Source organism: Kitasatospora sp. NPDC006697 (assembly GCF_042869935.1).
Classification (GTDB): Bacteria; Actinomycetota; Actinomycetes; order Streptomycetales; family Streptomycetaceae; genus Kitasatospora.
Genome location: NZ_JBIAGU010000027.1, coordinates 57,672 through 114,738, shown reverse-complemented (window position 1 = coordinate 114,738; position 57,067 = coordinate 57,672). Strand labels below are relative to the sequence as shown.

The window sequence follows — 57,067 nt, the reverse complement described above, 5'->3', positions numbered from 1 at the left end:
CGATCCGCTCGCGCTGGGGCTGGGGCTGGAACTGGGGCTCGTGCTGGGGGTCGGAGTCGAGCTGGGGCCGCCGCTCGGCGGACTGGACGGCCCGGCGGAGGCTGAGCCGGCCGGCGGGGCCGGGCGCTCGGCCGGAGCCGGTCCGCGCTGCGGGGTGGTCGCGCCGGAGCCGCCGGTGGTGAGGCCGGGCAGGATCGAGGTGCCGCCGCCGTCCTGTCCGCTGGTGATCGCGTGCATGTTCTGTCCGGTGGCCAACTCGACGACCACGATCGGCGCCATCGCCAATACGAACACCAGTGCTGATATCGCGGCATAGCCCTTCCAGGTCCACCGCCGCCGGGCCCGCCGCACCGGCGATTCGTTCCACGAATTGCCGGGTTCCGGTTCGTGGTCGTTCCGCCAGGCGGCGGGCGGCGCGCCGTCGACGACCGGAACCTGGCGCAGTCCGTTCGCCGTGCGATTCGGTGACCGGTCCGTCACTTCACGCAGTTGTTCGCCGGTGCGCCGGAACAGGTGCTGGAAGACCGCACCGCCGCAGGTCGCGCCGATGCTGACCACCGCGGCACCGGCGATCGTTCCGTACACGCCCAGCCCCGAGGCCAGCACCGCGCCGGCCACCGTCGCCAGCGCACTGGCCGCGACCTGGGCCATGCTCAGGTCGATCCGCCGGCCGCCGCCGGACCGCTCGCGCTGCTCGGACATCAGTTCTTCGCCACATCCTCGATATCTCGTCAGATCCGCCCCCCGGCCGCCCCCTCGGGCCATCGCTCCATCGGATAGGAACGGCCATTGTGCACAAAGAAGGACACAAGGGTCGAAAATCCGGTTCTTTCCAGTCGATATATGTGAAGATGATCACCGTCAGCTGATCGGCGGTCCGCCAATGGAGTCCCCCCTCTTGAGATTCCCGTGAATCGCGGGAGACTTGAGCGGCGAGCCGCCCCTGTGGATGCCACGAATGGAGTACTGTTCGTGGAGCCTGAGCCTTCGGTCACCCTCTCGACTGCCTTTTCCACCGGCAGTCCGGAAGACGCCCGGGGACTCGGGCGACGCACGGCGGCGCTCGACCCGAACCGTCGCTCCACATCCACGTGCGGGGACCGGCCGGGAGGCTGACGCGGCGTCATCACGGCGGCACGTCAAATAGGCCACCGTGCCACAGCGGTGTGTCCGGACCCAAGTCCGACACGCCGGAGAACTCTGCAAGGTTGTGGCAAGTCGACAGCGGGCAGGCCACACTCAGTACGGGAGCAGCGACGCAGGTGACGTCGGCAGGCACCACCCGGGAGGTAACCGTGCCCGAACTGCGGGTTGTGGCCGTCAGCAACGACGGCACACGGCTGGTGCTCAAGGCTGCCGACAGCACGGAGTACACCCTCCCGATCGACGAGCGCCTGCGCGCCGCCATCCGTGGCGACCGGCCCCGCCTCGGCCAGATCGAGATCGAGGTCGAGAGCCACCTCCGCCCCCGTGACATCCAGGCGCGGATACGAGCCGGCGCCTCCGCCGAGGAGGTCGCCCAGGCCGCCGGGATCTCGGTGGACCGGGTGCGGCGCTTCGAGGGTCCGGTGCTGGCCGAGCGCGCCTTCATGGCCGAGCGGGCCCGCAAGACCCCGATCCGCCGCCCGGGCGAGTCCACCGGCCCCCAGCTGGGCGAGGCCGTGGCCGAGCGGCTGGTGCTGCGCGCCGCCGAGAAGGACACCGAGCGCTGGGACTCCTGGCGGCGGGACGACGGCACCTGGGAGGTGGTCCTCTCCTACCGTTCCGACGGCGAGGGCCGCACCGCGAGCTGGACCTACGACCCGCCGCGGCGCCTGGTGCAGCCGAACGACGACGAGGCCCGCGCGCTGATCGGCGAGAACGTCGAGCGCGAGGAGGAGTCGGTCTTCCCCTTCATCCCGCGGATCGCCCGGCTCCCCCAGGACCGCCCGCACCGCCCGATGATCGAGCGGCCCTCGGCCGACCGGATCATGTCGCCGCCCGACCGCCTGCCCGCCCGCGAGGCGCGGGAGGCCAGGGAGGCGCGTGAGGCCACCGCGGCCGACTCGCTGACCAGCCTGCTGGACGTGGTCCCCGCCTACCGGGGCGATCTGACGGTGGGTCCGTCGGCGATCGAGGCCCAGCCGGTCGAGGAGGCCCAGGAGGTCGAGGAGCCCGCCGCGGCCGCGGCAGCCGCTCCCGCCGTCGGCGCGGGCTCGGCCTACGCGGACATCCTGATGCCCCGGGCGGTCGCCCCGCACCGGGAGCGGCTGGTCGGCACCACCGACCGGCAGGCCGAGGCGGACGGCGTCCGGCCCGGCCGCCGGGCCACCGTGCCGAGCTGGGACGAGATCGTCTTCGGCAGCCGGCGCAAGAAGACCGACTGACCGTCAGGGGCTGCCGTCCGGCAGCCCCTGACGTCTGCTCAGCCCCGCTCCGGGCCGGTCGCCACCGGCCGCTCCGGGTCGCTGGACCACTCGCTCCAGGAGCCCGGGTAGAGCGCCACCGGGTAGCCGGCCAGCGCCAGCGCGTTGTGCGCCGCCGTCACCCCCGAGCCGCAGTAGACGCCGACCACAGGCACCCCGTCCGCGCCAAGGGCCCGGAACCGCTCGGCCAGCTCGGCCACCGGGCGGAACCGGCCGTCGGGTGCGTTGTTCTCGAAGGTCGGCGCGCTGACCGCGCCGGGGATGTGCCCGGCCCGCGGGTCCAGCGGCTCCACCTCGCCGCGGTAGCGCTCGCCGGCCCGGGAGTCCAGCAGCAGGCCGGTGCGGGCCAGTTCGGCCGCCGCCGCCTTGTCCAGGGTGGGCAGCTGCCCGGGCACCGGCTTGAAGTCGCCCTCCTCGGCGGCCGGCGGCTCGGCGGTCACCGACTGCCCGGCCGCCCGCCAGGCCGCCAGCCCGCCGTCCAGCACCCGCACCTGCCGGTGCCCGGCCCAGCGCAGCAGCCACCAGGCACGCGCGGCCGAGGTGGCCGGCCCGCCGTCGTAGACCACCACCGGGCGGTCGGCCGAGACGCCGGCTCGGCGCAGCGCCGCGCCGAGCAGCTCCGGGTCGGGCAGCGGATGCCGCCCGCCGTCCCCGGGGGCCCCGGGCGGGGCGGCAAGGTCGCGGTCCAGGTCGACGAAGTGGGCGCCGGGCAGATGGCCGGCCGCGTACTGGTCGGCGCCGGTCTCGGTGCTCGGGCCGGCCGCGGGCAGCACGTAGCGGATGTCCAGCAGCACCGGCGCCGGGTCGCCGGCCAGCGCCTCGACCAGCTCGGCGACCCCGATCAGGGGCGAAGTGTTCTCCATGTCGGCCATTCTGCTGCCCGATCCGGTCACCCGGTCGCCCCCGGCGATGCTTTGTGCGCTCTTTGCCATGATTTCCGCGCGCTCGCCCCGCCTGCCGCCGCTGCGGGTGGGAGCATCTGCGCTGGGACCCGTGCCGCCGGGCCGGGTACCCCCGCGAGGAGGTCGGCGATGACGGCGGTTCAGGTCCGGGTTGCGCACGGCACACCCTGCTGGGTGAGCCTGATGACGCACGATGTCGAACGCGCCAAGGCGTTCTACGGACCCTTGCTGGACTGGAGTTTCACCCCCGGCCCGACCGAGCTGGGCGCCTACGTCCGGGCCAGCCTGCACGGCGCCCGGGTGGCCGGGATCGGCCTCGCGCCGGAACGGCCCGACCTGCCCGCCGAGTGGACCACCTACTTCGCGGTGGACAGCGCGGACAGCGCCTCGGCCCGGGTCCGGGACTGCGGCGGCACGGTGGCGGTCGGTCCGCTGGAGAACGGCCGGGCCGGGCGGCTGGCCATCGCGGCCGACCTGTCCGGCGCCTTCTTCGGTCTCTGGGAGGGCCGCGACCACCTCGGCTGGGAGGTGGTCGGCGAGCCGGGCGCACCGGTCTGGAGCGAACTGGTCACCAATGACGAGCCGCTGGCCGCCGCCTTCTACGGCTCGGTCTTCCAGCGCCAGGTGGTGCACGCCGACCCCTCGGCGGTGGCCCGCGGCGAGGAGGACGCCACCCTGCGGGTGGAGGGCCACCGGGTGGCCGGCCTGCGGCAGACCACCGACCTGCGCGACGGCCCGCCCCGCTGGCGGATCTACTTCGCCGTCGGCGACGCCGAGCTGACGGTCCGCCAGTGCGCGGCGCTGGGCGGCTCGGTGCTGGTCGGGCCGGCCGACACGCCGTACGGGCGGGTGGCCCGGCTGGCCGATCCGGAGGGCGGCCGCTTCTCGGTGGTGGAGCTTCCGGTGTTGGGGCTGTCCCCTGCCTGACGGCGGCTCAGACCTGCTCGAACGGCAGCACGTCCGGCGAGAGCGCGGCGGCCCGGGCGGTCGCGGCGGTCAGCCGGCGCCGGTGGTGGCGGCGGCAGAGCACCTCGTAGCCGACCTCGTCCTGGTTGACCGCGACGTCGCCGACCACCACCTGCGGACCCTCCACCACCATCACCCCGCCGACCGTGCGGGCGTTGTGGGTGGCCCGGGCGCCGCACCAGCAGAGCGCCTGCACCTGCAGCACCTCGACCCGGTCGGCCAGCTCCAGCAGCCGCTGCGAACCGGGGAAGAGCCGGGTGCGGAAGTCGGTGGTGATGCCGAAGGTGAAGACGTCGATGCCCAGCTCGTCCACCACCCGGGCGAGCTGGTCGACCTGCTCGGCGGTGTAGAAGTTGGCCTCGTCGCAGATCAGGTAGTCCACCTTGCCGCCGGCCGAGAGCAGCTGCACCACGTAGTGCTGGAACTCGAACCCCTCGGTCACCTCCACCGCCTCGGCGCGCAGGCCGAGCCGGCTGGAGATGGTGGAGGCGCCGGCCCGGTCGTGCCGGGCGAAGATGATGCCCTGCCGGCCGCGGGCGGAGTGGTTGTGGTTCATCTGCAGCGCCAGGGTGGACTTGCCGCAGTCCATCGTCCCCGAGAAGAAGACCAGGTCAGCCATGGTGGGGTGGGGGTGCCTCTCTCAAGGGGTACGGATCTCGAGCAGCGGTACCAGCTGCTCCACCGGGGTCATCGAGCCGTGCAGCCCGGTCATCGCGGACTCCCCCGGCTCGCTGCGGGAGGCGATCACCGCGATGTCGTCCCGGGCGGCCGCGACCACGTCGCCGATCCGGTGGTAGACCCGGTCGTCCACGGCCGGGCCGAACCAGCCCGCCTCGATCGCCTGGTCCCGGGTGGCCACCCACATCCGGTCGCCCAGCACCTCGCGCCAGACCGCGTACACGTCGCCGGCGGCGCCGGGCACCGCGTAGACGTGCCGGGCCCGGGCCTCGCCGCCGAGCAGGGCCACGCCGGCGCCGAGCTCCCAGTCCTCGTCGAAGTCGATCCGGTCCTCGGGCGCGATGTCGATCATGCCGTGGTCGGCAGTGACGTAGAGCACCGAGCGCGGCGGCAGCTGCTTGGCCAGCCGCTGGACCAGCCGGTCCACGGTGTGCAGCATCAGCCGCCACTCGTCCGAGTCCACCCCGAACCGGTGGCCGGTCGCGTCCAGCTCGCTGACGTAGGTGTACACCAGCGCACGGTCGGCGGCGGCGAGCTGACGGGCCGCCAGGTCCATCCGCTCCTCACCCGTGGTGCGGCCCAGGAACTCGCCGCCGGAGAGCGCCACCCGGGTCAGCGGGGTCTGCGCGAACAGCGGGGAGGAGACCTGGCTGGCCGAGACCCCGGCCTCGTGCACCCGCTGGAAGACCGTCGGGTAGGGCTGCCAGGCGTGCGGGTCCACCGGCGGCTGCCAGCGGAGCTGGTTCATCAGCCGCTGCTCCCCGGGTATCGCCACCGAGTAGCCGGCCAGGCCGTGCAGGCCCGGCGGCAGGCCGGTGCCCACCGAGGCCAGCGAAGTGGCGGTGGTGGACGGGAAGCCGGCGGTCAGCGGGCGGCCGGTGCCGCCCATCGAGCTGTCCAGCAGGCTGGTCAGGAACGGAGCCCAGTCCGGGTGCCGGCGGATCAGCTCCCAGCCGAGCCCGTCCACCAGGAAGACGCAGACCCGGTCGGCCGGGGCGATCGGCAGCGTGCTGGTGAAGCCGGGCACGCCGAGGCCCGCCGCCACCGAGGGCAGCAGGTCGCTGAGCGACCCGCCGCCGTAGCCGGGCGCGGGCGCGCCGGCCGGGTCGAGCGGGTCGAAGTCGAAGGAGCCGGGGCCGAAGGGCTGGTGGTGCGCCACGCCTCAGGCCCTGCTGATGGTGGCCTCGGACAGCGCCCGGGCGAAGAGCAGCGCCTGGGCCACCGTCTCGGGACCGTCGCCGGCCTCACTGACCCGCAGCGACAGGTCGTCGGCGGTCGCCGAACCGGTGTAGCCGTGGTCGGCCTCGCAGTTCGGGTCGGAGCAGCCGGCCGGCTCCAGGTCGATCCGCTGCACCGCACCCCAGCCGATGGTCAGCACCACCTCGCGGGGCAGCCGGCCCGGCGTGTAGGTCTCCGGGTTGGCGACCATCCGGCTCAGCACCACCGAGCCGATCCGGTCCAGCCGCACGCTCTCCGTCGAGGTGGTCGCGTACGGCACCGGGCTGGTGGCGTCGGCGGCCTGCTCGTCGGTGTGGCTGACCACGAACCGGGTCGGGGTCAGCACCAGCACGGTGACGTGCCGGCGGACCTCGTTGGCGTCGAAGGTGGTCTCCTGGTGCACCAGGTAGGAGGTGATCTGCTCGGGGCCCACCGCGGACTCCACGGCCTCGGAGACCAGCGCCGGGTAGTAGCCGCTGCGCTCGATCGCGGAGCGCAGGTCCTGCGTGGTGGTGGTACCGGTCTTCGCCATAACTCCATCCTGGCATGCCCCGCCTGCGCGGCGGGCTGGACTGCGCCGACCGCCGGGTGCCGAAAGGCGCAACCCAGGAAGGTTACAGCGTGCTCATGCTGCGCGGGCCCAGATCGCTGCGCAGCGGCAGCGGGGCCACCCGGACCGCCGCGCCGAGCACGGTGAGGCCCTTCGGGGCCACCACCACCGGCTCCAGCTCGACCGAGGCCACCTCCGGCAGGTCGTCCACCAGCTGGGAGACCCGCAGCAGCACCTCCTCCAGCGCACCGGTGTCCACCGGGGCCGCGCCGCGCCAGCCGAACAGCAGCGGGGCGGCCCGCACCTCGCGGACCTGGGCGGCCACCTCCTGGTCGGTGGCCGGGATCAGCCGGTGGGCCAGGTCGCCCAGCAGCTCGGCCGGGGCGCCGGCCAGGCCGAAGGAGAGGATCGCGCCGACCGCCGGGTCGACGGTCGCGCCGACCACCGTGTCCACTCCGCGCGGGGCCATCCGCTGCACCACCAGGCCCGCGCCCTCGGCGCCGCCGAGCAGCGCGGACAGCTCGCGGTGGGCCCGGCGCAGCCCGTCCTCGTCGGTCAGGTCCAGCCGCACCCCGCCGAGGTCGGGGCGGTGCCGCAGGTGCGCGGCGGTGGCCTTGAGGGCGACCGGGTAGCCGAGCGCGGCGGCCGCCCGGACCGCCTGCGCCTCCGCGACCGCCGGCAGCGCGCGCTGCACCTCGATGCCGTAGTGGCCGAGCAGCTCGGCGGCCTGCTCGGCGGGCAGGGTGAACCGGGCCCCGCCGGGCTGGGTGCGGGCGGCCGCGGCGGTGGGGCCGGTCAGCGCCCGCTCGACCAGGTCGCGGGCGGCGAGCTGGTCGATCCGGTCCAGCTCCGGTACCCGGGCGGTCTGCTCGGCGCTCTCCGCCGTCCGGCGCCACGCGCCGTAGCGCACGGCGTGCGCCAGGGCGCGCACGGCGCGCTCGGGGGCGGGGTAGGCGGGCACCGGATGGTCGGCGGCGCGCAGCACACCGGACAGCTCGCCGAGCGCCAGGTGGGTCAGCAGCAGCGGCTTGCCGAGCCGGCGGGCGGTCTCACCGGCGACCAGCAGGCCCTCGCCGAGCGCCGGGTCGTCGGCCGCCAGCAGCCGCTCCCCGGCCGACAGCAGGCCGGGGCCGGCCAGCGGCGGGATGGCCACCGCGATCACCGCGTCCACCGTGCTGTCGGCGAGCGCGGTCTCCAGCGCCACCCGGAAGTGCTCGCCGGTCGCGGCGGTGGTCAGGTCCACCGGCGGGCGCGGGCGCAGCCCGGCGCTCAGGCAGGCGTCGTGGGTGAGCAGGCCCAGCGAGTCGGAGTTGCCGACCACGGCCACCCGGTCGCCGGCCGGCAGCGGCTGGCCGGCCAGCAGTTCGCCGGTGTCCAGCAGGTCGGTGATGGTCTCCACCCGGACCACCCCGGCCTGCTGGAAGAGCGCGTCCACGGTGGCGTCGTTCAGCCCGCTGGCGGTCGGCGGCACGGCGTGGCCGGGCGGCAGCGAGCCGGTGTGCCGGGCCCCCTTGACCACCACGATCGGCTTGGCGGCGGCCAGCCGGCGGGCGATCCGGGTGAACTTGCGCGGGTTGCCGAAGGACTCCAGGTAGAGCAGCAGCACCTCGGTGGCCGGGTCCTCCTCCCAGTACTGCAGCAGGTCGTTGCCGGAGACGTCGGCCCGGTTGCCGACCGAGGCGAAGGAGGAGACGCCGAGCCCGCGCCGGTGCACCGCCTCCAGCAGCGCCACCCCGATCGCGCCGGACTGGCAGAACACCCCGAACGGGCCGGGGGCCGGCAGCAGCGGGGCCAGCGAGGCGTTCAGCGGGTGCTCGGGGGCGGTGGAGAGCAGGCCGAAGGCGTTCGGGCCGATCACCCGCATGCCCGCCGCCCGGGCCTGCCGGACCAGCGCCCGCTGGCGGTCCCGGCCGGCCGGGCCGGTCTCCGCGTAGCCCGCGGTCACCACCACCAGGCCGCGCACCCCGTGCGCCCCGCAGTCGGCGACCACCGCGGGCACCGACTCGGCCGGCACCGCCACCACGGCCAGGTCCACCGGTCCCGGGACCTCCAGCACCGAGCGGTGCAGCGGCACCCCGTCCACCGAGGCGCCCTGCGGCGCCCGGCTGTTCACGGCGTGCACCGGCCCGGTGAAGCCGCTGGCCAGCGCCGCGCGCAGCAGCGCCCGGCCGGCCGAGGCCTCGTTGCGGGAGACCCCGATCACCGCGAGCGAACGGGGCGTCAGCAGCCTTTGCACCGACCGGGCTTCGGCCCGGTGCTCGCGGCCGCGCATCACCGCGAGCGAGGCGGCGGTGGGTTCCAGGTCGAACTCCAGGTGCACCACGCCGTCGGCGAAGCTGCGCTTCTGCACGTAGCCGGCGTCGGTGAAGACCTTGGTCATCTTGCGGTTCTCGGGCAGCACTTCGGCGACGAACCGGCGGATGCCGCGCTCCTGCGCGACGGCCGCGATGTGCTCCAGCAGCGCGGAGGCCACGCCGCGGCCCTGGTGGGCGTCCTGCACCAGGAAGGCGACCTCGGCGTCGGTGCCGTCGGGCGAGGGGCGGCCGTCCCGGTCGATCCGGTCGTACCGCACGGTGGCGATGAAGCGGTCGCGGACCACCACGGCGAGCGCCACCCGGTCCACGAAGTCGTGGTGGGTGAACCGCCGCACGTCCTTGTCGGAGAGCCGCGGGTAGGGGGCGAAGAAGCGGAAGTACTTCGACTGGTCGGAGACCAGGGCGTAGAACTCCACCAGGCGCTCCGCGTCGGCCGGGACGATCGGCCGGATCCGGGCGGTGCCGCCGTCCCGCAGCAGGATGTCGGCCTCCCAGTGCTGGGGATAGCCGAGGGGTTCGTCGTCCGCGGGGTGCTCCACACCCGCCAGGCTATCCGGCGGCGAGCCGCTTGGCGCCCGACCGGCGGCCAGGGCAGGGTGGAACCGGTTCTGTGCGGTCGTGCCAGAATGGTCTAGACAACATGTCGACTCCCTGCACCACCTGAAAGGCACGTCATCATGGCTGAGCGCCGCGTCACCATCGGTTGGCCCGAGGGCCTGCACGCCCGTCCCGCCTCCGTCTTCGTCCGGGCGGCCGCCGCCGTCGGCGTGCCCGTCACCATCGCCAAGGCCGGCGGCAACCCGGTGAACGCCGCCTCCATGCTCGGCCTGCTGGCGCTCGGTGCCGAGGGCGGCGAGGAGGTCGTGCTGGCCTCCGACGCCGAGGGCGCCGACGCCGCGCTGGACCGCCTGGCCGCGATGGTCGCGCAGGGCCTGGACGAGCTGCCCGAGGCCTGAGCAGCGCCCCGCACCGGACGGCGGCGGCCCGCGTACAGCGGGCCGCCGCCGTCTTGCCACCATGGGCACATGCCCGACGCACTCGAACTGACCGCCGCCGACTTCCCGGCCCAGGCCGACATACTCGCCGACTGGGCCACCCAGGGCTTCGCCCCCGGAGTGCGCGCCTGGTCGCTGGACGGCGCCCTCGCCGTCGCCTCCCCCGCGCTCTCCGGCCGCGACCGGCTCGCCGTCACCGGACCGGTCGAGCCGCTGACCGCGCTGGTGCGCCACGCCCTGGCCGAAGTCGGCCCCGCCTACCGGCCGTTCGGCGACCGCGCGGTGATCGAGAAGCTCTCCGGCACGGTGCCCGGGCTGCAGTTCATCGCCGCCTTCCACTGGATGACGATCACCGGCGACGCACTGCCCACCACCCCCGGGGCGCACTGGCTCGGCCCCGCCGACCTCGCCGAGGCCGCCGCCCTGCTCGACCTAGCCCACCCCACCTCGTACGCCCACCCCACCCGCCCCGGCGCCACCCGCTGGGCCGGCGTGCGCGACGAGGCCGGCCGGCTCACCGCCGTCGCCTGCGAGGCCTGGAGCGCCCCCGGCGCCGGCTTCATCGCCGGCGTGGCCGCCCACCCCGAACACGGCCGCGGCCGCGGCCACGCCGAATCCGCCTGCCGGCTGGTCATCGACGCCCTGCTGCGCCGCAGCGGCCGGGCCGGCCTGATGGTCGAGTCGAAGAACACCGCCGCGATCCGGCTCTACACCCGGCTCGGCATGGCACCGCGCGAAGTGGCCGCGGCCGCCCAGCCGGAGAATTAGGTTCTCCGAATCGCCATCAGCTGACAATCTGGGGCGATGGACTCCACGACTCGCACCCGGCTCTCCCGGATCGCCCACGGCCACCACCCGATCGCCGCCCCGCTCAGCGACGAGTCGGTGACCGCCCTGCTCGGGCAGGCGATCCGGACCGGGCACGAGCGCCTGCTCGACCTCGGCTGCGGCGAAGCCCCCTGGCTGCTGCGCGCACTCGCCGCGCACCCGGAGCTCACCGCCGACGGCGTGGACATCGACGCCGCCTCGCTCGACCTGGCCCGCCACTGCGCCGAGCAGCTCGGCGTGGCCCGCCGGCTCGGCCTGCACCACCGCCCCGCCGCCGAGTACACCAGCCCGCACCGGTACGACGTGGTCCTCTGCGTCGGCGCCACCCACGCCTTCGACGGCCTGCTCGTCGCCCTCGACACCGCCCGCGGCCACCTCGCCCCCGGCGGCCGCGTCCTGCTCGGCGACGGCTACTGGCAGCAGGACCCCGACCAGGCCACCCTCGACGGCCTCGGCGGCGCCACCCCCGACGAGCTCGACGACCTCCCCACCCTGGTCGACAAGATCCTCACCGCCGGCTGGGTCCCGGTCGCCGGCCACCAGAGCTCCCAGTCCGAACTCGACGACTACGAGTGGTCCTGGACCGGCTCCCTCGCCGAATGGGCCCTCGACCACCCCACCGACCCCGACGCCCCCGCCGCCAAGCAGCTCGCCGACACCCACCGCACCGGCTGGCTCCGCGGCTACCGGGGGACCTTCGGCTTCGTGACGATGGTGCTGCGGGACCAGAACGGGTGAGCGATGTGACAGCGGTTCACCGGACGAAATATCGATCGTATTCGCACAACTGACTGATCATCAGTTCAATGGATCAGCCCGGCAGGCCGCTCGGACACTGCCCGCCGGAAGAGGCGGCAACGCACCTGAACCGCTCACTGAGCAGCTGCAAGACCCGCCACTGGCGACTGCTAGGTCCGGCCCGCCCCAGGGCCCGCAAGCCGCGGGCCCCGGAGCCGAGCTGATCAACCCTTCACGCACACCACCTGCTTGAGCTGCGCGACCACCTCGACCAGGTCGCGCTGCTGCTCCATCACCTTCTCGATGTTCTTGTACGCACCCGGGATCTCGTCCACCACGCCCGCGTCCTTGCGGCACTCGACGCCCCGGGTCTGCTCCTCCAGGTCCCGGACCGAGAACCGCCGCTTCGCCGCCGTCCGGCTCATCTTCCGGCCGGCACCGTGCGAGGCGGAGTTGAACGAGACCGGGTTGCCCAGGCCGCGGACGATGTACGAACTCGTGCCCATGGAGCCCGGGATGATCCCCAGGTCACCCGCACCGGCCCGGATCGCGCCCTTGCGGGTGACCAGCAGGTCGACGCCGTCGTAACGCTCCTCGGCGACGTAGTTGTGGTGGCAGCTGATCACCTGGTCGAAGCCGACCTCGATCCGCGGGAACTCGTCCCGCAGCGCCTGCTGGAAGAGCGCCATCATGACCGCGCGGTTCCGCTTCGCATAGTCCTGCGCCCAGTAGAGGTCGCTGCGGTAGGCGTCCATCTCCCGGGTGCCGGACATGAAGACCGCAAGGTCACGGTCGACGACGCCCTGGTTGTGCGACAGGTTGCGGGCGACGGTCATGTGGTGCTCCGCCAGTTCCTTGCCGATGTTGCGCGAACCGGAGTGCAGCGTCAGCCAAACCGATCCCGATGTATCGAGCAACAGTTCGACATAGTGGTTGCCCCCGCCCAGCGTCCCCATCTGCTGCAGCGCCCGCTCGCGCCGCGCCATGACCTCCGGCGCGACCCCGTCGAACCCCTGCCAGAACCGGTCCCACCCGCCGATCGTCAGATCCCGCAGCGTCCCCGGGTCCACCGGCTCCTCGTGCAGGCCCCGGCCGACCGGGATCAGCCGCTCGATCCGGGAGCGCAGCCGGCTCAGGTCGTCCGGCAGGTCGCGGGCGGTGAGCGAGGTCTTCACCGCGCTCATGCCGCAGCCGATGTCGACGCCGACCGCGGCCGGGCAGACCGCGTCCTTCATGGCGATGACGGAGCCCACGGTGGCGCCCTTGCCCAGGTGGACGTCCGGCATCACGGCGAGGCCGTGCAGCCAGGGCAGGGTGGAGATGTTGCGCAGCTGCTGCAGCGCCTCGCTCTCGACGGTGGCCGGGTCGGCCCACATCCGGATCGGAACGCGGTCGCCGGGTACCTCGGTGTACGTCATGGTGGAACCGACCCCCAAAGGTCTCTGTGTTCAAGCGTAGGACTGCCGCGCGAAGCATCCGGCGCGGCTCGGGAAAGGCGGTGGAACGCGGTGCGACTCAGGCAGTGGCCGGAGAGCAGGGGCGCAGCGGTCGCGAGGAGCGCTTTCGAGCTGGCTCGACCCGCATGGTGACCGCCTCCTTTCCCCTGATGCGGCGGTGCGCCGTGCACCGCGTCGGTGAACATCAACCCACGGGGCTGCCGGTGCGGGCAACCGAATATGCGCGAAGGCCCGGCGGACCTTGTCCGCCGGGCCTTCTGACGTGCCGTCAGGCGGTCAGCCGGTGACCACCACGACCTCGCCGATGCCGAGCTTGCGCACGTCGTCGGCGATCGCGGAGGCGTCGCCGACCAACACGGTGACCAGTTGCTCGGGCGGGAAGGCGGCGACCACGGCGGCGGTGGCCGTGGCGGTGTCCAGCTCGGCGAGCTTGCGGTAGACCTCGGCCTGGAAGTCGTCCGGCAGGTCCTGCTCGACCTGGTCGGCCAGGGTGGCGGCGACCGAGCCGGCCGTCTCGTACTTCAGCGGGGCGACGCCGACCAGGAACTGGACGGCCTCCTCGCGCTCGCCGTCGGTCAGGCCTTCGGCGGCCAGGGTGCGCAGGATCTCCCAGGTGTCCTTGAGCGCCGGGGCGGTGGACTGGGTGTCCACCGAGCCGCTGATCGCCAGCAGGGCCCGGCCGGTGCCGGCCGCGTTGGAGCGCAGCGGCTGGGCGAAGGCCCGCACGCCGTAGGTGTAGCCCTTCTCCTCGCGCAGCACCCGGTCGAGCCGGGAGGTGAGGGTGCCGCCGAGGCAGTAGGTGCCGAGGATCTGGGCGGCCCAGCTGGGGTCGTGGCGGTCGGGGCCGACCCGGCCGATCAGCAGCTGGGTCTGCACCGAGCCGGGGCGGTCGACGATGACGACCCGGCCGCGGTCGTCGGCGGTGACCGGGCCGGCGGTGCTGGGCTCGGCCTGGTCGCCGGTCCAGCGGCCGACGGTGGACTCGAGCAGCGCGGGCAGGTCGATGCCGGTGAGGTCGCCGACGATCACCATGGTGGCGGTGGCGGGGCGGACGTGGGCGTCGTAGAAGGCCTTGACGGCCGCCCGGTCGATGCCCTGAACGGTCTCGGTGCTGCCGGAGCGGGGCCGGGAGAGCCGGTCCTCGGCGGCGAACAGCTCGGCGTAGAGCGCCTTGGCGGCGCGCCGGGCCGGGTTGGCCTGCTCGTGGGTGATCTCGTCGAGCCGGTTGGCGACCAGCCGCTCGATCTCGTCGGCGGGCAGGGCGGGGGCGCGCAGCGCGTCGGCGAGCAGGGTGAGGCCGCGCTCCAGGCGGGAGGCGGGCACCTCCAGCACGGCGCGGATGCACGGGTGGTCGGCGTGCGCCTCCATGCTGGCGCCGGCCCGCTCGAGCTCGCCGGCGAACTGCTCGGCGGTGAGGGTGTCGGTGCCCTCGTTGAGCGCCCGGGCGAGGATGGTGGCCACGCCGTCCAGGCCGGCCGGCTCGGCGGCCAGCGGCGCGTCGACCAGCACCTCGACGGCGACCAGCTGCTGGCCGGGGCGGTCGCAGTGCAGCACGGTGAGGCCGTTGGCCAGGGTGAGCCGCTGCGGCGCCGGGAAGGCCCACGGGGTGGGGGTGCCCGGGGTGGGCTGCGGGTGGAAGGTCATCGTGGTGGGGACGGCGGAGCTCATGCGGCCTCCTCCTCATCGTCGGTCGAGGCGGCGGTCGGCTCGTAGACCAGCACCGCGCGGTTGTCGGGACGCAGGCGGGCCGCGGCGACGGCGCGGACCTCCTCGGCGGTGACCTCGAGCACCCGGGCCAGCGCGCCGTTCACCAGCTTGGGGTCGCCGAAGAGCACGGCGTAGCGGCAGAGTTCGTCGGCCCGGCCGGCCACCGTGGTGAGCCGGTCCAGCCACTCGCGCTCGATCTGCGCCTGGGCGCGCTCCAGTTCCTCGGTGGTGGGGCCGTCGGCGGCGAACCGGGCCAGCTCCTCGTCGATGGCGCGCTCGATGTCGGCGATGGCGGCGTCGCCGGCGGCCTTGACGTCGAGCCAGCCGAGCGAGGGCGCGCCGGAGAGCCGGAGCAGGCCGAAGCCGGCCGAGATGGCGCTGCGGTCGCGGCGGACCAGGCGGTTGTAGAGCCGGCTGGACTCGCCGGAGCCGAGCACGGTGAGCGCCAGGTCGGCGGCGTCGGCCTCGCGGGTGCCGTCGTGCGGCAGCCGGTAGGCGCTCATCAGGGCGCGGGAGGGGACGTCCTCCTCGATCTGCTCGCGGACCTCGGCGCCGATCACCTCGGGCAGGGTGCCGTCGCGCGGCGGCTGCTTGCCGTCGTGGCCGGGGATGCTGCCGAAGTACTTCTCCACCCAGGCGATGGTCTGCTCGGGGTCGATGTCGCCGACCACCGAGAGCACCGCGTTGTTGGGGGCGTAGTAGGTGCGGAAGAAGGCGCGGGCGTCTTCCAGGGTGGCCGCGTCCAGGTCGGCCATGGAGCCGATCGGGGTGTGGTGGTACGGGTGGCCGTCGGGGTACGAGAGCGCGGTGAGCTTCTCGAAGGCGGTGCCGTAGGGCACGTTGTCGTAGCGCTGGCGGCGCTCGTTCTTGACCACGTCGCGCTGGTTCTCCATCGACGCGTCGTCGAGGGCGGTGAGCAGCGAGCCCATCCGGTCGGCCTCCAGCCAGAGCGCGAGCTCCAGTTGGTGGGTCGGCATGGTCTCGAAGTAGTTGGTCCGCTCGAAGCTGGTGGTGCCGTTGAGCGACCCGCCGGCGCCCTGGACCAGTTCGAAGTGGCCGTTGCCGGAGACGTTGGCGGAGCCCTGGAACATCAGGTGTTCGAAGAGGTGCGCCAGACCGGTGCGGCCCGCCACCTCGTGACGGGAGCCCACGTCGTACCAGAGGCAGACCGCGGCGACCGGGGTGAGGTGGTCCTCGGAGAGCACCACCCGCAGGCCGTTGGCCAGGCGGTGTTCCGTGATGGCGATGCCTCCGGAGGAGGCGGGGGCCGGGTTGGCCATGCGCTCGGGTCCTTCCCATCGGTTGGAGGGCGGGGGTCTGGCGCCCCCCATTGTGGTCCAACGCGTACCGTGCCGGGTTGTGCCCGCGCAGGTCGCCCGTTCGCCAGGGGCGCAACTGCCTGGCGGGGAGTGTCCGCCCGAGGGTCCACAATGGGGGGCGCTGCACCCCCGGTGACGAGATGTGAAGCAGAAGAAAAGCTGACAGACGCAAGGGAGCCCCGCCGCGATGGCCCGCCGCAGTTCGCCGACCCCGCCCCCCGAGGACTTCGAGGAACGAATCCTCGACGTCGACGTCGTGGACGAGATGAAGGGTTCCTACCTCGAGTACGCCTACTCGGTGATCTACTCGCGGGCCCTGCCGGACGCTCGGGACGGGCTCAAGCCGGTGCACCGGCGGATCCTGTACCAGGCCAACGAGATGGGGCTGCGCCCGGAGCGGGCGCACGTGAAGTGCGCCCGCGTGGTCGGCGAGGTGATGGGTCGGCTGCACCCGCACGGGGACGCCTCGATCTACGACTCGATCGTCCGGATGGCGCAGCCGTTCTCCATGCGGGTGCCGCTGATCGACGGACACGGCAACTTCGGTTCGCTGGGCAATGACGACCCGCCGGCCGCGATGCGCTACACCGAGTCCCGGCTGACCTCGGCCTCGATGGCGCTGGTGGAGTCGATCCACGAGGAGACGGTCGACTTCGAGCCGAACTACGACGGTTCGGAGCAGGAGCCGTCGGTGCTGCCGGCGGCGTTCCCGAACCTGCTGGTGAACGGCACCACGGGCATCGCGGTCGGGATGGCGACCAACATGCCGCCGCACAACCTGGCCGAGGTGGTGGCCGCGGCCCGGCACCTGATCAAGCATCCGAACGCCGACCTGGACACCCTGATGCGGTTCGTGCCCGGTCCGGACCTGCCGACCGGCGGGCGGATCGTGGGCCTGTCGGGCATCCGGGACGCCTACGAGTCGGGCCGCGGCACCTTCCGGATCCGGGCGACCACCTCGATCGAGAACGTGACCGCGCGGCGCAAGGGCATCGTGGTCACCGAGCTGCCGTTCGCGGTGGGTCCGGAGAAGGTGATCGGCAAGATCAAGGACCTGGTCAACGCGAAGAAGCTGCAGGGCATCGCGGACGTCAAGGATCTGACGGACCGTGAGCACGGCCTGCGCCTGGTGATCGAGGTCAAGAACGGCTTCGTGCCGGAGGCCCTGCTCGAGCAGCTGTACAAGCTGACCCCGCTGGAGGAGACCTTCGGCATCAACAACGTGGCGCTGGTGGACGGCCAGCCGCTGACGATGGGTCTGAAGGAGCTGCTGGAGGTCTACGTCGACCACCGCTTCGAGGTGGTGCGGCGGCGCAGCGACTTCCGCAAGCGCAAGCGCGAGGAGCGGCTGCACCTGGTCGAGGGCCTGCTGGTGGCGCTGCTCGACATCGACGAGGTGATCGCGCTCATCCGCAGCAGCGACAACGCGGCGCAGGCGAAGGAGCGCCTGATGGAGCGCTTCTCGCTGTCGGAGGTGCAGACGGCCTACATCCTGGACACCCCGCTGCGCCGGCTGACCCGGTTCGACCGGGTGGAGCTGGAGGCGGAGAAGGCCAAGCTGACCTCGGAGATCGCCGAGCTGGCCGAGATCCTGGAGTCGGACACCAAGCTGCGCAGCGTGGTCTCGACCGAGCTGGGCGCGGTGGCGAAGCAGTTCGGCACCGAGCGGCGCACGGTGCTGCTGGAGGCGGGCGCACTGCCTTCGGCCTCGCTGGCGGTGCCGCTGGAGGTGGCGGACGACCCGTGCCGGGTGCTGCTCTCCTCGACCGGGCTGCTGGCCCGGTCGGCGGACGGCGAGCCGGTCACCCCGGGCGACAGCCGGGCCAAGCACGATGTGATCGTCTCCTCGGTGGCGGCGACCGCCCGGGCGGACGTGGGGGCGGTGACCTCGGCCGGGCGGGTGCTGCGGCTGCCGGTGATCGACCTGCCCGCGCTGCCGCCGCAGGCCTCGCTGTCGCTGGCGGGCGGGGCGCAGGTGAGCGAGTTCCTGAAGCTGGCGGCGGGCGAGCGGCTGATCGCGCTGACCACGCTGGACGAGTCCTCGCCGGGGCTGGCGCTGGGCACGGTGCAGGGCGTGGTGAAGCGGGTGGTGCCGGAGTGGCCGGCCAACAAGGACGAGTTCGAGGTGATCGCGCTCAAGGACGGCGACGAGGTGGTCGGGGCGGTGGAGCTGCGCACCGGCGAGGAGGACCTGGTCTTCATCACCAGTGACGCGCAGCTGCTGCGGTACCCGGCTTCGCAGGTGCGTCCGCAGGGGCGGCCGGCCGGCGGCATGGCCGGGATCAAGCTGACGGACGGGGCGCGGGTGCTCTCGTTCACGGCGGTGGATCCGGCGGCGGACGCGGTGGTGGTCTCGGTGGCCGGTGCCTCGGGCACGCTGACCGGGGAGGCGCAGAGCAGCTGGAAGGTGACGCCGTTCGACCTCTACCCGCGCAAGGGCCGGGCCACCGGCGGGGTGCGCTGCCAGCGCTTCCTGCGCGGTGAGGACGTGCTGGCCTTCGCCTGGGCAGGTGCGGCGCCGGCCCGGGCGGCGGCGGCGAACGGCGCGGCGGTGGCGCTGCCGGAGCGCGATCCGCGCCGGGACGGCTCGGGCACGCCGGTGACCACGGCGATCGCGGCGGTGGCCGGGCCGTCCTGAGCCCGGCCCGTCCCCTGGGCCGTCCGGGGCCGGTCCGGGCTGAGCCGGAGCGGCCCGAGGACGGCTGGTTGACGCCTGGGGCGCCCTGCCGCGCGACGGTAGGGTGACCCGGTGATCACCTGTACGAGCCTGTCGAACGAGCTGTCCGAGCCGCTGTCCGCCACCGCGGCCACCGCGCCGACCTGGCTGCTGGTCGAGCAGTCGGGCCCGTGGGGTGCCAAGGCGCTGACCGAGAGCCACCTGGACAGTGAGCTGGGGCGGGCGCTGGACCGGGCCGCCGCGGGGACGGGGGTGCGGATCGCGCTGATCCGCCGTCCGGGCCGGCACGCCGACGACCGGCCGGACGGCCGGCACCAGGTGCTGGTGGGGCACACCGTGCCCGGCCGGGGCTGGGTGCGGCGGGCCGAGCTGGACTCGCCGGCCGAGCTGCTGGGGCTGGACTTCGCGGCGCTGGGCGCCGGGGAGCACGGCGGCTTCGGCGAGGAGCACCAGGGCGGGCCGCTGGCGCTGGTGTGCACCAACGGGCGGCGGGACCGCTGCTGCGCGCTGCTGGGGCGGCCGCTGGCGGCCGAGCTGGCGGCGGCCGGGCACAGCGAGGTGTGGGAGGTGACCCACCTGGGCGGCCACCGGTTCTCGCCCACCATGCTGGTGCTGCCCTACGGCTACGCCTACGGGCGGCTGACCGGGACCTCGGCGAAGGCGGTGCTGGCGGCCACGGCGGCCGGGCTGACCGAGCCGGCCCACTCGCGCGGGCGGTCCTGCTGGGACCGGCCGGCCCAGGCCGCCGAGCAGGCGGTCCGGGAGCTGACCGGGGACCAGCGGGCGGAGTCGCTGACGGTCGATCAGGAGGAGCTGCCGGAGGGCGGTTGGGGCTGCGTGGTGCGGCACACCGACGGCCGGGCCTGGCGGGTGGAGGTGGTCTCGGCGCCGTCCGAGCCGGCCCGTCCGGAGAGCTGCGGCAAGACCCCGGGGAACCCGCTGCGGATGGACGTCCGCTCGGTGGCGGCGCTCTGAGCCACCGCCGGCCCGCACGGAGCGTCACCGCTCCAACGGCGCATTCCAGCGGAGCGCGGTGGCCCGACGGTGCCTAGCGTGGCCGCGGTGGGACCACCCCACCGTGCGGCTTCCGCATTCGAACCGGAAGCCGCGGTGCTGTGCGGCGCCGGCCCCCGTCATGGGGACGGCCCCGCCGTCCCGGCCGCCCGGCCGGGCGCACGGAAGGATGCGACCGGACATGAACCCGGACCTGACCTCCACCGCTTTCCCGCTCACCCCGCCGGTCTCCCGCGCCACTCGGCTGCGCCACCGGGTCGGCCTGGCCGCCGCGCTGGTGGCCGGGGCCGGCTCGATCGCGCTCGGCTCCGGCCTGGCGCTGGCGATCCCCGCCGCCGCGGCGCCGGCCGTCCAGCCGGGCCTGGCGCCCGCCGACGACCCCGACCAGGACGCCGGCTACGCCCCCGGGGCCACGGACGGCACGGATGACACCGCGGGCACCGACGAGACGGCCGCCGCTGACGACTCGTCCGGCTACACCGCCGCCGAGGACACCGCTGAGAACACCGCCGTGGACGACGGCGCCAGCGACAGCGGCGCCACCGACGACAGCGCCACGGCCGAGGACTCCACCGGCACCGACGCCTCCACCGCCGCGCCGGAGCGCCAGGGCTGGGACGGCTCGGTCTACTGGTTCCGCAACGGGGCCGGCGAGTGGCGCTACACCAGCCACCGCGACATCTACCTGCAGCGGACCGGCGCCGCCGCCCCGGACGCGTCCACGGCGGCCGCCCCGAGCGCGCCGGACACCCCGAGCACCCCGGCCCGCCCGGCCGCGCGCGGCTCGGTGGAGACGGCCGTGGAGTTCGCCCTGGCCCAGCTCGGCAAGCCGTTCGTGATGGGCGGCAACGGGCCGGACGGCTACGACTGCTCCGGCCTGATCCAGCAGTCCTTCCGGCGGGCCGGGATCTCGCTGCCCCGGGTGGCCAACGACCAGTACGAGGCCACCACCCCGGTCGACTCCAGCCGGCTGCGCCGCGGCGACCTGCTCTTCTGGTCCTCCGACGGCACCGCCCGCGGCATCCACCACGGGGCGATCTACCTGGGCGACAACCGGTTCGTGGAGGCCGCCAAGCCGGGCACCACGGTGCGCATCTCGCACCTGAACCGCGGCTACTGGCCGAGCTTCACCGGCCGCCCCTGAGCCGGGCGGCCGAGACGGCGGTGGGCCCCGGGCGCGTGACGCGCCGGGGCCCACCGCCGTTCGCCCTGCCGGTCAGACCGCGCCGGCTCCGGTGAGCGAGCGGACCTCCAGCTCGGCGAACTTGTCCGGGTCCGCCTTCTCCTCACCGCTGACCGTGCCGACCCAGCCGAGCAGGAAGCCCAGCGGGATCGAGATCAGCCCGGGGTTCTCCAGCGGGAACCAGTGGAAGTCCACGCCGGGGAACATGGCGGTCCTGGCGCCGGAGACGACCGGCGAGAAGAGCACCAGGACCAGAGCGGGCACCAGGCCGCCGTAGGTCGCCCAGCAGGCGCCGCGGGTGGTGAAGCGGCGCCAGAACAGGTTGTAGATCAGCGTGGGCAGGTTGGCCGAGGCGGCCACCGCGAAGGCAAGCGAGACCAGGAAGGCCACGTTGAGCCGCTGGGCGAACAGGCTGAGCACGATCGCCAGGCCGCCGATCACCACGGCCGCGGTGCGGGCCATCACCACCTCCTGGCGCTCCGTCACCGGCGGGAGGTGCGGACGGCGGAACGCCTGGGCGTAGAGGTCGTGGGCGAAGGAGACCGAGGAGGCCAGGGTCAGGCCGGCCACCACCGCGAGGATGGTGGCGAAGGCGATCGCCGAGGTGATGGCGAAGAACAGGGTGCCGCCGGTACTGCCCTCGCCGCCGCCCAGGTTGAGCGCCAGCAGCGGAACGGCGGTGTTCCCGGCCGGGTTGGCGGCCTTGACCGCCTTGGATCCGACCAGCGCGGTGGCCCCCAGGCCCAGCACGATGGTCATCAGGTAGAAGCAGCCGACCATGCCGATCGCCCACATCACCGACTTCCGCGCCGCTCTTGCGGTGGGCACGGTGTAGAAGCGGGAGAGGATGTGCGGCAGGCCGGCGGTGCCCAGCACCAGGGCGATGCCGAGGCTGACGAAGTCGAGCCGGCTGGTGGTGGACTCCCCGTACTTGAGCCCGGGCTCCAGGTAGCTGTTGCCGGCCCCGCTGCCGTGCGCGGCGGCCCGCATCAGGTCGGCCAGGTCGAAGTGGAAGCGGACCAGCACCAAGACGGTGAGCAGCACCGCCCCGGCCATCAGCATCCCGGCCTTGACGATCTGGATCCAGGTGGTGGCCCGCATGCCGCCGACCGTGACGTAGATGATCATCAGGGCGCCGACCGCGACGATGGTCCAGGTCTTGGCGGCCGGGCCGGTGGTGCCGAGCAGCAGGGCCACCAGGCTGCCGGCGCCGACCATCTGGGCGATCAGGTAGAGCAGGGTGACCACCACGCTGGCGGTGCCGGCGGCGGCCCGCACCGGGCGCTGGCGCATCCGGGTGGCCAGCACGTCGGCCAGGGTGTACCGGCCGGTGTTGCGGACCAGTTCGGCCACCCACATCAGCACCACCAGCCAGGCGACCAGGAAGCCGATGCTGTACAGCATGCCGTCGTAGCCGTAGAGCGCGATCAGACCGGTGACGCCGAGGAAGGAGGCCGCGGAGAGGTAGTCGCCGGAGAGCGCGATGCCGTTCTGCAGCGGGCCGAAGTCCCGTCCGCCGGCGTAGAAGTCCTCCGCGGCCTGGCCGCGCCGGCCCACCCAGAGGGTGATCGCCAGGGTCACCACGACCACCAGCGCGAAGAGCACGACGGCCAGGTTGTGGTGCTCACCGCCGGCCGGGGTGGTGGTGTGCGGGAAGGGCGGCAGCACCGTGGCGAGCGGGGTGCCGGGCACGCTGAGCTGAGTCTGGTTCATCGAAGCTGGTCCTGAGTGTCCCAGCGCAGGCCGAGGGCGGCTCGGTCACGCTTGGTGCGGGCGTTGCGGGAGTAGAGCCAGGTGAGCACGAAGGTGGAGACGAACTGCAGCAGGCCGAGCAGCCAGGCCACGCTGAACGGGCCGGCCAGCTCGGTGCGCATCAGGTCGGGGGCGGCCGCCTGGGCGGTGACGTAGAGCAGGTACCAGCCGAGGAAGACGGCCGTCGCCGGGAAGACGAAGCGGCGGTAGGCGCCGCGGATCTCCTGGAAGGCCTGGCTCCGCTGGACCTCGCGGTAGACCTCGGCGGCGGCCGGGTCGTGGTCCGGTTCCACCAGGGTGCCGGGCCTCGCCGCCGGGACGGCCGGGCGCTGCACCGGCAGGGCGGCGGAGGCGGTCGAGCCGGCCAGCACCGAGCGGGCGGAGCGGGCGGCCTCGGCCAGCGCTCCGGAGCGCGCCCCGCTGCCGGAACGGCCGGCGGCCAGGAACTCCGGCTCGGCGTCCAGTGCCGGTTCCGGGAGGACCGGCTGCGCGGGGCGGGCTGCGGCGGCCGCTCCGGGGAGTCCGTGGGCGGCGGGTTGGCCGGGCGTGGCGGACCGCTGGACGGAGGCTTGGGGATCGGCCCCGCCGGGGGCCGGCCACCAGTCGTAGCGCTGCCCCTGTCGGGGCGTCCGACCGGCTGATCCGGTGACTTCGTGCTGTGCCAATGCTGCTCCTGGCCCGGGGACGCACCACCGAGCGAAGCGGTGGGCGTCGGTATCGGCACCGGGCACTCCGGACGACCCGCCCCGAAGATCCATTCGGCGTACCGACGGCGCCCTGACGGTTCCATGATGGCGCGTCAGAAACCGAAATGCGGCATTCAGAACGATATTTCACCCGATACGGTGAGGCTAGTCCGCCTGCGAACTGCGAGAAAGTCCGTGCCGGAACGCATAGCTGACCGCCTGTGCCCGGTCCCGCACCGCAGTCTTCGCAAAAAGATTGTTGATATGCGTTTTCACGGTCGCCGGACTGACGAAAAGCGCGGCGGCGATTTCCGTGTTGGAGAGTCCGTCGGCGATCAGGGCCAGCACCTCCGCCTCACGGACCGTCAGCCCGTCGGGCAGGCCGGCGGGGTGCGGCGGCAGGACCGGGCGGCGGCCCGCGGCGGGCTCAGACCGGACGGGCTCCCCGCCGGCCTGGGCGGTACCGCTGCCAGGGGCGGCCAGCCGCTCCAGCAGGCGCAGTTGGATCTCGGGCGAGAGGCCGGCCGCGCCGGACCGCACGTCGTTGATCGCCCGGGCGATCTGCTCGCCGCCGGCGTCCTTGGTCAGGTAGCCGCGGGCGCCGGCCTGCAGCGCGGGGAAGAGCGAGTCGTCGTCGGCGTAGGTGGTCAGCACCACCACCTCGGTGCCCGGGTGCTCGGCGCGGACCCGGCGGGTCGCCTCCACCCCGTCGCAGCGCGGCATCCGCAGGTCCATCAGGACCACGTCCGGGGCGAGCTCGGCGACCAGCCGGACCGCCTCCTCGCCGTCCGCCGCGGCGCCCACCACCTCGATCCCGGGCAGCAGCCCGAGCAGCATCACGATGCCCTCGCGCACCACGGTCTGGTCGTCGGCCACCAGCACCCGGACCGGCGCTCCCCCGCCGTGCTCGCTCATCGCCGCATTCCCGCTCCCTCTCGACCGATCACGCGGGCAGCCGCAGCAGCACCTGCCAGCCGCCGCCCTCCGGGCCGGCCCGCAGGGTGCCGCCGAGCAGTTCGGCCCGCTCCCGCATCCCCAGCAGACCGTACCCGCTCCCGCTGTCGGCCAGCTCCGGCGACACCTCGGCGGCCGGGCTCCCGGTGTCGGCGACCTCCAGCTCCACCGCCTCGGGCAGGTAGCTCAGCCGCACGGAGCGCCGGGCCGCGGGCGCGTGCTTGCGGATGTTGGTCAGCGCCTCCTGGGCGGTGCGGCGGACCGCCAGGCCGGTCTCGGCGGCGAGCGGGCGCGGCGTGCCCGTCACCGTCAGCTCGGCCTGCTCCGACGCGGCCAGCTCGACCAGGTACTCCCCGACCGCGGTGAACTCGCCGCGCAGTGCGGAGAGCGCCTGCTTGGTCTCCTTCAGCCCCTCCTGCGCCATCCGGCGCGCGGCCACCACGCGCTCCCTGATCTGCTCCCGGTCCGCGCCGCCGTCCAGCATCAGCCGGGCCGCCTCCAGGTGGACCAGCTGGGCGGAGAGGCTGTGGGCGAGCACGTCGTGGATCTCCCGGGCGATCCTGGCCCGCTCGTCCAGCGCGGCGCTCTCCGCCTCGGCGGCCCGGGCGGCGTGCTCCTGCTGTCGCAGCCGCTTGGTGGTCGCCCTGGCCTCGGAGTCCAGCCGGATCAGCCAGCCGAGGAAGAGCAGGCCGACCACGGTGGCCACCAGCGCCAGGTAGCCGTCACCGCTGCTGACCGAGTAGGAGATCAGCGAACCCGCGCAGACCGGCACGGCCGCGGCCAGCGGCAACCGGGTCAGGCCGACCACCGCGAGACCGAACCAGATCACGTCGGAGACCGTGTCGTTGGCGCCGGCCCGGTGCAGGACCGCGCCGAGGACCAGCAGTTGCGAAGCGACCGCGAGCGCCGGGCCGAGCCGGCGCCGCCGGGTGAGCAGGAAGAAGTACCGGAAGAGCAGGACGGTCGCGGCCAGCCCCAGGACCGAGGCCAGCGCGCGCCAGCCGGTGAAGTGCTCGCTGGTCACGGTCCCGACCGTGACGCTCAGCAGGATGGCCAGCCGGCCGGCGAAGGAGAGCACCAGCCCGGGCCGGGACCGGTCCTCCCGCTCCAGGGCCTCCCGCGACGGCCAGCGCGTCCAGCTCTCCACCTGCACCTGCGGTCCTCCCACGACGGCGATGGCGCTCTCCCGAGCCATCGGCTCAGGCCACCGGCCGCAGCGGCTGCGGGCCCTCGAGCAGCCGGGCCCTCCAGTTCACCACGAGACTGCGGGTGAGCAGCAGCACCCCGAGGGTCAGCAGCAGCGCGCTGGAGCTCTGGTGCACGTGCAGCACGGCGCCGGTGGCGTAGAGGCCGACCCGGACGGCTATCAGGCCGGACCAGGCGGCGATGGTCGCCGCGGTGCCCTTGGCCCAGACGCTGCCGTCGGCCGCCCGCCAGATCCGCACCGTCCAGCCCCAGACCACGCCCATCACCAGCACCAGCACCACCGAGCCGGCCAGCAGGGCGATCGCCGTGCCCTCGTGCGCGTGGTCGATGACCTTGGGGTCACGGAGCGCGATCACGGCCAGGACCACCGGCAGCACCCAGAACCGCCGGCCCAGGTCGACCTTGCGCGCCTGGAGCTGGCGGCCCGCGACCAGGACCAGCACCGCGACGATGATGATGACGTTCACCAGGGCGGCCATCGGACTGCTCCCATCTCTCTTCGAGGGGGTTTCACTGACAGTCACGACGCTACGGACCGCGGGCCCGGGTGTGATCGGAGCCAGGGTTGATCCAATGCGCGAGGGGCTCTCCACCCGTGGGTGGAGAGCCCCTCGTCGCGGGTGGAGGAGCCGCCCGGCGGGCCGGCGGCCGGCCCCGGTGGAGGAACGGTCAGGCGTCGATCCGTGACCGGTCCAGGGTCGCCGCGGAGTCCACGATGAACTCCTTGCGGGGCGCCACCTCGTTGCCCATCAGCAGGTCGAAGACCTGCTCCGCGGCCTCCAGATCGCCCAGGTTGATCCGGCGCAGGATCCGGTACCGCGGGTCCATGGTGGTCTCGGCCAGTTGGTCGGCGTCCATCTCGCCCAGGCCCTTGTAGCGCTGCACCGGCTCCTTCCAGCGCAGCCCCTTGGCCTGGAACTCCAGCAGGGTCCGCCGCAGCTCGCCGTCGGAGTAGGTGTAGTGGTACTTCTCCTGGCCGCGCTTGGGGTTGGTCAGTTCGATCCGGTGCAGCGGCGGCACCGCGGCGAACACCCGGCCCTGCTCCACCATCGGGCGCATGTACCGCTGGAACAGGGTGAGCAGCAGGCAGCGGATGTGCGAGCCGTCGACGTCGGCGTCCGCCATGAAGATCACCCGGCCGTAGCGGGCCTGGTCGATGTCGAAGGTGCGCCCCGAGCCCGCTCCTATCACCTGGATGATCGCGGCGCACTCGGCGTTCTTCAGCATGTCCGAGACCGAGGCCTTCTGGACGTTGAGGATCTTGCCGCGGATCGGCAGCAGCGCCTGGAACTCGGAGTTGCGGGCCAGCTTGGCGGTGCCCAGGGCGGAGTCGCCCTCGACGATGAAGAGCTCGCTGCGCTCCACGTCGTCGCTGCGGCAGTCGGCCAGCTTGGCGGGCAGCGAGGAGGTCTCCAGCGCGGTCTTGCGGCGCTGCGCCTCCTTGTGCTGGCGGGCCGCGACCCTGGTTCTGGCGGCCGCCACGACCTTCTCCAGCACCGAGCGGGCCTGGGCCTTCTCGTCCTTCTTGGTGGAGGCGAGGAAGGCCTTGAGCTCCTTGGCGACCACCGCGGCGACGATCCGGTTGGCGGCCGAGGTGCCCAGCACCTCCTTGGTCTGCCCCTCGAACTGCGGCTCGGCCAGCCGGACCGTGACCACCGCGGTCAGGCCTTCGGTGGCGTCGTCCTTGGTGATGTCGTCCTCGGCGACCCGGAGCAGCTTGGCGGCACGCAGCGCCTCGTTGATCGTCTTGGCCAGTGAGCGCTCGAAGCCGGTGACGTGGGTGCCGCCCTTGGGGGTGGCGATGATGTTGACGAAGGAGCGCAGCGTGGTGTCGTAGCCGGTGCCCCAGCGCAGCGCGATGTCCACGCCGAGCTCCCGGGTCACCTCGGTGGGCGTCATGTGGCCCAGCTCGTCCAGGACCGGCACGGTCTCCTTGAAGGTGCCGTCGCCGCGCAGCCGCAGCACGTCGCAGACCGGCTTGTCGGGCGCCAGGAAGTCGCAGAACTCACCGATCCCGCCGTCGAACCGGAAGACCGACTCCTCGACCTTGTCGCTCTCGGTCAGCCGCTCGTCACGGACCACGATGGTCAGGCCGGGCACCAGGAAGGCGGTCTGCCGGGCCCGGTTGTGCAGGTTCTCCAGGGAGAGCTTGGCCTCCTTGAGGAAGATCTGCCGGTCGGCCCAGTAGCGGATCCGGGTGCCGGTGCGGGTCTTGGGCACCTTGCGGGTCCGGGTCAGGCCGCTGGCCGGGTCGAACGGGGCATCCGGGCTCAGCTCGGTGAAGTGGCCGGGGGTGCCGCGGCGGAAGCTGATCGCGTGGGTGTGGCCGTTGCGGTCCACCTCGACGTCCAGCCGGGCGCTGAGCGCGTTCACCACCGAGGCGCCGACGCCGTGCAGGCCGCCGGAGGCCGCGTAGGAGCCGCCTCCGAACTTGCCGCCGGCATGCAGCTTGGTCATCACGACCTCGACCCCGGACAGGCCGGTCTTCGGCTCGACGTCCACCGGGATGCCGCGGCCGTTGTCCCGGACCTCGACCGAGCCGTCCTCGTGCAGCAGGACCTCGATCCGGTCGCCGAAGCCGCCCAGGGCCTCGTCCACCGCGTTGTCGATGATCTCCCAGAGGCAGTGCATCAGGCCCCGGCTGTCGGTCGAGCCGATGTACATGCCGGGTCGCTTGCGGACCGCCTCCAGCCCCTCCAGGACGAGCAGGTGCCGAGCGGTGTAGTTGGATCCGTCCTCCGCGGCCCGCAGGGCGGACGACACGGTCGTTTCGGCACTCACGGCGGTGCACTCCTCCAAAGAGACTCTGACTCGATCCGGCCGACTTCTGCTGCGGCAGGCTCCGGCCCCGTCGCCCGGCCGAGCCGTGGTACGACCCGGACCGGGCTCCGCGGCTTGTACGCGCTGCGCGAACACGACCGACGTCCGGTGTGCCGCGGGAGGACGCCACTTCGCCCGCGCCCGACGGATCCTGGCGGACCGTCGGACCGTCCGCGAGCGCCGGAGCTGCCAGGATGCAGGCTACCGGGTGCGCGGAACGGGGCTTATGCTCCAACCCAGTAGGGGATTATGCTACGCCCACCTTCGGACAACAGTTCGAAGAGGCGTTCGAGTGATAGACAGGTCGCGGAATCCGGCACGCATGAACCACCGGCGCCCGGGGCACGTCCTCATCAACACAGCAGGAATCCTCAAAGAAGAAAAGCCACGAGCGGGAACGTTTTCGGCCTGGTTGGATGTTGACCCTGGTACGACAGCTCGTCGAGCTAGAGAAGAGGCGACGTGACTACTGTTCTGACACCTGCGAGCCCGCTCACCGCGGCTGACCGCTGCGACCGATGCGGCGCCCAGGCCTACCTGCGCGTCGTACTGGCCAGCGGCGGAGAGCTGCTCTTCTGCGCCCACCACGGGCGGAAGTTCGAGCCGGAGCTCAAGAAGATCGCCGTGGAAATACAGGACGAGAGCGGTCGTCTCGCCACCACGACGGCCTCGGCCGTCAACGACGAGCGCTGAGCGTTCGCCGCTCCCTTGACGCGCTGAGGTCGGCCCTTGCGGGCCGGCCACCGGGCGGCAGGCTGCAAAGCCTGCCGCCCGGCGTCGTATCCGGACCGGCGCGGAGCGCTCAGAGCTGGCCATCGACCGCGTCCGCGACGGCTGCCAGCCGGGTGTAGACGCCCGGGTGGCCGGCCTCCGCGCAACCGGTGCCCCAGGAGACCAGGCCGACCAGCCGACCGTCCACCACCAGCGGACCGCCGCTGTCGCCCTGGCAGGCGTCCCGGCCGCCGTGCGCCTCGCCCGCGCAGACCATGCCGCGGGCGTCGAAGGCGCCGTCCGGGCCGCCCGGGTAGTCGCGCGCGCACTCCTCGTCGGCCACCATCGGGACGTCCACCGCGCGCAGTGTCCGGGAGTAGTCGGCCCGCGCCGTGGTGTCGCCCCAGCCGTAGACCTGGGCCATCGTCCCCGGCGCGTACGGGCCGCTCTCCCCCTGGCCGACCAGCGGGAGCACCGCCCGGCCCTGCTGCGGGGTGGCGAGCGTGAGCACCGCGACGTCCTGCATGTTCTGCTCGAACGAGTAGTCCGGGTGGATCCAGACGTGGCTCACGGGCACCTCCGCGCCGGCCTGGCCGGTCAGGTCGGTGCGGCCGACCACCACGGTCAGGCCAGGGCGGTCGGTGGGCCGGCCCTGCTCGTCGTAGAAGCAGTGCGCGGCCGTGACCACCTTGGTCGGCGACACCAGCGTGCCGCCGCAGAACTGGCCGGAGCGCGCGCCGCCGTACTGGCTGCGGCTGGCGACCGCCACCACCCAGGGGTGCTGCTCGGTGCTGTCCGCGTACCCGCCGACGATCCGCCGGTCGGCATGGGCCGGCGACGCGCCCAGCGAGACCAGCGCGGCCGACACGACCGCCAGCAGCGCCAGCGCGGCGGACCGCCGGCGGCCGGCCGACGGCCTGGCGGAGCGGCGGGGACCGGCACCGGACGGGACGGGCGAGACGGACATCACAGGGCACTCCGAGCGCTCGACAGCGGGCAACCGCCATAGCGTAGTCAGAATCTCACCCTGTGTGCCCGAATGGCGACCGCCAAGCACCCAGACGGGCGAACCCCCGCACCCAACGTCGAACACCAGGACGTCCGGGGCCGCTCCGGAACGCCCGAGGGCCCGGGACGGCGAACCGTCCCGGGCCCTCGGGGTTGCGAACTGCGGCCGGCCGAAACCGGTCAGTCCAGGTAGTCGCGCAGCACCTGGGAGCGCGACGGGTGGCGCAGCTTGGACATGGTCTTGGACTCGATCTGGCGGATGCGCTCACGGGTCACCCCGTAGACCTTGCCGATCTCGTCCAGCGTCTTCGGCTGGCCGTCGGTCAGGCCGAAGCGCATCGAGACCACGCCGGCCTCGCGCTCGCTCAGGGTGTCGAGCACCGAGTGCAGCTGCTCCTGGAGCAGGGTGAAGGAGACCGCGTCGGCCGGCACGACCGCCTCGGAGTCCTCGATCAGGTCACCGAACTCGCTGTCGCCGTCCTCGCCCAGCGGGGTGTGCAGGGAGATCGGCTCGCGGCCGTACTTCTGGACCTCGATGACCTTCTCCGGGGTCATGTCGAGCTCCTTGGCCAGCTCCTCCGGGGTGGGCTCGCGGCCCAGGTCCTGGAGCATCTGGCGCTGCACGCGGGCGAGCTTGTTGATGACCTCGACCATGTGCACCGGGATACGGATGGTGCGGGCCTGGTCGGCCATCGCGCGGGTGATCGCCTGCCGGATCCACCAGGTCGCGTAGGTGGAGAACTTGTAGCCCTTGGTGTAGTCGAACTTCTCGACCGCACGGATCAGACCGAGGTTGCCCTCCTGGATCAGGTCCAGGAAGAGCATGCCGCGACCGGTGTAACGCTTCGCCAGCGAGACCACCAGGCGGAGGTTGGCCTCCAGCAGGTGGTTCTTCGCCCGGCGGCCGTCCTCGGCGATGATCTCCAGCTCGCGCTTGAGCTTGGGGGCGAGCTTGTCGGCCTGGCTCAGCTTGTCCTCGGCGAACAGGCCGGCCTCGATCCGCTTGGCGAGCTCGACCTCCTGCTCGGCGTTGAGCAGCGGGACCTTGCCGATCTGCTTGAGGTAGTCCTTGACCGGGTCTGCGGTGGCACCGGCGACGGCGACCTGCTGGGCCGGGGCGTCGTCCTCGTCGTCGTCGGAGAGGACGAAGCCCTCCGACTCCTCCTCCGGCTCGGCGCCGGCCTCGGCCTCGGGCTTGGCGCCGGGCAGGGCGACGTCCTCGAGCAGCTCGTCGTCGGTGAGCAGCTCCTCCTCGCCCTCGGCCTTCTCGCCCTTGGCCGCGGTCTTCTTGGCCACGGCCTTCTTCGCGGGGGCGGCGGCCTTCTTCGCCACGGCCTTCTTGGCCGGGGCGGGCGCGGCCGCCTTCTTCACCGGGGCGGGTGCCGCGGGGGCGGCGACCGACTCGGCGCCCGCCGGGTCGTCCAGCGACGCGATGACCGTGACCGTGGTCACCGGGGTGACCGCGGCGGGCGCGACGGTGGCGGCGGGCGCGATGCGCACCGGGGGCTTGGTCGGGGCGGCCGGCGTGCGCGTGGTGACCGCCTTGGTGGCGGTGGCGCGCTTGGCGGTGCTCTTGGCCGCGACGCTCTTGCGCTTGGCGGCGGACGGTTCGGCCGCGCTGACCATCAGGTCCACCCCTTCCTCAATCAACACCTGGTTGAGGCTGCGCATGACGTTCTTCCACTTGGTGACCGGGATCTGGTCCGCCTCGAATGCCTGACGCACGTCGTCACCGGCGATCTGCCCCTGGGCCTTGCCCCGCTCGATGAGCGCCAGCAGGGCCGCGGACTCTGCGATCTCGGGGGGGAGCGAACGGGATGTGCTGGCCGACACGAACAACCTCTCGGACGAAGAGTGAACTCGGACCCGTACCGGACCGCCCGAGAGGACGTGGAAGCACCTGTCACGGGGACAGATGGAGGTTTCCGACCGGCTCGGACTCGAGGACTGGGCTTGCGGGACGCTGGTTTGTGGGACGGCAGCAGCGCCGCAGACCAACACAGCATTCTGACATGGTGCGGGTATTCCGGAGCTGCTTCCGCTCCGTACACATCGCTGCCGCTCCACAAGTGTTACGCATGCCGTTCGTGGCACAGGTCACACATCGCCCCGTGACGGTCCGGCCACCGTACCTGGCCCCGGCGGCCGTCCGGTGCCGTCCGGGTGCCCCCGCCCTGGGAGGGCCCGCCGCCGGCGGGCCCTCCGGGACTTCCGCGGCGGGGTGCGCGCGGGATTCCGGAGGGCTCTGCCCGTGCTGCCCGTGCCCGGCGGTGTGGCCGACGGCACGTCCGACAGTCCGCGGTCGGCGCCGCTCAGTGCTCGCGGGGCGCGGGCACCGCGTGCTCGACGTCGGGGTGGACGGTCAGCAGGGTGCGCATCGCGGCCTCGGCCGCGGCGCCGTCACCGCCGCCGAGCGCATCGACCAGGCGGGCGTGCACCGTCACCGAGCTGTCCGAGGGGCGCTCGCAGGCGGTGGACGGGCCGCCGCTGACCTGCAGCGCGGAGGCCACGATGCTGGACAGGTGCTCCAGCATCCGGTTGCCGGCCATCTGCAGGATCAGCGCGTGCAGCTCGCCGTCGGCCCGGGAGAAGGTGATCAGATCGCCCTGCGCGGCCGCGGCGGCCATGATCTCGGTCAGCTCGGCCAGCCGCTGCTGGATGTCCTCCCGGCCGTGGCCGGAGGCCAGCCGGGCCGCGAGCGGCTCGATCGCCCAGCGCAGCTCGAACAGCTCGCGGCGCTGCTCCTCGCGCTGCGGGCCGTAGGCGCGCCACTCGATGATGTCCGGGTCCAGCAGGTTCCAGTCGCTGACCGGGCGGACCCGGGTGCCGACGTTCGGGCGGGCGCTGACCAGGCCCTTGGCCTCCAGGACCCGCAGCGACTCGCGGACCACGGTGCGGGAGACCTCGAAGCGCTGGCCGATCTCCTCCGGGACCAGCGGGCGGTCGGCGCCCAGGTCGCCGGAGACGATCATCTGGCCGAGCTGCTGGACCAGCTGTCCGTGCAGGCCGCGGCCGCGGCTGCTGGTGGTCTTGCGGCCGACCCGGGCGAGGTCGCTCTCCGGCCCGTCCCAACGGGGGACTGGCGGAGTCGGCCGATCGGCGTAGGAGAAACGGTCGAGTTCGGCAGCGCCGGGCACGGAGGCCTCGGGGGTGCGGGCGGCGGTGATGGCGGGGTGCGCAAGGGTACTCACGTCTCCTTTGTCGGCGATCGGCGCGCGCGGCTTGAGGATTCTCGTGAAAAGCACACGAAAGGGTGATCGCCCGGGGCTGGACCATTGACTTGTTATCAGGAAGAAATGGCCATACCGGTCACGGAGTTGGCGCCTTGGCGGTGGGTTCTGACGGGTACTCGGATTCTGACGTTCCGTGGGGCGGTGCCGCGGGAGGTCGACGTGGTGTGGGCGGCGGCGGGGTTCGGTACGAGGGTCGGCGGGGCTCAGTAGGAGCGGCGGCGGGCCTGGCCGAGCAGGCAGAGCACCAGGAGCAGGGCGGCCGGGAGCAGCAGCGCGCCGAGCGCGGGGACCGGTTCGGCGGCGGAGCGCAGGGCGGCCAGCGGCGCCGAGGCGGGCTCGGCCCACGGGGCCCGGGCCAGCCAGGCGACCCAGGGCAGGCCGACCCGGCGCAGCCGGTCGAGCTCGGTGGCGCCGCCCGCCAGCTCGACCAGCATCGGCAGCGCGCAGAGCAGCAGGAAGCCGGCCAGCGCGCTCCGGCAGACGGTGGCGGCGAGCACGCCGGTCCAGGCGGCCGCGACCACCAGGGCCGCGAAGGTGGCCAGCACCAGCAGCGGGCGGTAGTCGGTGCGCAGCTGGGCCACGGCGTGGAAATCGGCTGCCGCGACGGTGGTGCCGGCGGGGGCGGCCAGCCGCAGGGTGAGCGCGTTGACCGGCAGCGAGACCGCGGCGAGGACGGCGGCGGCCACGCCGACCAGGCAGAGCTTGGCCAGCAGCAGGCGCAGCCGGGCGAGGTAGCGCACCTGGGAGGCGGCCAGGCCGGGGTTGCGGACCTCGTGGCCGGCCGCGAGGACGCCGAGCAGTCCGGCCGCCAAGCCGGCGAGCGGGATCGGCAGCAGCGGGACGGAGGCGGTGACCAGCCGGACCAGCTCCGGGCCGTCCACCTGGTCGGGGTCGGCGTGCTGGACCAGCGCGGCGGCGAGCGCGGCCTGGGCGAGCAGGGCGGCGGCCAGGATCAGCCAGGTGGACCGGAGGCCGAGCAGTCGGCGGGCTTCGTAGGCGAGGACGCGCACGGGGTCACCCGTTCCAGTGGTCGGGCCCGGTCAGGGGCTGCGGGTCGGCGGGGGTGGAGGTGGGGGCGGGTTCGGCCGGCGGGAGGGCCGGGGCGGGGCCGGCGGTCGGCGCGAGGAAGGCGGTTACGCGCGAACCCCGCCGGGCGGGGCGGGCCGGTGGGACTGCGGCGGGCTCAGGCTCGGACTCAGGGGCGGGGATGGGGGCGAGGGTGGGAGCGGGCTGGAGCAAGGCGGGCGCGGCGAACGCGCCGGAGTGCGCGGGGTGGTCCACCTCGCCGGCCGGAGCACTCGGGGGCGGCAGCTCGACCGCGGGCGCCGTGAGCCCGCTCCGGGCGACCGGCAGATCGGGGTGCTGCCCGGCCCGGGTGCCGCGTGGCTGCGGCGCCACGGCCGGTTCCTCGGGTGCGGCCTCCGCTGACGGAACGTCATCCGCCGGGGCCGGCACCGGCGGCAGCTCCACCGTCGGCGGGGCCTCCGCCACCTGGGCGGGCAGCGGGGGCCCGCCCAGGTGGCGGGCGCCCACGGTGATGGCACTCAGGCGGCGCAGCTGGACCGTGGGGGTGGAGCCGGTCCCGCCGGTGAGCGGGCGGACCGGGCGCGGCGCGGGCTGCTCGACCACCCGGTCGGCCAGCTCGTGCAGCATGATCCCGTTGCGGTAGGCGAGTTCGCCGATCTCGGTGCGGCCGAGCCCGGCGACCGCCAGGCCCGTGCCGCCCTCGGGGCGGACCTGGGCGCCTTGGGCGGTGAGCAGGTCGGCCAGTCGCGTCATCTGGGGGCCGCGCACCGCGACCTCCCGGTGCAGCCTGGTCCGGCGGAACTCGGAGACCGGCTGGTCGGCGACCGGGCGGCCCTGGTCCAGGGTCACCACCCGGTCGGCCAGCAGTGCCGCCTCGCGGGGGTTGCGGGTGGTCAGCAGCACCGAGCCGCCGCCGGCCGGGAAGGCACGGAGGAAGGCGTGCAGCCACTCCACGGTGCTCGGCGACAGGCCCTCGGTCGGGCCGTCGAGCAGCAGCACCGAGGGGTCGCCGAGCAGAGCCGCGGCGAGGGCGAGCCGACGGGTCATGCCGGCGGAGTAGGCGCGCAGCCGGTGCTCGGCCACGGAGGCCAGGCGGACCTGCTCCAGCAGGTCGTCGGCGCGGCGGGCCGGGACGCCCACGGCGGCGGCGAGCATCCGCAGGTGGCCCCGGGCGCTCCGGCCCGGGTTGCCGGACCTGGGGTGGGCGTCCGGCAGCAGCACGCCGACCTCGCGCTCCGGGCGGCGCAGGCGCCGGTAGGTGCGGCCGTCGAAGAGGGTGACCCCGCCGCCGCGCTCGAGCTCGAGCATCAGCCGGAGCGCGACGGTCTTGCCCGCCCCTTCGGGCCCCAGCAGCGCGGTCACGGTGCCCGGTCTGACCTCGAACCCGAGGTCCTGGAGCGCCGGGCGGCGGCCCCGGCGGTACACCTTGGTGAGCCCACTGACCTGGATCATCACTGGCCGCTCCCACGCGCTCGGCTGCCCTGGCGGCGCTGGCCGCTCCGGATTCAGCACCCTAGGGGGCGGAACGGGAGATTCCGGGCATTGCGGGGACGGCGCGGGGCCACGGAGGGCCGCTCTCACCCGATCAGGGGACCGGCGGGCCTGCTCCGGGGTGTGCCCGCACGGTCACGTCGGACCATGGGGCGGTTCTTGCCGCCCGGCGGTCAGGAGGGCCCGCCGACCACCCGTCAGGAGTCGGGACGCAGCATCGGCGGGTTGAGCACGGTCGCGCCGCCGGCGGCGAAGAGCTGGGCCGGGCGGCCGCCCTGACGGGTGGTGGTGCCGCCCGAGGGAACCAGGAAGCCCGGGGTTCCGGTGACCTTGCGGTGGAAGTTGCGGGGGTCGAGTGCGACGCCCCAGACCGCCTCGTAGACCCGGCGGAGCTCGCCGACGGTGAACTCCTCGGGGCAGAAGGCGGTTGCCAGCGCCGAGTACTCGATCTTGGAGCGGGCGCGCTCGACGCCGTCGGCCAGGATCAGCGCGTGGTCGAAGGCCAGTGGCTCGCGGTCGGCCTCGGCCGGGCCGAGCAGTTCGCTGACCGGGGCCCAGCGGGCGCCCCGGGCGTCGCCGCCGGGCTTGGGGGTGGGCAGGTCGGGGGCGAGCGCGAGGTGGGCCACGCTCACCACCCGCATCCGCGGGTCGCGCTGCGGGTGACCGTAGGTGGCCAGCTGCTCGAGGTGGGCGCCCGCCAGGATCTGGCCGCCGGAGGCGTGGGCGCGCAGGCCGGTCTCCTCGGCCAGCTCGCGGGAGGCGGCCTCGCCCAGGCCCTCGTCCGGGCGCACGAAGCCGCCGGGCAGCGCCCAGTACCCCTGGAAGGGGGGCTCGCCACGGCGCACCAGCAGAGCGCAGAGTTCGTGCTCCCGAACCGTCAGCACCACCAGGTCGACCGTGACAGCGAACGGGGGGAAGGCCGACGGGTCATAGCGCGACATGGGGTCGATCATAGTCGTCTCTCTGACGATAAACACGAGGTCAGAGAGAACTTCGGATGCTCCTGGGGCACCGGCGGCAATAGGGACCAGTGACCCGCGGCCCCGGACCGTGCCGGGGCCGCGGGCCGCTCGGGTCAGCCCTGGCCGAGTTGGAGCTGTGGCGGGGCCTCCTCGACCACGGCCACCCCGATCCGGCTGACCCGCACCGAGAACGGCTCCCCCGCCACCCGCAGGCCGGCCAGCTCCAGTTCGCCGAGCGGGGCGGTGCTGGCGGGCCTGACCGCGGCCCGGCCGCCGGGCACGTCCGGGCGGACGCCGGCGAGGGCGAGCACCGCGTGGGTGGCCGCCGCGCTGGAGGCGGCGGCCGGACGGCAGGCCGCGGGGTGCGGCACGGGCGGGCAGTTCGGCAGCCGCTGCTCCCCCGCGTACATCTCCGGCACCCGGCCGGCGAACTGCGCACCGGCGTCGAGCAGGCCCTCCAGCAGGGTGCCGGCCTCACGCTCGAAGCCCGCCTCGGTCAGACCGGAGACCGCCAGCGCCGTCTCCAGCACCCGGACCGCTCCGCTGCGGTGGCCGAGCGGGTTGAACCGCGGGGACTTGGCACCGAGCGTGCGCAGGCCCCAGCCGCAGTCCAGCTCGGGCGCGACCAGCCGCTGGGCCAGCAGCCTGGTCTGTTCGCGGTCGAGCAGCCCGGGCAGTGCGGCACCCTCGGCGCCCAGGCCGAGATCGAGCAGGTGGACGAGGGAGCTGGTGACGGCGTTCACCGAGCGCCCGTCCGCGGTCAGCGCAGCGGCGGGGCGGCCGCCGGACAGGTCGTCCACCCAGAACCGCTCGCGGAACCGGCCGCGCAGCTCCTGCGCCCAGTCGCGCCACTGCTGGGCCCCGGGGCGGCCGAACGCCTCCAGCAGCTCGGCCCCGTGCAGGGCGGCCCGGTGGGCCTGGGCCTGGACCTCGCAGCGGGCGGCGGGCGGGGTGGCGGCCCGCTCCTCGCCGAGCCGGCTCAGGTCGGCGACGAAGCCGTCCACCAGACCGCTCTCGGCACTGGCGCGCAGCGCGGCCAGCGCCCGCTCCGCGGCCGGCAGCAGCTCGGCCGCCTCGGCCCGGGGCAGGCCCCAGCGCCAGGCCTCGGCGAGCAGGGTGACGAAGAGCAGGGTGGCCTCGGTCGCCGTGCAGGACGGCGGCAGTTCGGGGCCGGCGTGCCGCAGCGGGCCCGGGATTATCCCCTCGCCCCGGCTGCCGGCGGGCTGCTGACGGCGGGCCAGGGCGCGCAGGGTGCCGACGGCCAGCCGGGTGCCCAGCGGCAGGGTGAGCCGGGCCGCCCAGAGCGCGTCGGCCGGGGCCAGGCCGAACCGCCAGGGGGCGCCGGAGGCCGCGTAGAGGTCGCCGGGGCGGTCGGCGTCGGCCAGCAGCAGACCGTCGAGCGCGTCCAGCGAGCGGGTCACCAGCTGTTCGGCGCGGGGGTCGTCGCACCGGATCCGCAGGTCCGTCCAGGGGGCGGGGACCCCGGCGCCGCGGCCGGTGGGCGGCCGCACCGGCGGCGGCGCCAGCGGCTCCAGCTCCACCCGCAGCTCCACCGCCCAGCGGGCGCCGGGCTGCACCTCCAAGTCCCAGCGCAGCACTCCGGCTCCGGCCAGCACCGCGTGCGGCGAGGGGCGGGCGCTGACCGTGGCGCTGTGCCCCCGGCCGATCCAGCGCAGGCCGGCGGACTGCACCTGGGCCGGGATGTCGGGCAGCCGGGTGCCGGCGCCGATCTCGGCCAGGCTGCCGAGGTCGGTGCCGAGGGCGATCTCCAGCGGGAGCCGGACCGGTCGGCTGCCGGCGTTGCGGAGGGTGATGCTCTCCGTCCCGTCGGCGTGCCGAAGCCGTTCGACGGTGAGCGCCGGGTCCGGGTCGAGCTCCCCGGGCACCCGCACGAAGCCGAGGAAGCGGGCCTGGGCGGCGGTGATGAGTTCGCCCTGCAGCGGCAGCGGCTCGATGCCGCCGAGCCGGAGCTCCATCCGGTGCAGCTGGCGGATCCCGGAGCGGTAGAAGCCGTGCAGGCCGTCGCCGTGCAGCTGTCCGTCGGAGCCGGAGGCGGCCATGGCCGGAGCGCTGACACAGAGCACGTCGGAGTGGGCCGTCGCGGGCTGGCGGCGGCCCTGGGTGGCCGGACGCCCTGCGCCGGCCTGGGCGGCGTCCGGTCTCGGTGGCGCGACCGGGCGCGACCCGGCGACCGTCTCGGCCGGGATCGCGGTCTGTGCTGGCCTGGGGGCCGTCACCGGGCTCTCCTCCTGTCGGTGGACAGCACGGGCCCAGGGGCGCCGGCTGTCGGGGCTGGTAGCGGGTCCGCGCGGGGCGGACCGTGGTTCTCCCGGTGGCGGGCCAGGGGTGCGGGGCGACGGGCCCCGGTCCCCGGGCTCGGCCGGACCGCTGCGGCGGGGCCACCACGGGCTGCGGGCCCGATGGCGCCCCTCAGGGTGAACGCGACGCACCGGGCTCAGGTCACGCCCCGCCCCTCGGCGGAACGACGCCCGACCACCGGCGTCCGCCCCAGGATCGCGGCGCTCCCCCTCGCCGCGGTGCCGGCGGCAGGCTCCGCCGGGTTCGACCGTCCCGGACGGACGGCGCCGCCGCCGCACGTCGGGCGCCAGGATACGGTGCCGAGGGGGTACCGCCCGTACTGGGACGTGCCCGGACCGGGGCCGGCCCACACCCGTGACCAGCGGCGGGCCGACCGGCGCCGGCCCAGCCGGAACAGCGCGCGTACCAACCGCGCCGAGCACAGCAGACGAAGGAGTCTCATGTCCGTCGTGATCCGACAGCCAGGCGTCGTCCTGACCGACCACCTCTTCCAGGTGCCGCTGGACCACGGGGTGCCGCAGGGCGAGCAGATCGAGGTCTACGCCCGCGAGGTGGTCGCGGCCGGCAAGGAGCACGAGGAGCTGCCCTGGCTGCTCTACCTGCAGGGCGGTCCGGGCGGCCGAGCCGGCCGGCCGCTCGGGCGGGACAGCTGGCTGGACCGGGCGCTGGACGACTACCGGGTGCTGCTGCTGGACCAGCGCGGCACCGGCCGCTCGACGCCGGCCACCCGGCAGACCCTGCCGCTGCGCGGCAGCGCGGCCGAGCAGGCCGACTACCTGGCCTGCTTCCGGGCCGACTCGATCGTCAAGGACGCCGAGCTGATCCGGCGCCGGCTGCTCGGCGAGCGGGGGAAGTGGTCGCTGCTCGGCCAGAGCTACGGCGGTTTCTGCACCCTCACCTACCTGTCGCTGGCGCCCGAGGGCGTGCGCGAGGCGATGGTCACCGGCGGCCTGGCCGGCCTGCGCAGCAGCGCCGCCGACGTCTACCGCGCCGCCTACCCCCGGGTGGCCCGGAAGAACGCCGCGCACTACGCCCGGTACCCGCAGGACGTGGAGGCGGTGCGCCGGATCGTCGAGCACCTGGCGGAGGCGCCGGCCCAGCTGCCCGACGGCGGCGAGCTCACCGTGCCGGCCTTCCAGGCGCTCGGCCTGATGCTCGGCTCGGGCACCGGCTCCGACAGCCTGCACTACCTGCTGGAGGACGCCTGGGTCCGCGGCAGCGCCGGACTGGAGCTCTCGGACGCCTTCCTGACGGGGGCGCAGGCGCAGCTCTCCTTCGCCGGCGCACCGCTCTACGCGGTGCTGCACGAGTCGATCTACGGCCAGCGCTCGGTGGATCCGGGGGCGACCTCCTGGGCCGCCCAGCAGGTCCGGTCGGAGTTCCCCGAGTTCGACGCGCTGCGGGCGCTGGCGGACGGGAGCCCGGTGCGGTTCACCGGCGAGATGATCTACCCCTGGATGTTCCAGACCGACCCGGCGCTGCGGCCGCTGCGCGAGACGGCGCAGCTGCTGGCGGAGCGGACCGACTGGCCCGACCTCTACGACCCCAAGGCGCTCGCCGCCAACCAGGTGCCGGTGGCGGCCGCCGTCTACCACGACGACATGTACGTGGACACCGCGGACTCGCTCGCGACCGCCGACGCCGTGCACGGGCTGCGGACCTTCGTGACCAACGAGTGGGAGCACGACGGCCTGCGGGTCAGCGGCGGCCGGGTGGTGGACCGGCTGATCCGGATGGTGCGCGGCCAGGCCTAGCGGCCGGCGGGCCGGGCCCGGCCCGCGGTGGCGGCAGCGGCACGGCGGGCGGGACTCCTGCGGGCGCGCGGGGCAGCCGCCCCGGACCGGCCGCGGGGGCGCGGTCGCTCGCCGCAGGCAGGCCGGCCGGCGGTACCCGGCGGGGCCGTGGGCCGCGGGCGGTCGGCGGGGGCTCGCGGTGAGCCGGGGCCGCGGCCGGGGGCCGGGGCGGTGGGAGTGGCGCTCGGTCATCTCAGCCTCCCCACCTGGCTCCGCCGGTGCGGCGACTGCCCGTCCGGGCGGCCCCGCGCCGGCCGGGACGACGGCCCCGGTGGGCGGGGCCCTGCTCGATGCGGCGGCCGCGGCCGCCCGGCAGCGGACCCCGGCCCGGCCGCGGCACCGCCACCGCCGGGGGCGGCGGAGCAGGCGGACCGTCGCCGCCGCGCGGCCGGGGCACCCGGCCGGCCCGGGTGCGCGGCAACTCGGGGTGACCGGTCGAGCGGTGCGCGGCCGGCGGACCCTCGGGATCGCCGCCCTCCGCTGGCGTGACCGGGCCTGCCGCACCGCCCGGTCCACCTGCGCCGCCGGCGGCGGCTCCGGCGCCCGGCGCCCGCTGCCGCCGCGGGGTCGGCCACGGCGCCCGGGCCCGCTCGCCGTGGTACTGCGCCGCGCCGCTCCCCGCCTGCCCGGGCTCCGCACCCGGCTGACCGGACGTCAGCGGAGCGGCGGCGGCCGGGGGCGCGTCATCGGGCTCCGGCGGTCCGTCAGGACCGTCGTCGAGCTGCTCCTCGAGCCGGTCCGAGAGCCCGTCAGTCCTGTCCTGGGCGTAGCGGCGCCGGGCCCGCTCGGCCCGGACGATGCTCAGCAGGCCGTCGGGCGGCAGGCTGGTGTTCAGCGACTCGTGGAGCAGGATCGCGAGCGTGTACTCCGGGTCCAGGTCCAGCGCCAGGCCGAGCACCACCCGGCTGGTCGCGATGTCGCCGGCCAGCCAGGAGGTCCAGGCCAGCAGGGTCAGCGGCGCCTTGGCGTACTCCGCGTAGGGCGCCACGCAGCGGCGGGCGAGGTAGCGCCAGAGCCGCTGGGCGGCGGCGAGCTCGTCGGGCTCGGCGTACTCGGCGGCGCGGTCGCGACTGGCCCGGTCCAGCAGGCCGACGATCAGCCGGGCGCTCTGCTCGTCGGTGAGCCGGGGCGGGCCGGATCGGCTCTCGGCCATGGCGTGCTCGAGCAGTTCCACGGTGCCGGCGAAGGTGCGCTCCGCACCGCCGGGCTCGGCCCGGATCAGGTCGCAGGCCCGAGCCAGCTCCTGCCGGACGGCCTCGCGCAGGCCGTCCTCCTCCGGCGGGCCGATCGGCGCCAGGCCGGCGGCGATGGCGCGGCGGCTGCCGCGCGGGGCGAGCCCCGCGAAGGTGGCCGCCGCCACCACGGCCCTCGGCTCCCGGGCGCTGTGGACGGGCGTGCCGTGCGGCGGGCAGCAGTCGAGGTCGGCACAGAGGAAGGACCACCAGCGGCCGGCCGAGAGGCAGAGCGACTCCTTGACCAACAGACCGTGCCCGCGGAAGGCGCGCCGCAACTCCTCGGCGAGCGGCCGCAGGCCGGCCAGCGCGACCGGACCGCCGGGGTCCGGCTCGCGGCACAGGTAGATCAGCACCGCGTCCGGCCGGCCGCCGCGCTCCTCGGAGAGCTCGAGCAGCAGCTCGGCCAGGTCCGCGGCGACCTCGGGCCAGCTCTGCTCGTCGGCCGGGATGTCGAGCCGGACCGCGCCGCCCTGGCGCAGCTCCGAGCCGTGCAGGCCGATCACGACCAGGCTGTCGTCGGGGTAGAAGCCGAGCAGGTAGGGGAGCATGGCGGCCATGTCGGCCGGGCCGTGCATCCGCAGGACGTGCCGGCCCTCGAAGCGGCCGGCGGGGGTGGTGGTGGCGTCGTCGCGAGTCATGGCGGAAGCCTGCAGCGGTTCCGGCCGTATGCGGTGGAATTGCCGCTGGCCTGTGGATAACCCCGCACTTGTGGACAGAATTGCGCGGGCCCGGACCGCTTAATGGGCCGAATGGGTGAACCGGGCGGTGGCTTCGCCGAGTTGTCCACAGGTTCGAGGGGTCATTGGCCCGGTGTCGGCCCGAAGGGGTTACATAGGTGCCATGAACCAGCCGATCCGCACCCCCGCCCCGCTCCCCGGCGACGACGCGGCCCCCGCCGCGGACCGCGCGGCCGTCCGCGAGCGCGCCGAGGCCGTGCTGCGCGAACTCGCCGGCCCGACCGCGCGCCTGCGGGAGGACCAGTGGCTGGCGATCGAGGCGCTGGTGGTGGACCGGCGCAGGGCGCTGGTGGTGCAGCGCACCGGCTGGGGCAAGTCGGCCGTCTACTTCATCGCGACCGCGCTGCTGCGCTCGGCCGGCGGCGGGCCGACCGTGATCGTCTCGCCGCTGCTCGCCCTGATGCGCAACCAGGTGGAGTCCGCCGCCCGGGCCGGCATCCACGCGCGCACCATCAACTCCGCCAACACCGAGGAGTGGGACGGCATCCAGGCCGAGGTCGCGGCCGGCACGGTGGACATCCTGCTGGTCAGCCCGGAGCGGCTGAACAACCCCGACTTCCGCGACCAGGTGCTGCCCAAGCTGGCCGCCTCCACCGGCCTGCTGGTGGTCGACGAGGCGCACTGCATCTCCGACTGGGGCCATGACTTCCGCCCCGACTACCGCCGGCTGCGCACCATGCTGGCGGACCTGGCCCCCGGCGTGCCGGTGCTGGCGACCACCGCGACGGCCAACTCCCGGGTCACCGAGGACGTCGCCGAGCAGCTGGGCACCGGCACGGCCGACGGGCGGGCGCTGGTGCTGCGCGGCCCGCTGGACCGGGAGAGCCTGAGCCTGGCCGTGCTCTCGCTGCCCGATCCGGCGCACCGTCTGGCCTGGCTGGCCGACCACTTGGACGAGTTGCCCGGCTCCGGCATCGTCTACACGCTGACGGTGGCCGCGGCCGAGGAGGTCACCGGCTTCCTGCGCGGCCGCGGCTTCGCGGTCGCTTCCTATTCCGGCCGGACCGAGGACGCCGAGCGCCGCACCGCCGAGGCCGACCTGCTCGCGAACCGGGTCAAGGCGCTGGTCGCCACCTCCGCCCTGGGCATGGGCTTCGACAAGCCCGACCTGGGCTTCGTGGTCCACCTCGGCTCCCCCGGCTCCCCGATCGCCTACTACCAGCAGGTCGGCCGAGCCGGCCGCGGGGTGGACCGGGCCGAGGTGCTGCTGCTGCCCGGCCGCGAGGACGAGGCGATCTGGCGCTACTTCGCCTCCCTCGGCTTCCCGCCCGAGGAGCAGGTGCGCCGCACCCTCTCGGCGCTGGAGGAGGCCGGCCGGCCGCTCTCCACCGCCGCCCTGGAGGCCCGGGTGGACCTGCGGCGGACCCGCCTGGAGACCATGCTCAAGGTGCTGGACGTGGACGGGGCGGTGCGCCGGGTGCGCGGCGGCTGGCTGGCCACCGGCGAGCCCTGGGCCTATGACGGGCCTCGCTACGCCAAGGTCGCCCGGGCCCGGGCGGATGAACAGCAGGCGATGCGCGAGTACGCGGCCGGCGGGCACTGCCGGATGGAGTTCCTGCGCCGGCAGTTGGACGACGAGGCGGCGGCGCCCTGCGGCCGCTGCGACCGCTGCGCCGGCCCCCGGCACAGCGACAGCGTCTCGGCCGAGGCGCTGGAGGCGGCCCGGGCCGCGCTGGGCCGACCCGGCGTCAGCTTCGAGCCGCGCCGGCTCTGGCCCACCGGCATGGACGCGCTCGGCGTCCCGTTGAAGGGCAAGATCCCTGCCGAGGAGCAGGCCCAGACCGGGCGGGCGCTGGGCCGGCTCTCGGACATCGGCTGGGGCGGCCGGCTGCGCACCATGCTGGGCGAGGGCGCGCCCGACGCCGCCGTGCCAAACGACGTGGTGGACGCGCTGGTCACGGTGCTGGCGGACTGGGCGCGCGGTCCCGGCGGCTGGGCGAGCGCCGCGCCGGAGACGGGCCGCCCGGTCGGCGTGGTGGCGATGGCCTCGGCCTCCCGGCCCGGCCTGATCTCCTCGCTGGCCGAGCGGATCGCGCAGGTCGGCCGGCTGCCGCTGCTCGGCCGGCTCGAGTACCTGCACGGTGAGCGGCCCGCCGGCGCCCGCAGCAACAGCGCCCAGCGGCTGCGATCGCTCTCCGGCGCGCTGGTGGTCCCGCCGGGGCTGGCGGCGGCGCTGGCCGAGGCCGGTGGCCCGGTACTGCTGGTCGACGACCTGGTGGACAGCGGCTGGACGGTCACGGTGGCCACCCGGCTGCTCCGGCAGAACGGCGCCCAGGCCGTGTTGCCCCTGGTCCTCGCGGTGCAGGCGTGAATCCGCGGTACTTGATGGACGTCCGGCACACGGGGGGGCTCGATAGCCGGAACGGCTCTGCGCCATTTGGTGAATAAGTCCGGCGAATCATATTTATTCGTGCGGCACTCATCATTTCATCGTTGCCGCACGCCCCATCTGCCGTGAGAATTGCAGCGTACCCACAAGCCGGCCCCCGGGGCCTGACTTCGGCGTACGCACGCGCCCGCGCGCGACGCGGGCCTGGAAGGAGGACCATGCTCGACGGCATCGACCGCGGTCGGCTCTCCTCCGCCACGGGTCGGAGCATCGACCTGGAGGGCTGGGCGAACGCGGGGGTGCCGCTGCTCGGCGACCCGCGTGACCTGGTCACCGAGCTGCACCAGCGTCACCTCCCGCAGCCGGGAACCAGCGTGATCGCGGTACTCGACCACGACCAGCGGGTGGTCGCCTCGGCCTCGGTCACCGCGCGCCCGCACGTGACGGACGGCTGGCACCACCGGAACGCCCTGCTGACCCAGCTGCGCCGGGTCACGCCGCACGACCTGAGACTCGCGGCACCGCGCCGGACCGCCGTCCTCCTGCACTGCCGCGACGGGGAGCCTGGCTGGTCCGAGCCGGACGGCCCCTGGCTGTGGGCGCTGCGGGACGCGGCCTCGCTGCACGGCCTGCGGTGCGGCGCCTACATCGCGCTGACCCCGAGCGGCTGGCAGGTGCTCGGCGAGGGGCGCTGCGGACGCACCCCGCACTCCGGTTCCTGGGCCGAGCGCCCGCTCCACACGGTCTCCGAACTCCCGCGCCGGACACCGGAGATCGGCCACCCGGCCGCCGCCGGAGCCGCCGGCACCGCCAGACCCGCCGGCGGCAGCCGGACGGCCGCACCCGTCGGCCCCTGGACCCCGGTCGCAGCCCGCGCCACATCGGCCCACCGGGCAGCGAACTGACGGCCGCACCCGCCGCGCGCCCGCGCCAGGCCCGACGGACGGCCACGACGGCCCTCCGGGCAGGCCGAAGCAGGCACCCGTGAACGGATGAACCGCCCGGGCACCTCAGGACCCCGGCCCCGGCCCAGCCCTCAGGCCGGAACCGCCTGCCCTGCCGCCGCCGGCACCTCGGGCAGCCGGGTGGTGGGACCGCAGACCACCAGCAGCGAGCCGGCGTGCGTGCGCGCCTTCTCCACCGCCAGGACCGCGCGGCCGGGGTCGGCCGTGTCCAGCACCAGCACGACCACCTCGCGCCGGGCCGGCCGGGTGAGCGCCACGTCGGCGTAGAACACGTCGGTGCCCTCGGCCAGTTGCGCCCAGTACCGGTCGGCGCCGAAGGACAGCTCGTGCTGCTGCCACGGGTGCGGCCGGTCAGCGGTCAGCACCAGGATCGCGCCCGGCTCGTGCCCGGACTCCAGCAGCAGGTCCACCGCCTCGTCGGCCCGCTCGAGCGCCGACTCCGGGTCAGCCGGCACCAGCTGCACCGTCGGACCGGCCGGAGCGGCCGGAGCCGGCGGGGCGGGCCGCGGACCGGGCTTGGGGATCTGCGCAGCGCGCGGAGCGGGCTCGGCGGCACCGGCCTTCGCCGGAGTCGCCGTGGCCGGACCGGGCTTCGCGGGCCCCGGCCTGGCCGCCGCCGGACGCGGGCCCGGCCGCGGCCCGGGGACCGGGGCGGCCCCCGTCGCGGGACGAGCAGCACCCGGCCTGGCGGTGGACTGCGCACCGGCAACCGGTGCACGGGAAGGGCTTGCGGAAGGGGACGCCTTGCGCGCGGCAGGCGTGCTGGGGGCTTCTGCGTCCGACTCGCGGGGGAAGGGAACGCCGTGGCCCGGGATGCTCTCGTGAATCTCCGGCTCCTCGGGGAAGACAGGCATACCCGGATATCTATCAAATGCCGGTCGGATGCGCACGGGCGCCCCACCTATTGGGCCGCCCGGCACCGACCCGATCAGCGGAACGTGCTGCCGCGACCACTCCTGATGACCAGTCAGAAGCCGAGCGTGAGCTGTTCGTCGCCCTCGGCTTCCCTGCTGCGCTTGAGGTGGCGCCAGCGCGGCAGCGCGTCCATGTAGGCCCAGGAGAGCCGGTGCAGGCCGGTCGGCCCGTGCTCCTCCAGCGCCGCGCGGTGCACCGGCGAGGGGTAGCCCGCGTTCTCCGCGAACCCGAACTCCGGGTACCGCGGCGCCAACTCGGCCATCAGCGCGTCGCGGTGGACCTTCGCCAGCACGGAGGCCGCCGCCACGCAGACGCAGCTCTGGTCGCCCTTGATCACCGTGCGGACCCGCCACGGCCCGCCCAGGTAGTCGTGCTTGCCGTCCAGGATCACCGCGTCCGGCTCCACCGGCAGCGCCTCCAGGGCCCGCACCGCGGCCAGTCGCAGCGCCGCCGTCATGCCGAGGTCGTCACACTCCTGCGCCGAGGCCTGGCCGATCGCCGAGGCGGTCACCCAGCCGGCCAGCACCGGCGCCAGCTGCTCCCGGCGGCGGGGGGTGAGCAGCTTGGAGTCGGTCAGCCCCTCCGGCGCCTTGCGCAGCCCGGTGACCGCGGCGCCGACCGTGACCGGCCCGGCCCAGGCGCCCCGCCCGACCTCGTCGAGCCCGACCACCACGCCGGCACCGGCTCGGCGGAGCGAGCGCTCCACGCTGTGGGTGGGCGGCTGGTAGGGCATGGCGACGGGTCCGTTCCGGGAACGCGGGTGGAGGGCGCGGGTGCCGAACCGGCTCCCGCGCCCTCCACCCTACGACCGCCGCACCGCGCCCCCGTACCGCGCGGACCGGTTCAGCCCTTGACCGACCCCGCCAGCAGCCCCCGGACGAAGTACCGCTGCAGCGCGAAGAAGACCATCAGCGGCACGATCATCGAGATGAACGCCCCGGCGGTGAGCAGTTCCCAGTGCCCGCCGAAGTTGCCGGAGAGCTGCGCCAGCCGGACCGTCATCGGCGCCACCTCCGGGGTGCCGCCGGCGAAGGTCAGCGCCACCAGCAGGTCGTTCCAGACCCAGAGGAACTGGAAGATCGCGAACGAGGCGAGCGCGGGCGTGCAGAGCGGCAGCACGATCGACCGGAAGATCCGGAAGTGCGAGGCCCCGTCCACCACCGCCGCCTCCATCAGGTCGCTGGGCAGCTGGGAGATGAAGTTGTGCAGCAGGAACACCGCCAGCGGCAGCGCGAACATGGTGTGCGCGAGCCAGACCGGCGCGTAGGTGTCCCGGAGGTTGAGAGCCGGCACGATGGTGACCGAGCCCAGGTGCGCGCCCTGCGAGAACAGCCGCAGCAGCGGGATCAGCGCCATCTGCAGCGGCACCACCTGCAGCGCGAAGATCACGAAGAAGAGCGTGTCGCTCCCCCGGAACTTCACCCAGGCCAGCGCGTACGCCGCCATCGCGGCCAGCGCCAGCGGGAAGAGGGTGGCCGGGATCGCGATCGCCAGCGAGTTCACCAGGTACGGCATCAGCCCGCCGCTGACCCCGAACCCACCCTCGAAAAGGACCGAGTGGTAGTTGTCGAGGGTGAACCCGGGGTGGCTGAGGACGGTCCACCACCCGGTGTCGGCCACGTCCTGCTTGGGCCGCAGCGAGGTGACCAGCAGCCCCAGCGTCGGCAGGGTCCAGAGCACGGTCAGCACGATCACCAGCAGCGAGGCGAGCGGGCTGCTGAACGACCGGCGGACCGCCCGCACCGCCGGCGCCGGCGGCCGGTCCGGGAGCGCGCTCCGCGGGGACGGGCCGTCGTCCGGGACCGCGTCGGTGATCGGACTGCTCATCGGTGGCCACGCTCCTTCCGCAACTGGACGATGTTGTAGGCGACCAGCGGCAGCACCGCGACGAAGAGCAGCACCGCGAGCGCGCTCCCCCGGCCGAAGTTGAACCCGGTGAAGGACTGCGAGTACATCTCGTTCGCCAGCACCTGGGTGCCGAAGTTGCCGCCGGTCATGGTGCGCACGATGTCGAAGGCCTTCAGCGTGATCAGCAGCACCGTGGTCAGCACCACCACCAGGGTGGTGCGGATCATCGGCACCGTGACGTGCCAGAACAGCTTCAGCCCGGTCGCCCCGTCCAGCCGGGCGGCCTCGGTGATCTCGTCCGGGATCGCCTTGATCGCCGCCGAGAGCACCACCATGGCGAACCCGGTCTGCACCCAGACCATCACCACCATCAGCAGGAAGGTGTTCAGCGGCTGGGAGAGGATCCAGTTCGGCGGGTTCTTCCAGCCGAACCAGATCGCGGTCTGGGTGAGCAGGCCGACCTGCGACTGGCCGGCCTGGCGCGAGTCATAGACGAACTTCCAGATGATGCTCGCGCCGACCAGCGAGATCGCCATCGGCATGAAGAAGAGCGACTTGTAGACCGACTGCCCGCGCATCCGGTCCACCAGCAGCGCCAGCACCAGGCCGAGCCCGGTGGCGGCCAGCGGCACCACCAGCAGCCAGAGCAGGGTGGTGACCAGCACCTGGTGGATGGTGTCGCTGCCGAACGCCCAACTGTAGTTGTCGGTGCCGATGAACCGGCTGCTGTCGGCGTTGCGCAGGCTGAGGTAGATCGTCCGCAGCAGCGGCAGCACCAGCCCGACCAGCAGCAACAGGACCGTCGGCCCGAGGAAGACCACCATGGCGAGCCGGCGCCCGAACCGCCCGGTGGCCCGCCCGGCCGCGTAGAAGACCAGCAGCAGCACGCCCAGGAAGCCGGCCGCCGCTCCCACGGTGTTGGCCAGTTTGACCCCGGCGTCGTCCCAGCCCGAAGCCAGCAGGACCGAGGTCGCGCGGGCGCCGGCCGGTGCGGCCGGCGCCAAGCCCGTGAACAGCATCCGGAGCTCCTACTGCGGCCAGGCCGAGTCGATGTCGCGCGCGGTCTTCTGGATCGACTGCCCCTCGGCGAACCAGGCGGTCAGCGACTTCCACTCCTGCCCGGAGCCGACCGCGGCCGGCATCAGGTCCGAGGCGTCGAACCGGAAGGTCGCCGCCGGGTCGGTGAGCTCGGCGGCCGAGAGCTGGTCGATCGGGTCGGTGTAGAGGCTCTTGTCCACGCCCTGGTTGGCCGAGACCCAGCCGGACGCGACCTTGACCCGGGAGCTGGCCCAGTCCGCGGTGGAGAGGTAGTCCTGCACCGCCTGCACCTCGGGCCGGTTGGCGAACGCGGTGACGAACTCGCCGCCACCCTCCACCGGGTTGGAGATCGCCGGGTTGACCGCGGGCAGGTGGAAGGCGAAGACGTCGCCGTCCGGGCCGACCTTGGTGCCGGCCGGCCACTGCGCCTCGTAGAAGGAGGCCTGCTGGAGCATCCAGCACTTGCCCTTGAGGATCGGGCTGCCGGCGTCCTGGAAGGTGGTGGTGGCGATGGACTTCACGTCGCCGAAGCCGCCGTTGACCCAGGCCGGGTTCTGCATCCAGCCGGCCACGGTCTGCATCGCCTGGGTGACCTGCGGGTCGCTGAACTTGATCTTGTGGCTGACCCACTGGTCGTAGACGTCACCGCCCTGGGCGCCGAGCACCACCTCCTCCAGCCAGTCGGTGGCCGGCCAGCCGGTCGCGGTGCCGGAGCCCAGCCCGCCGCACCAGGGCTTGCCGCCGTTCGCGCCGGACTTGGCGATGGTGTCGCTGAGCGTCATCAGGTCGGCCCAGGTCTTCGGCACCTGGTAGCCGGCCTGCTGGAAGGCCTTGGGCGAGTACCAGACCAGCGACTTCATGTTGGCGCTCATCGGGGCCGCGTAGAAGACGCCGTCGACCGAGCCGTAGGTCTTCCAGACCGGGCTCCACTTGGCCTCGTTGGCCTCGGTGGTGGCGGACGGCCGCTTCACGTGGCCGGTCTTGACCATCTGGGCCAGCAGGCCCGGCTGCGGGATGATCGCCAGGTCGGGCGCGTTGCCGCCGCTGACCCGGACCGGCAGCTGGGACTCGAAGTCGTTGGAGCCCTCGTAGGAGATCTTGATCCCGGTGCAGTCGCTGAACTGCTTCCAGGACTTCTCCAGCGAGTCGGACTCGGGGCTGGTGATCGAGGCGAACATGGTCACCGTGGTCCCCGCGTGCCCGGCGTACGGCTGGAACGGCGCGCAGGCGCCGGCCAGCGGCGAGGCCGAGCCGGTGCCGCCCCCGCCACCACCGCCGCCGCCGCTGGAGTTGTTGGAGCAGGCGGCCGCCAGGGCCAGGCCCAGCACCGCCGGTGCAACGAACAGTTGTCGGCGGAGCCTGCTACTCACACTGAGGTTCATCACGTTCTCCTGCGGCCTGGAACGAACGGAAAGGAACGAACGCATGGCGCGGCGCTGAACGACTGGGTGGATTGGGGAACTCGGTTACTGGTGCGTTGACGTTAACGCACTGATCATTCGCCGCCAAGGGACCGGACCGGGGATATCTGCCCTGGTTGACCCGGGAGACATCCTCATCCGCCGCAGGAAACGCACCGGCGTGCGAGGCCTTGGAACGGCCCCGCACGCCGCAGAGTCGGCCGGAAACCGACCGGCCTTCGTTTCAGAGGTCGAAAGCGGAAGCTGCTCCGCCGACCAGGAGTGGATCAACTAGTGCAGCCGGACCGGCAGCTCCCGCAGGCTGTTGACCACCAGCGAGGCGGTCGGCCGCAGCTCCCCGTCCGGTACCGCCAGCGCCAGCCCGGGGAACCGCTCGAACAGCGCGGGCAGCGCCACCTCCGCCTCCAGCCGGGCCAGCGGCGAGCCGGGGCAGACGTGCGGACCGTGCCCGAAGGACAGGTGCCGGGCCGGCTCCCGGGTGATGTCGAACAGCTCCGCCGTCACCCCGTGCTGCAGCGGGTCCCGACCGATCGCGTTGTACGAGACCAGCACCGGCTCGCCGGCCGGCACCACCACCGCGCCCACCTCGATCGGCTCGGTGCTGAACCGGAAGAGGAAGTTGCTGGTCGGCGGAGTCCAGCGCAGCGACTCCTCGACCACCGCGGACCAGGCCACCCGCCCGCTGCGGACCAGCTCCAGCTGGTCCGGGTGCCCGAGCAGCGCCCGCACCGCGTTGGTGATCAGGTTGACCGTGGTCTCGTGCCCGGCCGCGATGATCACCCGCAGCGTGGCGGCCGCCTCCTGGTCGCTCAGCGGCGCCGCGCCGTCCGGAAGGTCGGCCGCCAGCAGCGCGCTGGCCAGGTCCTCCCCCGGCTCCGCCCGGCGCTGCCGGACCAGGCCGTCGACCAGGGCGTTCAGCTCCGCGATGGTCGCCTGGATGCCGGCCGGGTCGGGCACGCTGCTGAAGAACCGCTCGTACAGCTCGCGGACCCGCCCGTGGTCGGCCGGGTCCAGGCCGAGCAGCGAGCCGATCACCGACATCGGCAGCGGGAAGGCGAAGGCCGACTTCAGGTCCACCTCCGGCCCGCCCGCGGCCAGACCGTCCAGCAGCTGACCGGTGATCAGCTCGATCCGCGGCCGCATCAGCTCTACCCGCCGCGGGGTGAAGGCCTGCGCCACCAGCGCGCGCAGCCGCCGGTGCTCCTCGCCGTCGGTGGTGACCATGCTCGGCCCGGGCACCGCCAGCCCGATCAGCGGCCAGCTCTTCGGCACCTCGCCGCGCTGGAAGGCGCCCCAGTGCCGGGCGTCCTTCACCAGCCGCTGGTCGGTCAGCAGCGCCTTGGCCTCGGCGTGCCGGGTGACCGCCCAGGCCGGCACCCCGCCCGGCAGCAGCACCGGCACCACCGGTCCGGCCGCCCGCAGCAGCGCCCCCTCGGCGGCGCTGTCCCGGGCGAACGGGTCCAGCTCCACCGGCTCCACGACAGCCTGGTCGGTCATCCGAACGCTCCTCCTGTGTTGGTGGCCGGGGTGAAGCCCACCGGCAGCGAGACCAGCGCCCGCACCCATGGCGAAGGCCGCCAGACCAGCGCGTGCTCGGCCACCGCCAGGCCCAGGTCGGGCAGCCGGTCCAGCAGCACCTCGATCGCGGTGCCGGCGATCACCTCCGCCGCCTCCTGAGCCGGGAACGGGCAGCGGTGCTCGCCGTGCGAGAAGCTCAGGTGGGCCCGGTTGCCCTCGGGCGGCGAGCCGTCCGCCTGCCGGACCGCCGGATCGCCGTTGGCCCCGGCGAAGCCGAGCAGCACCAGGTCGCCGGCGGCGATCCGCTGCCCGGCCAGCTGGGTGTCCCGGACCGCCCAGCGGCCGGCGAAGTTCTGCGTCGGGGTGTCCTCCCAGAGCGCCTCGGTGAGCGCCTGGGCCACGCTGCGCCGTCCGCCGGAGAGCGAGGCGGCGAAACGGTCGTCGGTCAGCATCAGCCGCAGCGCGCTGGCGATCCAGTAGGCGGTCGGCTGGTGCCCGGCGATCAGCAGCACCCGCAGGTCGCGGATCACCTCGTCGTCGGAGAGCCCGGCCGGGTGCACCAGCAGCCGGGAGGTGAGGTCGGCGCCGGGCCGGGCCCGCTTGGCCTCCACCAGCTCGGCCATCACGGCCAGCAGCGTCGCCGCGCCCTGCTGCGCGTCGGCCCCGCCGTCCAGCATGTCCAGCAGGCCCTGGATCAGCACCGGAACCTGGACCGAGTCCAGCCCGAGCGCCCAGCAGAGCACCAGCAGCGGCATCCGGTGGGCGAACTCGGCCACCAGGTCGGCCTCGCCGCGCCCGGCGAACTCGTCGATCAGCCGGTCGGCGACCCGCTCGCTCTGGGTCTTCAGCTCGTAGGGGTCGATCCCGGCCAGCGCGTCGGCCACCGCCCCGGCCCGGCGCTGGTGCTCACCGCCCTCGGTGTAGAGCAGCGACGGCACCGGCGCCATCATCGGCCGCAGCGGCCAGTCCGCCGGGATCGACGGCCAGGCGTGCCAGCGGCTGGAGTCCCGCCCGAACAGCTTGGGCTGGCCGGTCACCAGCTGCAGCTCGCGGTAGCCGATCACCAGCCAGGCCAGCACCCCGCCGGGCAGCTCGACCGGGGCCACCGGCCCGTGCTCGGCCCGCATCTCGCGGTAGACCTGGCCGGGGTCGGTCTGGAAGCGCGGCCCGTACAGCGGCACCGCGCCGCGGTGCGCCGGGCAGCCCGGGGGCGGGGTGGTCGCCGGTTCGGTCACGAGGGGTCCTCCACATCAGCTTCGGCCAGCCCGGCCAGGTGGCGGACCAGGGTGATCAGCACCTGCTTGCCGGACTCCTTCTCCCGCGCGTCGCAGTCGACCAGCGGCACCTCCGGCGCCAGGTCGAGCGCCTGGCGCACCTGGTCCAGGGTGTGCCGGGGCGGCTCGAAGTTGTTCCGGGCGACCACGAACGGCATCCCGTGCTGCTCCAGCCGGTCGATCGCGTGGAAGGACTCGGCCAGCCGGCGGGGATCCACCAGCACCACCGCGCCGAGCGCCCCGCTGAACAGCCGGTCCCAGAGGAACCAGAACCGCTCCTGGCCGGGCGCGCCGAACAGGTAGAGCACGTTGCGGTCGGAGAGCGTGATCCGGCCGAAGTCGAAGGCGACCGTGGTGGCCCGCTTGCCGGCCACCGCCGACGGGTCGTCGACCCCCACGCCGGCCTGGGTCATCAGCTCCTCGGTGGTCAGCGGACGGATCTCGCTGACCGCGCCGACCAGGGTGGTCTTGCCCACGCCGAAGCCGCCGACCACGACGATCTTGCTGGCGTTCTCCGCGGTGCTGCGCAGCGGCGGCCGGGCCGGGGCGGCGTCAGAGCCGTTGGAGTCCATGCAGTACCTGCTTCAGGGTGTCGAGGTCGGGCAGCCGGCCGGCGTGCGCGAACCGGGGGTGGCGGGCGGTGATCCGGCCGCTCTCCAGCAGGTCGCCGAGCAGGATCTTCACCACGCTGACCGGCAGCCCGAGGTCGGCGGCCAGCTCGACCACGGCGGTCGGGTGGGCGCAGATCCGCAGGATCCGGGCGTGTTCGGACTGCATGCCGGGCACCGGCCCGCTCTCCGCGACGATCAGGGTGACGGTGTCGAAGGCGTCGGTGGCGGCCTGGCTGCGCCCGCCGGTCACCGTGTAGAGCCGGTCCGGGCTGTCGTCCGGGCCGGGCAGCGGGCGGCGGCTCATGCGTCCGCGGCGGTGTCGTCCTCGGCGGTGTCGTCCTCCCGCGGCGGGGCGGTCAGCAGTTCGCCCAGCTGCTCGACCATGCCGTGCATGTTGTGGCCGACCAGGCCCACGTCGGCGCTCTCCTCGGTGACCACGGCCAGGTGCGCGCCCTGTCCGGCCTCGACGATGCACAGGATGCCGCCGTGGAACTCGGTCATCGACTGGCGCACCCCGCCGGTGCCGTCGCCGAACTCGATCGAGGCGCCGTGCGACAGGCTCTGGATGCCGGAGGCGATGGCGGCGAGCTGGTCGGCCTGGTCCTCGCTCAGGCCGGCGCTGTGGCAGAGCTTGAGTCCGTCCGCGGAGAGCACCAGGGCGTGCCGGGAGTCGGGCGTGCCGGCCAGCAGGTTCTCCAGCAGCCAGTCGAGGTCACGGTCGGTGGTGCTGCTCATCGAGGGTCGTCCTCCGGGAGGTCGGCGGTGGGTGCGGGGGTGGCCACCGGGAGCCGGGCGCCCTGCACGGCCTGGCGGAAGGCGCCGAACCGGGCGGCGTTCGGCCGGCGGCGCTCGGCCGCGACCGCGGCGGTGGGGGCGGGGGCCGGGCGTCCGGCGGTGGCGAGGGTCTGGCCGCGCCGGCGCCGCGGCAGGTCGTCGGCGGGCGGCTCCGCGACGGCGGCGGGCACGGCCGCGGCGGCGGCGCCCGCGGCGGGCACGGCGGGCACGGCGGCCGGCAGCACGGCGGGCTGCGCGGCGGGCAGGTCGGCGGCCTGCGCGGAGGGGACGGCGGCGGGCTCGGGCTCGGCCGGGTCCTGATGGGTGATCAGCTGGGCCGGGACCAGCACCACCACGCCGGTGCCGCCGCGCGAGGACGGCCGGAAGGAGATCGACAGCCCGTGCTTGCGGGCCAGCGCGCCGACCACCGCGAAGCCCAGTCGGGTGCCGGTGGAGAGCGTGGTCAGGTCCAGCGGCTCGCCGGAGACGGCCTGCTCGGCCCGGCGCTGCCAGAGCTCGGAGAGCCCCAGCCCGCCGTCCTCCACGGTGATCGCCAGTCCGGTGTGCAGTTCCTCCACGTAGACGTGCACCTCGGCCGGCGGGGCCGAGAAGTTGGTGGCGTTGTCCATCAGCTCGGCCAGCGCGTGCATCACGCCCTCGGCCGCGTAGCCGGCCACGGCGGCGGTGCTGGCGGAGTGCAGCCGGACCCGCTGGTAGGCGCCGATCCGGCCGAGCGCGCCGCGCAGCACGCTCTCCATCGGGATCGGCCTGGTCCACCGGCGGCCGCTGCGGGCACCGGTGAGCAGCGCGATGCCGTCGGCCATCCGGCCGACCTGCGCGGTGCCGTGGTCCAGCCGGAGCAGGTCGCCGAGCACCGCCTCGTCGTGCCGGTGCTCCATCTCGCGCAGCTCGGCGTGCATGCTGGTGGCCAGCGCCTGGACCCGGCCCGCGGCGGTCGCGCAGACCGCCAGCGCGGCGGCCCGCTGCCGCTCGCCGTGCGCCACCTCGCGGGCGAGCAGGGCCAGCAGCTCCTCGTGCGCGGTCTGCCGGTGGTCGACCAGCACGGTCTCCACCGAGGCGCCGGCCCGCAGCCGGCGGACCACCTCGGGGATGGTGTGCTCGGCGAGGCGGGCCAGCTCGTCCCGCTCGTCGTCGGCGGCGGCCCGGGCGGCGGCGGCCTCGGCCCGGGCCTCGACTGCCTCGGCCCGGGCGGCCAGGGTCTCGGCGCGGGCGGATTCGGCCTCGGTGCGGAAGGCACCGGCCCGGGCCCGGGCGGCCTGCGCCTCGGCGGCGGCGTCCGCGGTGGCGGTCTCGGCGCGCAGCACGGCGGCCAGCGCGGCTTCGCCCTTGGTCCGGGCGGTGGCGAGTTCGGCGGCGAGGCGGCGGGCCCGGCGGCGCTGTGCCAGCGCGGCGGCCACGGCGGCGCACCAGGCCGCGGCGGCGACGGCGGACCAGAGCCCCACGGTGCCGCGCTCGGTCGGCGGCGCCG

At 74.3% G+C, this 57,067-nt stretch carries 46 protein-coding genes (2 of these 46 only partly in view); 12 read left to right on the top strand and 34 right to left on the bottom strand.

Annotated elements, in window-relative coordinates; genetic code table 11:
* Window positions 1-702 carry the 5' portion of a hypothetical protein gene (locus ACFYNO_RS30375; RefSeq protein ID WP_388019697.1) on the bottom strand. Its footprint begins 165 nt before the window's first position, so only the first 702 of its 867 coding nucleotides appear in the window; the start codon lies at window positions 700-702; its stop codon lies off the left edge, out of view.
* Between the two features lie 560 nt (window positions 703-1,262).
* Here ACFYNO_RS30375 and sepH point away from each other — a divergent pair.
* Window positions 1,263-2,366 (top strand): septation protein SepH, encoded by a 1,104-nt coding sequence (gene sepH, locus ACFYNO_RS30370; RefSeq protein WP_388019694.1) that lies wholly within the window; start codon window positions 1,263-1,265, stop codon window positions 2,364-2,366.
* A 38-nt stretch (window positions 2,367-2,404) separates the two neighbouring features.
* On the opposite strand, the gene ACFYNO_RS30365 is transcribed toward sepH, so the two are convergent.
* A complete protein-coding gene (locus tag ACFYNO_RS30365; RefSeq protein WP_388019691.1) occupies window positions 2,405-3,268 on the bottom strand; it encodes a sulfurtransferase in 864 nt (287 codons plus the stop codon).
* Window positions 3,269-3,436: 168 nt separating this feature from the next.
* On the opposite strand from ACFYNO_RS30365, the gene ACFYNO_RS30360 reads away from it, so the two are divergent.
* Window positions 3,437-4,234, top strand: a complete 798-nt coding sequence (locus ACFYNO_RS30360; RefSeq protein ID WP_388019688.1) for a VOC family protein — start codon at window positions 3,437-3,439, stop codon at window positions 4,232-4,234.
* Between the two features lie 7 nt (window positions 4,235-4,241).
* On the opposite strand, the gene ACFYNO_RS30355 is transcribed toward ACFYNO_RS30360, so the two are convergent.
* The 4 genes from ACFYNO_RS30355 to ACFYNO_RS30340 all read right to left on the bottom strand — a co-directional run bounded on the left by ACFYNO_RS30355 (window position 4,242) and on the right by ACFYNO_RS30340 (window position 9,573).
* The gene (locus ACFYNO_RS30355) at window positions 4,242-4,892 is read right to left on the bottom strand and encodes a thymidine kinase (protein ID WP_388019685.1); all 651 of its coding nucleotides are present in this window, start codon (window positions 4,890-4,892) and stop codon (window positions 4,242-4,244) included.
* Window positions 4,893-4,913: 21 nt separating this feature from the next.
* Window positions 4,914-6,110, bottom strand: a complete 1,197-nt coding sequence (locus tag ACFYNO_RS30350) for an alkaline phosphatase family protein (protein WP_388019682.1) — start codon at window positions 6,108-6,110, stop codon at window positions 4,914-4,916.
* Between the two features lie 3 nt (window positions 6,111-6,113).
* On the bottom strand, window positions 6,114-6,701 hold the full coding sequence (locus ACFYNO_RS30345) for a DUF5998 family protein (RefSeq protein WP_388019679.1): 588 nt from the start codon (window positions 6,699-6,701) through the stop codon (window positions 6,114-6,116).
* An 82-nt stretch (window positions 6,702-6,783) separates the two neighbouring features.
* Window positions 6,784-9,573 (bottom strand): GNAT family N-acetyltransferase, encoded by a 2,790-nt coding sequence (locus ACFYNO_RS30340; protein WP_388019676.1) that lies wholly within the window; start codon window positions 9,571-9,573, stop codon window positions 6,784-6,786.
* 138 nt (window positions 9,574-9,711) lie between these two features.
* Between ACFYNO_RS30340 and ACFYNO_RS30335 the strand changes: the two genes are divergently transcribed.
* From ACFYNO_RS30335 to ACFYNO_RS30325, 3 genes are all read left to right on the top strand, one after another.
* On the top strand, window positions 9,712-9,990 hold the full coding sequence (locus ACFYNO_RS30335; protein WP_388019673.1) for an HPr family phosphocarrier protein: 279 nt from the start codon (window positions 9,712-9,714) through the stop codon (window positions 9,988-9,990).
* Window positions 9,991-10,059: 69 nt separating this feature from the next.
* Window positions 10,060-10,797 carry a GNAT family N-acetyltransferase gene (locus tag ACFYNO_RS30330; RefSeq protein ID WP_388019670.1) on the top strand — a complete coding sequence of 246 codons (738 nt, stop codon included), beginning with the start codon at window positions 10,060-10,062 and terminating at the stop codon, window positions 10,795-10,797.
* A gap of 36 nt (window positions 10,798-10,833) precedes the next feature.
* Entirely contained in the window at window positions 10,834-11,595 is a 762-nt protein-coding gene (locus ACFYNO_RS30325; protein WP_388019667.1) for an SAM-dependent methyltransferase, read from the top strand.
* Between the two features lie 224 nt (window positions 11,596-11,819).
* On the opposite strand, the gene ACFYNO_RS30320 is transcribed toward ACFYNO_RS30325, so the two are convergent.
* The 3 genes from ACFYNO_RS30320 to ACFYNO_RS30310 form a co-directional block, all read right to left on the bottom strand.
* Window positions 11,820-13,013 carry an RtcB family protein gene (locus tag ACFYNO_RS30320; RefSeq protein ID WP_388019664.1) on the bottom strand — a complete coding sequence of 398 codons (1,194 nt, stop codon included), beginning with the start codon at window positions 13,011-13,013 and terminating at the stop codon, window positions 11,820-11,822.
* Window positions 13,014-13,328: 315 nt separating this feature from the next.
* Window positions 13,329-14,720, bottom strand: coding sequence for a M16 family metallopeptidase (locus tag ACFYNO_RS30315; protein ID WP_388019661.1), 1,392 nt, complete (start codon window positions 14,718-14,720; stop codon window positions 13,329-13,331).
* Window positions 14,717-16,039: a M16 family metallopeptidase gene (locus ACFYNO_RS30310; protein WP_388019658.1), complete on the bottom strand. Its 1,323-nt coding sequence runs from the start codon at window positions 16,037-16,039 to the stop codon at window positions 14,717-14,719. Before ACFYNO_RS30310 ends, ACFYNO_RS30315 begins: the two co-directional genes overlap by 4 nt.
* A 226-nt stretch (window positions 16,040-16,265) precedes the next feature.
* On the opposite strand from ACFYNO_RS30310, the gene ACFYNO_RS30305 reads away from it, so the two are divergent.
* The 3 genes from ACFYNO_RS30305 (at window position 16,266) to ACFYNO_RS30295 (ending at window position 20,913) form a co-directional block, all read left to right on the top strand.
* Window positions 16,266-18,716, top strand: coding sequence for a DNA topoisomerase (ATP-hydrolyzing) subunit A (locus tag ACFYNO_RS30305; protein WP_388019655.1), 2,451 nt, complete (start codon window positions 16,266-16,268; stop codon window positions 18,714-18,716).
* Window positions 18,717-18,827: 111 nt separating this feature from the next.
* On the top strand, window positions 18,828-19,730 hold the full coding sequence (locus ACFYNO_RS30300; RefSeq protein WP_388019652.1) for a sucrase ferredoxin: 903 nt from the start codon (window positions 18,828-18,830) through the stop codon (window positions 19,728-19,730).
* 220 nt (window positions 19,731-19,950) lie between these two features.
* Complete coding sequence (locus ACFYNO_RS30295) at window positions 19,951-20,913, top strand: C40 family peptidase (RefSeq protein ID WP_388019649.1); 963 nt, start codon at window positions 19,951-19,953, stop codon at window positions 20,911-20,913.
* A gap of 72 nt (window positions 20,914-20,985) precedes the next feature.
* On the opposite strand, the gene ACFYNO_RS30290 is transcribed toward ACFYNO_RS30295, so the two are convergent.
* The 6 genes from ACFYNO_RS30290 to ACFYNO_RS30265 all read right to left on the bottom strand — a co-directional run bounded on the left by ACFYNO_RS30290 (window position 20,986) and on the right by ACFYNO_RS30265 (window position 28,331).
* A complete protein-coding gene (locus tag ACFYNO_RS30290; RefSeq protein WP_388019647.1) occupies window positions 20,986-22,665 on the bottom strand; it encodes a cation acetate symporter in 1,680 nt (559 codons plus the stop codon).
* Entirely contained in the window at window positions 22,662-23,369 is a 708-nt protein-coding gene (locus ACFYNO_RS30285; RefSeq protein ID WP_388019644.1) for a DUF485 domain-containing protein, read from the bottom strand. The genes ACFYNO_RS30290 and ACFYNO_RS30285 overlap by 4 nt, the downstream gene beginning before the upstream one ends.
* A 186-nt stretch (window positions 23,370-23,555) precedes the next feature.
* Window positions 23,556-24,305: a response regulator gene (locus tag ACFYNO_RS30280; RefSeq protein WP_388019641.1), complete on the bottom strand. Its 750-nt coding sequence runs from the start codon at window positions 24,303-24,305 to the stop codon at window positions 23,556-23,558.
* A 28-nt stretch (window positions 24,306-24,333) separates the two neighbouring features.
* Window positions 24,334-25,539, bottom strand: a complete 1,206-nt coding sequence (locus tag ACFYNO_RS30275; protein WP_388019639.1) for a sensor histidine kinase — start codon at window positions 25,537-25,539, stop codon at window positions 24,334-24,336.
* Between the two features lie 4 nt (window positions 25,540-25,543).
* The gene (locus tag ACFYNO_RS30270) at window positions 25,544-26,029 is read right to left on the bottom strand and encodes a DUF1453 domain-containing protein (RefSeq protein WP_388019636.1); all 486 of its coding nucleotides are present in this window, start codon (window positions 26,027-26,029) and stop codon (window positions 25,544-25,546) included.
* A gap of 190 nt (window positions 26,030-26,219) precedes the next feature.
* Window positions 26,220-28,331, bottom strand: coding sequence for a type IIA DNA topoisomerase subunit B (locus ACFYNO_RS30265; protein WP_388019634.1), 2,112 nt, complete (start codon window positions 28,329-28,331; stop codon window positions 26,220-26,222).
* Window positions 28,332-28,832: 501 nt separating this feature from the next.
* Between ACFYNO_RS30265 and ACFYNO_RS30260 the strand changes: the two genes are divergently transcribed.
* Window positions 28,833-29,063 (top strand): hypothetical protein, encoded by a 231-nt coding sequence (locus ACFYNO_RS30260; RefSeq protein WP_388019632.1) that lies wholly within the window; start codon window positions 28,833-28,835, stop codon window positions 29,061-29,063.
* A 109-nt stretch (window positions 29,064-29,172) separates the two neighbouring features.
* Here ACFYNO_RS30260 and ACFYNO_RS30255 read toward each other — a convergent pair whose 3' ends face one another.
* The 7 genes from ACFYNO_RS30255 to ACFYNO_RS30225 all read right to left on the bottom strand — a co-directional run bounded on the left by ACFYNO_RS30255 (window position 29,173) and on the right by ACFYNO_RS30225 (window position 39,038).
* The gene (locus ACFYNO_RS30255; RefSeq protein WP_388019629.1) at window positions 29,173-30,048 is read right to left on the bottom strand and encodes a S1 family peptidase; all 876 of its coding nucleotides are present in this window, start codon (window positions 30,046-30,048) and stop codon (window positions 29,173-29,175) included.
* Between the two features lie 221 nt (window positions 30,049-30,269).
* Entirely contained in the window at window positions 30,270-31,928 is a 1,659-nt protein-coding gene (locus ACFYNO_RS30250) for an RNA polymerase sigma factor (protein WP_388019625.1), read from the bottom strand.
* 473 nt (window positions 31,929-32,401) lie between these two features.
* The gene (locus ACFYNO_RS30245; protein ID WP_388019622.1) at window positions 32,402-33,334 is read right to left on the bottom strand and encodes a FadR/GntR family transcriptional regulator; all 933 of its coding nucleotides are present in this window, start codon (window positions 33,332-33,334) and stop codon (window positions 32,402-32,404) included.
* 191 nt (window positions 33,335-33,525) lie between these two features.
* Entirely contained in the window at window positions 33,526-34,332 is an 807-nt protein-coding gene (locus ACFYNO_RS30240; RefSeq protein ID WP_388019619.1) for a hypothetical protein, read from the bottom strand.
* 4 nt (window positions 34,333-34,336) lie between these two features.
* Complete coding sequence (locus ACFYNO_RS30235; RefSeq protein WP_388019616.1) at window positions 34,337-35,800, bottom strand: ATP-binding cassette domain-containing protein; 1,464 nt, start codon at window positions 35,798-35,800, stop codon at window positions 34,337-34,339.
* Window positions 35,801-36,036: 236 nt separating this feature from the next.
* A complete protein-coding gene (locus ACFYNO_RS30230; protein ID WP_388019613.1) occupies window positions 36,037-36,780 on the bottom strand; it encodes an NUDIX domain-containing protein in 744 nt (247 codons plus the stop codon).
* Between the two features lie 134 nt (window positions 36,781-36,914).
* On the bottom strand, window positions 36,915-39,038 hold the full coding sequence (locus tag ACFYNO_RS30225) for a glycogen debranching N-terminal domain-containing protein (RefSeq protein ID WP_388019610.1): 2,124 nt from the start codon (window positions 39,036-39,038) through the stop codon (window positions 36,915-36,917).
* A gap of 522 nt (window positions 39,039-39,560) precedes the next feature.
* Between ACFYNO_RS30225 and ACFYNO_RS30220 the strand changes: the two genes are divergently transcribed.
* A complete protein-coding gene (locus tag ACFYNO_RS30220; protein ID WP_388019607.1) occupies window positions 39,561-40,874 on the top strand; it encodes an alpha/beta fold hydrolase in 1,314 nt (437 codons plus the stop codon).
* Window positions 40,875-41,106: 232 nt separating this feature from the next.
* On the opposite strand, the gene ACFYNO_RS30215 is transcribed toward ACFYNO_RS30220, so the two are convergent.
* The gene (locus tag ACFYNO_RS30215) at window positions 41,107-42,786 is read right to left on the bottom strand and encodes a DUF4192 domain-containing protein (protein ID WP_388019604.1); all 1,680 of its coding nucleotides are present in this window, start codon (window positions 42,784-42,786) and stop codon (window positions 41,107-41,109) included.
* Window positions 42,787-42,988: 202 nt separating this feature from the next.
* Here ACFYNO_RS30215 and ACFYNO_RS30210 point away from each other — a divergent pair, with 202 nt between their 5' ends.
* Window positions 42,989-45,196 carry a RecQ family ATP-dependent DNA helicase gene (locus ACFYNO_RS30210; protein ID WP_388019601.1) on the top strand — a complete coding sequence of 736 codons (2,208 nt, stop codon included), beginning with the start codon at window positions 42,989-42,991 and terminating at the stop codon, window positions 45,194-45,196.
* A 236-nt stretch (window positions 45,197-45,432) separates the two neighbouring features.
* The gene (locus ACFYNO_RS30205) at window positions 45,433-46,119 is read left to right on the top strand and encodes a hypothetical protein (RefSeq protein ID WP_388019598.1); all 687 of its coding nucleotides are present in this window, start codon (window positions 45,433-45,435) and stop codon (window positions 46,117-46,119) included.
* 131 nt (window positions 46,120-46,250) lie between these two features.
* On the opposite strand, the gene ACFYNO_RS30200 is transcribed toward ACFYNO_RS30205, so the two are convergent.
* The 11 genes from ACFYNO_RS30200 to ACFYNO_RS30150 all read right to left on the bottom strand — a co-directional run.
* The gene (locus tag ACFYNO_RS30200) at window positions 46,251-46,634 is read right to left on the bottom strand and encodes a hypothetical protein (protein WP_388019595.1); all 384 of its coding nucleotides are present in this window, start codon (window positions 46,632-46,634) and stop codon (window positions 46,251-46,253) included.
* Between the two features lie 512 nt (window positions 46,635-47,146).
* Window positions 47,147-47,827 (bottom strand): ribonuclease HII, encoded by a 681-nt coding sequence (locus ACFYNO_RS30195; RefSeq protein ID WP_388019592.1) that lies wholly within the window; start codon window positions 47,825-47,827, stop codon window positions 47,147-47,149.
* A 110-nt stretch (window positions 47,828-47,937) separates the two neighbouring features.
* Window positions 47,938-48,921: a carbohydrate ABC transporter permease gene (locus tag ACFYNO_RS30190; protein WP_388019589.1), complete on the bottom strand. Its 984-nt coding sequence runs from the start codon at window positions 48,919-48,921 to the stop codon at window positions 47,938-47,940.
* On the bottom strand, window positions 48,918-49,961 hold the full coding sequence (locus ACFYNO_RS30185; protein WP_388019586.1) for a carbohydrate ABC transporter permease: 1,044 nt from the start codon (window positions 49,959-49,961) through the stop codon (window positions 48,918-48,920). Before ACFYNO_RS30185 ends, ACFYNO_RS30190 begins: the two co-directional genes overlap by 4 nt.
* A 9-nt stretch (window positions 49,962-49,970) precedes the next feature.
* The gene (locus tag ACFYNO_RS30180) at window positions 49,971-51,362 is read right to left on the bottom strand and encodes an ABC transporter substrate-binding protein (protein WP_388019583.1); all 1,392 of its coding nucleotides are present in this window, start codon (window positions 51,360-51,362) and stop codon (window positions 49,971-49,973) included.
* Between the two features lie 309 nt (window positions 51,363-51,671).
* Complete coding sequence (locus tag ACFYNO_RS30175) at window positions 51,672-52,898, bottom strand: cytochrome P450 (RefSeq protein ID WP_388019580.1); 1,227 nt, start codon at window positions 52,896-52,898, stop codon at window positions 51,672-51,674.
* On the bottom strand, window positions 52,895-54,154 hold the full coding sequence (locus ACFYNO_RS30170) for a cytochrome P450 (protein WP_388019577.1): 1,260 nt from the start codon (window positions 54,152-54,154) through the stop codon (window positions 52,895-52,897). Before ACFYNO_RS30170 ends, ACFYNO_RS30175 begins: the two co-directional genes overlap by 4 nt.
* On the bottom strand, window positions 54,151-54,765 hold the full coding sequence (locus ACFYNO_RS30165; RefSeq protein WP_388019574.1) for an ATP/GTP-binding protein: 615 nt from the start codon (window positions 54,763-54,765) through the stop codon (window positions 54,151-54,153). Before ACFYNO_RS30165 ends, ACFYNO_RS30170 begins: the two co-directional genes overlap by 4 nt.
* Window positions 54,746-55,108, bottom strand: a complete 363-nt coding sequence (locus ACFYNO_RS30160; RefSeq protein ID WP_388019571.1) for a DUF742 domain-containing protein — start codon at window positions 55,106-55,108, stop codon at window positions 54,746-54,748. The genes ACFYNO_RS30165 and ACFYNO_RS30160 overlap by 20 nt, the downstream gene beginning before the upstream one ends.
* Window positions 55,105-55,539 carry a roadblock/LC7 domain-containing protein gene (locus tag ACFYNO_RS30155; RefSeq protein WP_388019568.1) on the bottom strand — a complete coding sequence of 145 codons (435 nt, stop codon included), beginning with the start codon at window positions 55,537-55,539 and terminating at the stop codon, window positions 55,105-55,107. The genes ACFYNO_RS30160 and ACFYNO_RS30155 overlap by 4 nt, the downstream gene beginning before the upstream one ends.
* Window positions 55,536-57,067, bottom strand: partial view of an ATP-binding protein gene (locus ACFYNO_RS30150; protein ID WP_388019565.1) — the 3' portion only. Its footprint extends 100 nt past the window's final position; 1,532 of the gene's 1,632 nt are visible here — the last part of the coding sequence; the start codon falls outside the window, past its right edge; its stop codon occupies window positions 55,536-55,538. Before ACFYNO_RS30150 ends, ACFYNO_RS30155 begins: the two co-directional genes overlap by 4 nt.

Bases quoted from the DNA above. Each gene is read 5' to 3' on its own strand.
- ACFYNO_RS30365 (WP_388019691.1), bottom strand. From the start codon at position 3,268: ATGGAGAACACTTCGCCCCTGATCGGGGTCGCCGAGCTGGTCGAGGCG.
- ACFYNO_RS30360 (WP_388019688.1), top strand. From the start codon at position 3,437: ATGACGGCGGTTCAGGTCCGGGTTGCGCACGGCACACCCTGCTGGGTG.
- ACFYNO_RS30355 (WP_388019685.1), bottom strand. From the start codon at position 4,892: ATGGCTGACCTGGTCTTCTTCTCGGGGACGATGGACTGCGGCAAGTCC.
- ACFYNO_RS30345 (WP_388019679.1), bottom strand. From the start codon at position 6,701: ATGGCGAAGACCGGTACCACCACCACGCAGGACCTGCGCTCCGCGATC.
- ACFYNO_RS30335 (WP_388019673.1), top strand. From the start codon at position 9,712: ATGGCTGAGCGCCGCGTCACCATCGGTTGGCCCGAGGGCCTGCACGCC.
- ACFYNO_RS30330 (WP_388019670.1), top strand. From the start codon at position 10,060: ATGCCCGACGCACTCGAACTGACCGCCGCCGACTTCCCGGCCCAGGCC.
- ACFYNO_RS30325 (WP_388019667.1), top strand. From the start codon at position 10,834: ATGGACTCCACGACTCGCACCCGGCTCTCCCGGATCGCCCACGGCCAC.
- ACFYNO_RS30320 (WP_388019664.1), bottom strand. From the start codon at position 13,013: ATGACGTACACCGAGGTACCCGGCGACCGCGTTCCGATCCGGATGTGG.
- ACFYNO_RS30315 (WP_388019661.1), bottom strand. From the start codon at position 14,720: ATGAGCTCCGCCGTCCCCACCACGATGACCTTCCACCCGCAGCCCACC.
- ACFYNO_RS30310 (WP_388019658.1), bottom strand. From the start codon at position 16,039: ATGGCCAACCCGGCCCCCGCCTCCTCCGGAGGCATCGCCATCACGGAA.
- ACFYNO_RS30305 (WP_388019655.1), top strand. From the start codon at position 16,266: ATGGCCCGCCGCAGTTCGCCGACCCCGCCCCCCGAGGACTTCGAGGAA.
- ACFYNO_RS30295 (WP_388019649.1), top strand. From the start codon at position 19,951: ATGAACCCGGACCTGACCTCCACCGCTTTCCCGCTCACCCCGCCGGTC.
- ACFYNO_RS30290 (WP_388019647.1), bottom strand. From the start codon at position 22,665: ATGAACCAGACTCAGCTCAGCGTGCCCGGCACCCCGCTCGCCACGGTG.
- ACFYNO_RS30280 (WP_388019641.1), bottom strand. From the start codon at position 24,305: ATGAGCGAGCACGGCGGGGGAGCGCCGGTCCGGGTGCTGGTGGCCGAC.
- ACFYNO_RS30275 (WP_388019639.1), bottom strand. From the start codon at position 25,539: ATGGCTCGGGAGAGCGCCATCGCCGTCGTGGGAGGACCGCAGGTGCAG.
- ACFYNO_RS30270 (WP_388019636.1), bottom strand. From the start codon at position 26,029: ATGGCCGCCCTGGTGAACGTCATCATCATCGTCGCGGTGCTGGTCCTG.
- ACFYNO_RS30255 (WP_388019629.1), bottom strand. From the start codon at position 30,048: ATGTCCGTCTCGCCCGTCCCGTCCGGTGCCGGTCCCCGCCGCTCCGCC.
- ACFYNO_RS30235 (WP_388019616.1), bottom strand. From the start codon at position 35,800: ATGATCCAGGTCAGTGGGCTCACCAAGGTGTACCGCCGGGGCCGCCGC.
- ACFYNO_RS30230 (WP_388019613.1), bottom strand. From the start codon at position 36,780: ATGTCGCGCTATGACCCGTCGGCCTTCCCCCCGTTCGCTGTCACGGTC.
- ACFYNO_RS30220 (WP_388019607.1), top strand. From the start codon at position 39,561: ATGTCCGTCGTGATCCGACAGCCAGGCGTCGTCCTGACCGACCACCTC.
- ACFYNO_RS30215 (WP_388019604.1), bottom strand. From the start codon at position 42,786: ATGACTCGCGACGACGCCACCACCACCCCCGCCGGCCGCTTCGAGGGC.
- ACFYNO_RS30210 (WP_388019601.1), top strand. From the start codon at position 42,989: ATGAACCAGCCGATCCGCACCCCCGCCCCGCTCCCCGGCGACGACGCG.
- ACFYNO_RS30205 (WP_388019598.1), top strand. From the start codon at position 45,433: ATGCTCGACGGCATCGACCGCGGTCGGCTCTCCTCCGCCACGGGTCGG.
- ACFYNO_RS30195 (WP_388019592.1), bottom strand. From the start codon at position 47,827: ATGCCCTACCAGCCGCCCACCCACAGCGTGGAGCGCTCGCTCCGCCGA.
- ACFYNO_RS30190 (WP_388019589.1), bottom strand. From the start codon at position 48,921: ATGAGCAGTCCGATCACCGACGCGGTCCCGGACGACGGCCCGTCCCCG.
- ACFYNO_RS30185 (WP_388019586.1), bottom strand. From the start codon at position 49,961: ATGCTGTTCACGGGCTTGGCGCCGGCCGCACCGGCCGGCGCCCGCGCG.
- ACFYNO_RS30180 (WP_388019583.1), bottom strand. From the start codon at position 51,362: ATGAACCTCAGTGTGAGTAGCAGGCTCCGCCGACAACTGTTCGTTGCA.
- ACFYNO_RS30175 (WP_388019580.1), bottom strand. From the start codon at position 52,898: ATGACCGACCAGGCTGTCGTGGAGCCGGTGGAGCTGGACCCGTTCGCC.
- ACFYNO_RS30165 (WP_388019574.1), bottom strand. From the start codon at position 54,765: ATGGACTCCAACGGCTCTGACGCCGCCCCGGCCCGGCCGCCGCTGCGC.
- ACFYNO_RS30160 (WP_388019571.1), bottom strand. From the start codon at position 55,108: ATGAGCCGCCGCCCGCTGCCCGGCCCGGACGACAGCCCGGACCGGCTC.
- ACFYNO_RS30155 (WP_388019568.1), bottom strand. From the start codon at position 55,539: ATGAGCAGCACCACCGACCGTGACCTCGACTGGCTGCTGGAGAACCTG.